52 protein-coding genes are annotated in these 56,171 nt (G+C 67.6%); 23 read left to right on the forward strand and 29 right to left on the reverse strand.

Annotation, left to right across the window (positions count from 1 at the left end; translation table 11 throughout):
- The first annotated feature begins 206 nt into the window (after positions 1–206).
- Both FGL98_RS19925 and FGL98_RS19930 read left to right on the forward strand, forming a co-directional pair.
- Positions 207–1,559, forward strand: a complete 1,353-nt coding sequence (locus FGL98_RS19925) for a nucleobase:cation symporter-2 family protein (protein ID WP_222432289.1) — start codon at positions 207–209, stop codon at positions 1,557–1,559.
- A gap of 195 nt (positions 1,560–1,754) precedes the next feature.
- On the forward strand, positions 1,755–3,182 hold the full coding sequence (locus FGL98_RS19930; protein WP_146319768.1) for a hypothetical protein: 1,428 nt from the start codon (positions 1,755–1,757) through the stop codon (positions 3,180–3,182).
- A gap of 19 nt (positions 3,183–3,201) precedes the next feature.
- On the opposite strand, the gene FGL98_RS19935 is transcribed toward FGL98_RS19930, so the two are convergent.
- The 8 genes from FGL98_RS19935 to FGL98_RS19975 all read right to left on the reverse strand — a co-directional run bounded on the left by FGL98_RS19935 (position 3,202) and on the right by FGL98_RS19975 (position 11,445).
- Positions 3,202–4,116, reverse strand: a complete 915-nt coding sequence (locus FGL98_RS19935) for a type II secretion system F family protein (RefSeq protein ID WP_146319770.1) — start codon at positions 4,114–4,116, stop codon at positions 3,202–3,204.
- 3 nt (positions 4,117–4,119) lie between these two features.
- Complete coding sequence (locus FGL98_RS19940; RefSeq protein WP_146319772.1) at positions 4,120–6,084, reverse strand: VWA domain-containing protein; 1,965 nt, start codon at positions 6,082–6,084, stop codon at positions 4,120–4,122.
- Positions 6,081–7,520, reverse strand: a complete 1,440-nt coding sequence (locus tag FGL98_RS19945) for a TadA family conjugal transfer-associated ATPase (RefSeq protein WP_146319773.1) — start codon at positions 7,518–7,520, stop codon at positions 6,081–6,083. Before FGL98_RS19945 ends, FGL98_RS19940 begins: the two co-directional genes overlap by 4 nt.
- Positions 7,517–8,725 carry a CpaE/TadZ family protein gene (locus tag FGL98_RS19950; RefSeq protein ID WP_146319775.1) on the reverse strand — a complete coding sequence of 403 codons (1,209 nt, stop codon included), beginning with the start codon at positions 8,723–8,725 and terminating at the stop codon, positions 7,517–7,519. The genes FGL98_RS19945 and FGL98_RS19950 overlap by 4 nt, the downstream gene beginning before the upstream one ends.
- 10 nt (positions 8,726–8,735) lie before the next feature.
- The gene (gene cpaB / locus FGL98_RS19955; RefSeq protein WP_146319776.1) at positions 8,736–9,536 is read right to left on the reverse strand and encodes a Flp pilus assembly protein CpaB; all 801 of its coding nucleotides are present in this window, start codon (positions 9,534–9,536) and stop codon (positions 8,736–8,738) included.
- Between the two features lie 31 nt (positions 9,537–9,567).
- The gene (locus FGL98_RS19960) at positions 9,568–10,608 is read right to left on the reverse strand and encodes a pilus assembly protein TadG-related protein (protein ID WP_146319778.1); all 1,041 of its coding nucleotides are present in this window, start codon (positions 10,606–10,608) and stop codon (positions 9,568–9,570) included.
- 1 nt (position 10,609) lies between these two features.
- Positions 10,610–11,026, reverse strand: coding sequence for a TadE/TadG family type IV pilus assembly protein (locus FGL98_RS27225; protein ID WP_146319780.1), 417 nt, complete (start codon positions 11,024–11,026; stop codon positions 10,610–10,612).
- A gap of 230 nt (positions 11,027–11,256) precedes the next feature.
- On the reverse strand, positions 11,257–11,445 hold the full coding sequence (locus tag FGL98_RS19975; protein WP_222432291.1) for a Flp family type IVb pilin: 189 nt from the start codon (positions 11,443–11,445) through the stop codon (positions 11,257–11,259).
- Between the two features lie 297 nt (positions 11,446–11,742).
- Between FGL98_RS19975 and FGL98_RS19980 the strand changes: the two genes are divergently transcribed.
- Entirely contained in the window at positions 11,743–12,207 is a 465-nt protein-coding gene (locus FGL98_RS19980) for a MarR family winged helix-turn-helix transcriptional regulator (RefSeq protein ID WP_186526272.1), read from the forward strand.
- Between the two features lie 1,138 nt (positions 12,208–13,345).
- Positions 13,346–14,893 carry a hypothetical protein gene (locus tag FGL98_RS19985; RefSeq protein WP_146319788.1) on the forward strand — a complete coding sequence of 516 codons (1,548 nt, stop codon included), beginning with the start codon at positions 13,346–13,348 and terminating at the stop codon, positions 14,891–14,893.
- A gap of 98 nt (positions 14,894–14,991) precedes the next feature.
- Here the strand turns inward: FGL98_RS19985 and FGL98_RS19990 are convergent, their stop codons facing one another.
- Genes FGL98_RS19990 through FGL98_RS20005 form a run of 4 tightly spaced genes read right to left on the reverse strand, consistent with a single transcriptional unit; the run spans position 14,992 to position 18,407 of the window.
- Positions 14,992–16,296: an SPFH domain-containing protein gene (locus tag FGL98_RS19990; protein WP_146319790.1), complete on the reverse strand. Its 1,305-nt coding sequence runs from the start codon at positions 16,294–16,296 to the stop codon at positions 14,992–14,994.
- A 1-nt stretch (position 16,297) separates the two neighbouring features.
- Positions 16,298–16,726 carry an NfeD family protein gene (locus FGL98_RS19995; protein ID WP_146319792.1) on the reverse strand — a complete coding sequence of 143 codons (429 nt, stop codon included), beginning with the start codon at positions 16,724–16,726 and terminating at the stop codon, positions 16,298–16,300.
- A gap of 55 nt (positions 16,727–16,781) precedes the next feature.
- Positions 16,782–17,582, reverse strand: coding sequence for an enoyl-CoA hydratase/isomerase family protein (locus FGL98_RS20000; RefSeq protein WP_146319794.1), 801 nt, complete (start codon positions 17,580–17,582; stop codon positions 16,782–16,784).
- Positions 17,583–17,609: 27 nt separating this feature from the next.
- Entirely contained in the window at positions 17,610–18,407 is a 798-nt protein-coding gene (locus tag FGL98_RS20005) for a PaaX family transcriptional regulator (RefSeq protein WP_146319796.1), read from the reverse strand.
- Positions 18,408–18,573: 166 nt separating this feature from the next.
- Between FGL98_RS20005 and FGL98_RS20010 the strand changes: the two genes are divergently transcribed.
- Complete coding sequence (locus FGL98_RS20010) at positions 18,574–18,741, forward strand: DUF3117 domain-containing protein (RefSeq protein WP_083450321.1); 168 nt, start codon at positions 18,574–18,576, stop codon at positions 18,739–18,741.
- 86 nt (positions 18,742–18,827) lie between these two features.
- Here the strand turns inward: FGL98_RS20010 and FGL98_RS20015 are convergent, their stop codons facing one another.
- Positions 18,828–19,460: an O-methyltransferase gene (locus tag FGL98_RS20015; protein WP_146319798.1), complete on the reverse strand. Its 633-nt coding sequence runs from the start codon at positions 19,458–19,460 to the stop codon at positions 18,828–18,830.
- A gap of 217 nt (positions 19,461–19,677) precedes the next feature.
- On the opposite strand from FGL98_RS20015, the gene sigE reads away from it, so the two are divergent.
- The 3 genes from sigE (at position 19,678) to FGL98_RS20030 (ending at position 21,789) form a co-directional block, all read left to right on the forward strand.
- Positions 19,678–20,319, forward strand: a complete 642-nt coding sequence (gene sigE, locus FGL98_RS20020) for an RNA polymerase sigma factor SigE (protein ID WP_146319800.1) — start codon at positions 19,678–19,680, stop codon at positions 20,317–20,319.
- Complete coding sequence (locus FGL98_RS20025) at positions 20,316–20,885, forward strand: anti-sigma factor (protein WP_146319802.1); 570 nt, start codon at positions 20,316–20,318, stop codon at positions 20,883–20,885. The genes sigE and FGL98_RS20025 overlap by 4 nt, the downstream gene beginning before the upstream one ends.
- Before the next feature lie 532 nt (positions 20,886–21,417).
- A complete protein-coding gene (locus FGL98_RS20030) occupies positions 21,418–21,789 on the forward strand; it encodes a twin-arginine translocase TatA/TatE family subunit (RefSeq protein WP_146319804.1) in 372 nt (123 codons plus the stop codon).
- A 47-nt stretch (positions 21,790–21,836) separates the two neighbouring features.
- Here FGL98_RS20030 and FGL98_RS20035 read toward each other — a convergent pair whose 3' ends face one another.
- The 4 genes from FGL98_RS20035 to FGL98_RS20050 all read right to left on the reverse strand — a co-directional run bounded on the left by FGL98_RS20035 (position 21,837) and on the right by FGL98_RS20050 (position 25,467).
- The gene (locus FGL98_RS20035; RefSeq protein ID WP_146319806.1) at positions 21,837–22,973 is read right to left on the reverse strand and encodes an Mrp/NBP35 family ATP-binding protein; all 1,137 of its coding nucleotides are present in this window, start codon (positions 22,971–22,973) and stop codon (positions 21,837–21,839) included.
- Positions 22,974–23,004: 31 nt separating this feature from the next.
- Entirely contained in the window at positions 23,005–23,577 is a 573-nt protein-coding gene (locus FGL98_RS20040; RefSeq protein ID WP_146319808.1) for a DUF1003 domain-containing protein, read from the reverse strand.
- Between the two features lie 61 nt (positions 23,578–23,638).
- Positions 23,639–24,964 (reverse strand): magnesium transporter MgtE N-terminal domain-containing protein, encoded by a 1,326-nt coding sequence (locus tag FGL98_RS20045; RefSeq protein WP_146319809.1) that lies wholly within the window; start codon positions 24,962–24,964, stop codon positions 23,639–23,641.
- A gap of 14 nt (positions 24,965–24,978) precedes the next feature.
- Positions 24,979–25,467: a hypothetical protein gene (locus tag FGL98_RS20050; protein WP_146319811.1), complete on the reverse strand. Its 489-nt coding sequence runs from the start codon at positions 25,465–25,467 to the stop codon at positions 24,979–24,981.
- A gap of 194 nt (positions 25,468–25,661) precedes the next feature.
- Between FGL98_RS20050 and FGL98_RS20055 the strand changes: the two genes are divergently transcribed.
- Complete coding sequence (locus FGL98_RS20055; protein WP_146319813.1) at positions 25,662–26,447, forward strand: L,D-transpeptidase family protein; 786 nt, start codon at positions 25,662–25,664, stop codon at positions 26,445–26,447.
- Between the two features lie 28 nt (positions 26,448–26,475).
- Here FGL98_RS20055 and FGL98_RS20060 read toward each other — a convergent pair whose 3' ends face one another.
- The 3 genes from FGL98_RS20060 to FGL98_RS20070 are packed head-to-tail and all read right to left on the reverse strand — an operon-like array spanning position 26,476 to position 29,269.
- Positions 26,476–27,984 carry an aminopeptidase P family protein gene (locus FGL98_RS20060; protein WP_146319815.1) on the reverse strand — a complete coding sequence of 503 codons (1,509 nt, stop codon included), beginning with the start codon at positions 27,982–27,984 and terminating at the stop codon, positions 26,476–26,478.
- Positions 27,985–28,001: 17 nt separating this feature from the next.
- The gene (locus FGL98_RS20065) at positions 28,002–28,622 is read right to left on the reverse strand and encodes a DcrB/PsbP domain-containing protein (protein ID WP_146319817.1); all 621 of its coding nucleotides are present in this window, start codon (positions 28,620–28,622) and stop codon (positions 28,002–28,004) included.
- A gap of 44 nt (positions 28,623–28,666) precedes the next feature.
- Positions 28,667–29,269, reverse strand: a complete 603-nt coding sequence (locus FGL98_RS20070; protein ID WP_146319819.1) for a hypothetical protein — start codon at positions 29,267–29,269, stop codon at positions 28,667–28,669.
- A gap of 110 nt (positions 29,270–29,379) precedes the next feature.
- On the opposite strand from FGL98_RS20070, the gene FGL98_RS20075 reads away from it, so the two are divergent.
- Together FGL98_RS20075 and FGL98_RS20080 are read left to right on the forward strand one after the other, a co-directional pair.
- A complete protein-coding gene (locus FGL98_RS20075; RefSeq protein WP_146319821.1) occupies positions 29,380–30,228 on the forward strand; it encodes a PHP domain-containing protein in 849 nt (282 codons plus the stop codon).
- Positions 30,225–31,061, forward strand: a complete 837-nt coding sequence (locus FGL98_RS20080) for a RecB family exonuclease (RefSeq protein WP_146319823.1) — start codon at positions 30,225–30,227, stop codon at positions 31,059–31,061. The genes FGL98_RS20075 and FGL98_RS20080 overlap by 4 nt, the downstream gene beginning before the upstream one ends.
- Positions 31,062–31,245: 184 nt before the next feature.
- Here FGL98_RS20080 and FGL98_RS26505 read toward each other — a convergent pair whose 3' ends face one another.
- Both FGL98_RS26505 and FGL98_RS20090 read right to left on the reverse strand, forming a co-directional pair.
- The gene (locus tag FGL98_RS26505) at positions 31,246–32,265 is read right to left on the reverse strand and encodes a helix-turn-helix transcriptional regulator (RefSeq protein ID WP_246136661.1); all 1,020 of its coding nucleotides are present in this window, start codon (positions 32,263–32,265) and stop codon (positions 31,246–31,248) included.
- Between the two features lie 30 nt (positions 32,266–32,295).
- Positions 32,296–33,846 carry a DEAD/DEAH box helicase gene (locus FGL98_RS20090; RefSeq protein ID WP_146319825.1) on the reverse strand — a complete coding sequence of 517 codons (1,551 nt, stop codon included), beginning with the start codon at positions 33,844–33,846 and terminating at the stop codon, positions 32,296–32,298.
- 180 nt (positions 33,847–34,026) lie between these two features.
- Between FGL98_RS20090 and FGL98_RS20095 the strand changes: the two genes are divergently transcribed.
- Positions 34,027–34,755 (forward strand): ferritin-like fold-containing protein, encoded by a 729-nt coding sequence (locus FGL98_RS20095; RefSeq protein ID WP_146319827.1) that lies wholly within the window; start codon positions 34,027–34,029, stop codon positions 34,753–34,755.
- 101 nt (positions 34,756–34,856) lie between these two features.
- Here the strand turns inward: FGL98_RS20095 and FGL98_RS20100 are convergent, their stop codons facing one another.
- A complete protein-coding gene (locus FGL98_RS20100; RefSeq protein WP_146319829.1) occupies positions 34,857–35,129 on the reverse strand; it encodes a GlsB/YeaQ/YmgE family stress response membrane protein in 273 nt (90 codons plus the stop codon).
- Between the two features lie 320 nt (positions 35,130–35,449).
- Between FGL98_RS20100 and FGL98_RS20105 the strand changes: the two genes are divergently transcribed.
- Together FGL98_RS20105 and FGL98_RS20110 are read left to right on the forward strand one after the other, a co-directional pair.
- Positions 35,450–36,244, forward strand: a complete 795-nt coding sequence (locus tag FGL98_RS20105) for an ABC transporter ATP-binding protein (protein ID WP_146319831.1) — start codon at positions 35,450–35,452, stop codon at positions 36,242–36,244.
- A 1-nt stretch (position 36,245) separates the two neighbouring features.
- A complete protein-coding gene (locus FGL98_RS20110; protein WP_186526273.1) occupies positions 36,246–38,789 on the forward strand; it encodes an ABC transporter permease in 2,544 nt (847 codons plus the stop codon).
- Between the two features lie 63 nt (positions 38,790–38,852).
- Here the strand turns inward: FGL98_RS20110 and FGL98_RS20115 are convergent, their stop codons facing one another.
- Together FGL98_RS20115 and FGL98_RS20120 are read right to left on the reverse strand one after the other, a co-directional pair.
- On the reverse strand, positions 38,853–39,074 hold the full coding sequence (locus FGL98_RS20115) for a DUF3107 domain-containing protein (protein ID WP_146319833.1): 222 nt from the start codon (positions 39,072–39,074) through the stop codon (positions 38,853–38,855).
- Positions 39,075–39,166: 92 nt separating this feature from the next.
- Entirely contained in the window at positions 39,167–39,736 is a 570-nt protein-coding gene (locus FGL98_RS20120; RefSeq protein WP_146319859.1) for a TetR/AcrR family transcriptional regulator, read from the reverse strand.
- Between the two features lie 202 nt (positions 39,737–39,938).
- On the opposite strand from FGL98_RS20120, the gene moeB reads away from it, so the two are divergent.
- From moeB to FGL98_RS20150, 6 genes are all read left to right on the forward strand, one after another.
- Positions 39,939–41,114, forward strand: a complete 1,176-nt coding sequence (gene moeB, locus FGL98_RS20125; RefSeq protein ID WP_146319834.1) for a molybdopterin-synthase adenylyltransferase MoeB — start codon at positions 39,939–39,941, stop codon at positions 41,112–41,114.
- Positions 41,101–41,442, forward strand: coding sequence for an MGMT family protein (locus FGL98_RS20130; RefSeq protein ID WP_246136662.1), 342 nt, complete (start codon positions 41,101–41,103; stop codon positions 41,440–41,442). The genes moeB and FGL98_RS20130 overlap by 14 nt, the downstream gene beginning before the upstream one ends.
- A gap of 55 nt (positions 41,443–41,497) precedes the next feature.
- A complete protein-coding gene (locus FGL98_RS20135) occupies positions 41,498–42,331 on the forward strand; it encodes an SDR family oxidoreductase (RefSeq protein WP_146319838.1) in 834 nt (277 codons plus the stop codon).
- 65 nt (positions 42,332–42,396) lie between these two features.
- Positions 42,397–45,522 (forward strand): ATP-dependent helicase, encoded by a 3,126-nt coding sequence (locus FGL98_RS20140; protein WP_186526274.1) that lies wholly within the window; start codon positions 42,397–42,399, stop codon positions 45,520–45,522.
- Positions 45,519–48,932, forward strand: coding sequence for an ATP-dependent helicase (locus FGL98_RS20145; protein WP_146319840.1), 3,414 nt, complete (start codon positions 45,519–45,521; stop codon positions 48,930–48,932). Before FGL98_RS20140 ends, FGL98_RS20145 begins: the two co-directional genes overlap by 4 nt.
- Before the next feature lie 93 nt (positions 48,933–49,025).
- Positions 49,026–50,984: a S53 family peptidase gene (locus FGL98_RS20150; RefSeq protein WP_222432292.1), complete on the forward strand. Its 1,959-nt coding sequence runs from the start codon at positions 49,026–49,028 to the stop codon at positions 50,982–50,984.
- A 73-nt stretch (positions 50,985–51,057) separates the two neighbouring features.
- Here the strand turns inward: FGL98_RS20150 and FGL98_RS20155 are convergent, their stop codons facing one another.
- Together FGL98_RS20155 and FGL98_RS25545 are read right to left on the reverse strand one after the other, a co-directional pair.
- Positions 51,058–52,437, reverse strand: a complete 1,380-nt coding sequence (locus FGL98_RS20155) for a S1C family serine protease (RefSeq protein WP_146319842.1) — start codon at positions 52,435–52,437, stop codon at positions 51,058–51,060.
- Positions 52,438–52,843: 406 nt separating this feature from the next.
- Complete coding sequence (locus FGL98_RS25545) at positions 52,844–53,020, reverse strand: hypothetical protein (protein WP_186526275.1); 177 nt, start codon at positions 53,018–53,020, stop codon at positions 52,844–52,846.
- A gap of 238 nt (positions 53,021–53,258) precedes the next feature.
- Between FGL98_RS25545 and FGL98_RS20160 the strand changes: the two genes are divergently transcribed.
- From FGL98_RS20160 to FGL98_RS20170, 3 genes are all read left to right on the forward strand, one after another.
- A complete protein-coding gene (locus FGL98_RS20160; RefSeq protein ID WP_222432293.1) occupies positions 53,259–53,699 on the forward strand; it encodes a GNAT family N-acetyltransferase in 441 nt (146 codons plus the stop codon).
- An 81-nt stretch (positions 53,700–53,780) separates the two neighbouring features.
- The gene (locus FGL98_RS20165) at positions 53,781–54,038 is read left to right on the forward strand and encodes an Arc family DNA-binding protein (protein ID WP_222432034.1); all 258 of its coding nucleotides are present in this window, start codon (positions 53,781–53,783) and stop codon (positions 54,036–54,038) included.
- Positions 54,035–54,313 carry a type II toxin-antitoxin system RelE family toxin gene (locus FGL98_RS20170; protein WP_146319846.1) on the forward strand — a complete coding sequence of 93 codons (279 nt, stop codon included), beginning with the start codon at positions 54,035–54,037 and terminating at the stop codon, positions 54,311–54,313. Before FGL98_RS20165 ends, FGL98_RS20170 begins: the two co-directional genes overlap by 4 nt.
- 610 nt (positions 54,314–54,923) lie before the next feature.
- On the opposite strand, the gene FGL98_RS20175 is transcribed toward FGL98_RS20170, so the two are convergent.
- Together FGL98_RS20175 and FGL98_RS25925 are read right to left on the reverse strand one after the other, a co-directional pair.
- On the reverse strand, positions 54,924–55,526 hold the full coding sequence (locus FGL98_RS20175) for a GNAT family N-acetyltransferase (protein ID WP_146319848.1): 603 nt from the start codon (positions 55,524–55,526) through the stop codon (positions 54,924–54,926).
- Between the two features lie 125 nt (positions 55,527–55,651).
- On the reverse strand, positions 55,652–55,945 hold the full coding sequence (locus FGL98_RS25925) for a hypothetical protein (protein WP_146319850.1): 294 nt from the start codon (positions 55,943–55,945) through the stop codon (positions 55,652–55,654).
- Positions 55,946–56,171 lie beyond the last annotated feature (226 nt).

Genomic DNA, 56,171 nt, shown 5'->3' on the forward strand with positions numbered 1-56,171 from the left:
AGAACCGCCCACCCGACGCGCCAGTCGGGCCACCAGCATGCGCTGGCCGACAAAACCACCCGCACACGGCCCCAACGGCACTCACAAGCAGTTACTGGCCGCCACATGAAAGAGGGAGGCTAGGAGGACCCATGTCGTTACGCCAGGCGACTGATCGACCACAGCGTTTCGTCCCGACGTCGAGTCGGCATCCTGTGGACGAGGTATTGCCCACACCACGCCTGATCACGCTCGGCATCCAGCACCTGTTCATCATGTATGCCGGCGCGGTTGCGGTGCCGCTGATCGTCGGGGGAGCACTCAAGCTGCCGACGTCGACCATCGCACTGCTCGTCAGCGCCGACCTGCTGACGTCGGGGATCTTCACCGTCGTCCAGTCCGTCGGGATCAGCAAGGTTTTCGGTGTCCGGCTGCCTGTGGTCACCGGTGCGACCTTCACGGTGCTCACCCCGATGATCATCATCGCGCAGGAGTACGGGCTGCAAGCAGTGTATGGAGCGATGATCTGCTCGGGGGTCTTCGGCCTGCTGATCGCAAAACCGTTCTCCATGCTGATCAGGTTCTTCCCGCCACTCGTGGCGGGCACCGTGATCACGATCATCGGACTGTCGCTGATCGGCGCGGACGTCAGCCTGATTGCCGGCAGTGACGCGACCGCCAAGAACTACGGCCAGGTCTCGCACATTGCGGTCGCCGCGATTGTCGTGCTGCTGATCGTCGTCATCACCCGGGCCTTCCGGGGCTTCGTCGGTCAGATTGCGGTGCTGCTGGCGATCGTGATCGGCACCCTGGTCGCCTGGGCCATGGGAATGACAGACTTCTCCGCGGTCAGTGGCGAGAACTGGGTGGGCTTCAGCGGGTTCCTGCACTTCGGTGCACCGAAGTTCGAGGCTGCCGCCATCATCTCGATGTGCATCGTGATGTTGGTGACCTACACCGAGTCGACCGCGGACATGCTCGCGGTGGCCGAGATGGTCGACAAGGAGCTGACGCCGAACGATCTGGCTCGTGGTCTGGCCACGGACGGCATTTCGGCAATCTTCGGCGGGTTCATGAACGCCTTCCCGGACACGTCCTTCGCGGAGAACGTCGGCCTGGTCGGGCTGACCAAGATCCGCAGCCGCTGGGTCGTCACGGTCTGTGGCTGCTTCCTGATCATCATGGGGTTCATTCCCAAGCTGGGCGCGGTGGTGGCCAGCATCCCCGACCCGGTCATCGGTGGCGCCGCGACGGTGATGTTTGCAATGGTGGCCGCGGTCGGCATCCGCACGCTGCACAAGGCGTCCTTCGAGGACAACCACAACCTGCTGATCGTCGCGGTCTCCCTGTCGATCGGCATGATCCCGACGGTGGCACCGACCTTCTATGAGAAGTTCCCGCAGGACTTCCAGGTCATCTTCAGCTCGGGCATCACCTCCACGGTGATCGTGGTCTTCATCCTCAACCTGGTCTTCAACCACTGGGTCCGGACCCCGCAGACCGAGGGTGCGGTCGACAACGCCCTGCGGCACGGCGCCGTCTCGATCGACAAGGAAACCACCGACAAGTCGGAGGCCTGATCCGGGTTCGAGGAAAGGCGGTCGGTGAGCCATCTTTAACGGGAGTGCTTCACCTTGAACCTCTGTCAGTGGTCGGCCGCGATCGATTATCCTGCTCGATATGGACACTGCCCGTGCGCGCCGGCCCGAATGCCGTCCTGGCCGCAACACACATGCAGCATCCATGTGGACTCACGCCAGTGCACCAGCCCAACCGTGACGGCGCACGGAAAGCCGACCACACCGGCCGTTGATGAGGGCGCTCCTGCTGAGACCAGGTTGCGGTATGTGGCAGGCATCGGCCCGATTTCGGCGCTGAGCCTGAGCGCGATCATTGTGTTTCTGGCACTGTCGACACAACTCGGTGCGGACTGTGAGTGGCTTGTTGCGCTCGGACGGCACATCGTTGCCCAGCGAGGCATCCCAGATGGCGTGCCATTCGCCGCCGCGCCAACCTCAGGCTGGCACAACGTCCCGGTGCTGGCGGAGCTCACGTTTGCGGGGATCGCCCACTTTGGCCCCATCGGCCTCGTCGTCGCACAGTTGGTCGCCGACGGCGGGGCGATGATCCTGGTCGGCATCGGTGCTCGACGGATGGGCGCGTCAGATCGGTCAACGGCGCTCATGCTGATCCTGGTCACGCTCGGTGGACTGTCCGGGTTGGTGATCGCTCGGGTGCAACTGTTTTCGCTGGTGGCATTCGCTGTGATGCTGCTGTTGCTTCGCTCGGACCAGGCGCGGCCGTCCAGGCGCCTGTGGTGGTTGGTGCCGTTGGTCGTCGTTTGGGGCAACCTGCATGGAGCAGTACTTGTCGGAGTTGTCCTTGCGGTCTGTTACCTCTTGATTTGGAGACTTCGCAGGCGCCCGAGCGAGACGGTCGCTATTGGCGTTGCATCGGTTGCCGGGATCTGCGTCACCCCAGCGGGTCTGGGGACAGTCAACTACTACAGCGCTGTGATGCAAAACGAAGGTGCGGCGCGCGGACTTGGAATGTGGGCTCCACCCAGCGCTCACAGCGTCTTGGACCTACTGATGCTCGCCGGGTGCGCGTTGCTGACCTATCGGTTCGTGCGATCGGGCCGCCCACTGTGGGAACTTGTCGCTGCAGCGGGTTTGATCGTGGGCACGGCAACCTCTGCTCGATATGGCATATGGCTGTTGCTGTTCGTAGCTGCACCAGCGGCGGTCGGCGCACGGAGAGCTGTCGAGCGAGAGAAACAGGCTAGCGGTGGTCGAGATACCCTCGTGAAGCTGGTATCAGCCGGTGTCCTCACGATCCTCGTTGCGGGTTTCGTCTTGCAAGTACGTGGTCAGACGATGTTTTTCACGACCGAGAAGGTAAGTGCGGCCGTCAATCAAGTGGCCGTGGGACGAGTCGTGTTGGCACCGGATCCATTGTCCGAGTCCCTCGCAGTCGCAGGCGCCAGGGTATGGATCAGCGATCCGATCGACGCGTTCAGCCGGCGGGATCAGGTGATGTACATCAACTTCTTGGATGGCTCCCCAGCAGCCCACCGAACGCTCGACGGGGTTGGTGTCGTCGTGGTGAGCGACGGCACTGAAGCCAGTGCGGTCGTCGCAGGCGACAAGCGGTTTCACCTGGTCCGATCCGTTGAACAGTGGCGCATCTACGCGAGGGACTGAGACTTCAAACCTCGAATTCTCAGGAACCGAGGTGGCTGAACATCTGGACGATACGGATAGCGCCGGGCCCAAGGATGGCGATGAAGAGCGCCGGAAAGATGCAAAACATCATCGGGAAGAGCAACTTGATGGGCACCTTCTGGGCCTGCTCCTCGGCGCGCTGCCTGCGGATCAGGCGCATCTCGCCGGCCTGCTCGTGCAACACCTGCCCGATGGGAATGCCGAGCTGATCCGCCTGGACGATCGCCGTGACGAAGGTCTTGATCTCCGGCACAGATGTGCGGGAGGCCAATGAGGAGAACGCCGCTGCCCGGGACTTCCCGATCGAGACCTCCTGGATGACCCGGGCGAACTCCCCGGCGACCGGTCCGGTCACCGCCCCGGCCACCTGCTGGAGCGCAGCATCAAAACCCTGACCGGCCTCGACGCACACCGTGAGCATGTCGAGGGCGTCGGCCAGACCTCGCCGCAATGCATCCTGGCGGTGCTGGCCCGAATTGTGCAGGAGAAGGTCCGGCAGGAAGAAGCCGATCGCCCCGAGGACGATCGAGGCGAGCACCCCTGCGAGTGAGAGGCGGCCCAGTAGCAGGCCGACAACCGCCCCGATAATCAAACCGGCCCCTTTGAATCCGAGCACGCGTTCCGCCGACAATCCAGCGGGGTTGCCGGCGAAGTCCAGTAGTCGCACGATTCGACTGGTCGTCCCCTTGGGGGAGATGGCAATTGCAAGCCGCCGCGTCGAGGCGAAGATTGGTTTGGCCACCCGGTCGCCGAGAGGGAGGTCCTGCTTGGCCATCTCGTGAGGTCGGACCCCCTGGTCGATCAGCGCAAGGCTGTGCGCAACGGAGGCGCTGCCGGATCGAGCAGCAAAAGTCAGTATCAGGGCGCATGCCAGCCCGACGAGCACAGCGCCGGCACCGATGTATAACAGCATCGCTCACACCTCCACTACGACTACGCGCCGCATCCAGATAATCCCGATGGCCATGGCAGTCGCGCCCGCGATCATCATGGCAATACCAAACGGGTTGGTCCACAAGAGCGAGATGTAACTCCGGTTGACGAACCACAGGTAGCCCACGATCCCGAAAGGCATTGCGACCAGGAAGTAGGACGACAGCCTGCCGTCCGCGGACAGCGCCCTGATCTGGCGACGAAGCGACTCACGATCACGCAGTGTCCTTGCAGTAGTGCGTAGCGTTTCTGAGAGATTCCCGCCGACATGGCGCTGGATCCGGATTGCCATGACAGTCCACGTCATGTCGACGCTCTCCATCCGGGTCGCCATCCTGTCAAGGGCATCCTCCAGCTCCGCTCCGATGCGAGTCTCGGCGAGTGCGCGGGCGAACTCCTTGCCTGATGGCTCCGCGGCGTCCTTCGTGATGCCGTCGATGGCTTGGGGGAGGGAAAAGCCTGTCGCGAGGCTGGAGGCAAGCAACGTCAGCACATCCGGCAACTGCATTCTGAAGAGCCGTGCGCGCCGGCGTGCGAGCGTCTTGAGCAGCAAAGGTGGCAGCGCGAAGCCGAGAACACCTCCGAGGACAAGTCCAAAGAGCGCGGCTACGGCAGACCCATGTATCAAGAGCCATCCCATGAGTACACCCACGGTGACTGACAATGCCCGCAGTACATACCACTCATTGACGCGTATGGGCAGGTCGGCCCGCTCGAGCAGCAGAGACACCTCCGTGCTCGAGGCACGGCGTCTGGCAAAGGCATCCCCGACCCTGAGCAGGCCGCCGGTAAGGTCGACACTGCGACGCGCGGAGGTGTCCTTCGCAGTGCCGATTGCGGTGCCGACGTAGGAGTCAATGGTCCGAATTCGCTTGCGCGCATGCGGGGTGAAGACTGATGACGAACCGAGCAGGATGAGTGTCAGCAGTCCGACGAACACCGCAGCTGCGGCAATCCATATCACTCGTCGAGAGATCGAGCCGACTGCCGGTGCCATCTGGGTGACCGGACTGGCCGCCGACGGTGCGACTCTCGGCGCTGCGACCACCGACGGAGGCAGCAGGACACGGGTGTTGGCGGTGAAGCGCTTGCCGTTCACGATGCCAGTGACTGTGATGGGCTGACTCCCGCCGACATTGGCCGGCACAGCGACGGCGACCCGTACTTGCGCGGCGATCCGTCGCGCGGCGGACGCGAATGCCTTTTGGAGCGATGCGCTGTCCGTGGCACGTGTCATCGTGCCCTCGCCTGCTGTGGCGAGCTTGCCCAGCACACCGTATTGGCTCTCATCGGTTTGGAAGCCGATGGCTGAGATGCGGACATCTTTGCCACGCAGCGCCGAGGTGACAGTCGTGAGGGAGGACTTGCTGACCGTGTCACCGCCGTCGCTGAGCAGCACGATGGTGCGGCTTCCCGCCGTGCCGAGATCTTTGATGCCCATCTGGATCGCGTCATAGAGACCGGTCTCACCACCGGCCGTGAGACCGGTGAGAGCAGCTGTCACCGATGCGTGTTTTCGAGTTGGTGAGACCAGCAGGTGCGGTTGGCCGGAAAAACTTGCCAGCCCGACATAGACATCCGGGGGCATCTGGGCGAGGAACGATTTCGCGGCAGATTTGGCCGCAACGAGCTTACTGCCTGCCATCGAGCCGCTGGTGTCGATCAGGATCAGCGCAGTGCGCCGTTCCTGCGTGATCGGTGTCACTTTGGCCAGACGAGGTGCGCCGCTGCCGTATTGCACCTCGAGGCTGCCGGGGTCGATGTTGTCGGCGCTTGCTGCGCCCGGCACGGTGAGGATTCCGTGCAGCGTGCCGTGGGAGATGCTCACCTCGCTGAGGGTGGGTTTCTGGGGTTCGGTCGTCGTAGCCCAGGCGCCACCGACCGTGAGGGCCAGAGCCGTCAGGGTCGCAACCAGCAGTGCGCTCGCTCGGCTCAGGACGCGGATCATGACGGCTGCCCTGTGCGAGCGTAGTGACCGTTGGCCTGCGGCGACGCTGCTGGTGCGCCCTTCATCAGGGCAGGGTTGAAGGCACCCAGCGGCAGCTGCACGCCGACCTCGGCCAACGTGTCGGTGAACTTCGGTCGCAGTCCGGTCGGCTGGACAACCCCGAGCATTCGCCCGGAGGTGTCTCGCCCTGCAGAGTAGTCGAATCTGAAGAGGTCCTGAAGGGTGATGATGTCGCCCTCCATTCCGAGCACCTCGGTCAGAGCCACAACCCGGCGACTGCCGTCCTTCATCCGCTCGAGTTGCACGATGAGGTCGATGGCGCTGGACAACTGCTCGCGGATTGCGCGCATCGGCAGCTCGATCCCGGCCATGAGCACCATGGTCTCCAGTCGGGACAGGCTGTCGCGGGGTGAGTTGGCATGCACCGTGGTGAGCGAACCCTCGTGGCCGGTGTTCATGGCCTGCAGCATGTCGAGCGCCGCACCGTCTCGGACCTCGCCGACAAGGATGCGGTCGGGGCGCATGCGCAATGCGTTGCGCACCAGGTCGCGGATGCTGATGACGCCGCGACCCTCGATGTTGGGTGGACGGGACTCCATGCGCAGCACGTGCTGCTGACGCAGTTGCAACTCGGCAGCATCTTCGACGGTGATGATCCGCTCGTCCTCGGGGATGAATCCGGACATCACATTGAGGAAGGTGGTCTTGCCGGTGCCGGTGCCGCCGGAGACCACCATGCTGATCTTGCCGCGGACGCAGGCCTCCAGGAAGTCCCTGACCTGCGGGGTCATTGTGCCGAACGCGATGAGGTCCTTGTCGGTAAAGGGCTCGGCGGCGAACTTCCGGATGGTCAGTAGGCTTCCGTCCAGTGCCACCGGCGCGATGACTGCATTGACCCGGGACCCGTCCAGGAGCCGCGCGTCGACCATCGGTGAGGCCTCATCGATCCGCCTCCCGACCCGGCTGACGATCTTCTCGATCGTGCGCCGCAGATGGGCCTCACTGCTGAAGGTGGCTTGGACCGACTCGACCCTGCCGTCGCGCTCGATGTAGATCTGGTTGGGTCCGTTGACCATGATCTCGGTGACGGTCGTGTCGCGCAGGAAGGGCTCGATCGGCCCGTGGCCGAGGATCTCGTCGGAGACCTCCTGCGCAACTCGGGTCCGGTCTGAGGTCGACAATGGAGTGTCCTCGGTCTCCAGGACGTCCTGCAGAGTGACCTTGACCCGCTGCTCGAGCTCGCTGGCTCGCAGGTGTGGGTCATACAGTTGCGGCCCGAGGCTGTCGATAAGAGCCTGGTGCACGCGCTGCTTGACCAACAGCAGCGGGTCGGTCGAGGCATGATGCGACCCGGCGCGTGAGGCCCCCGACCGCGCGAACCCTGCAGGATCCTGCGCGCCCCGTCGAGCCTGTTCCAGGCGGTCAGAGAGGCTCATGCCTCGCTCCGAGCGTCGACCGTGCGGCGGCGGAACAGGGACGACTTCTGCTTCTCGACCCTCGGCTCTGTGGGACGCTTTGCCGATTTGGCGGGGCCTCCCGCACCGGGCAGCACGCGTTGCCGGGCGATGGCCCGCAGCGCGACACTCACCGGGTGGCGAGGCTGGTGGAGCACGATCGGCACGCCCCGATTCGTGGCCGCGGTCACGTCCTTGCTGTCCGGGATCTGGGCGTCGACCTCATGATGGATCGCGGTGGACACGTCGTCGATGGTGAGCCCCGTCTTGGCATCGGCCCTGTTGAGCACGACGAGCCGACTCTCCTGCGGGTGCCCGAGCAGATCCAGGGTGTCCAGGGCCAGGCGAAGGTTCTTCACCGACGGAATGTCGAGGGTGGCCAGGACCAAGGACAGGTCGCTCACGTCGAACGACGCCAGCACATGCTCGGTGAAGGCGGGGGGGGTATCGATGACCACGACATCGTAGAAGCGTCGTGCGGCCCGGAGCGTCTCGCTCACCAAGGCACCCGAAATACGGTCGGCGTCGCCAGGATGCGCAGGCGCGCACAACACGTCGAGGCCATTCTGGTGCGAGGTCACGACGGACGCCAGGCCCTCCTGGTCGATGTGCCCGGCCATCGACACCAGGTCTGCCATGGTCCGCTCCGGGCCAAGCCCGAGGGAGATCGCGACGTCGCCGAAGGCAAGGTCGAGGTCGACGAGCAGCACGCGCGCCCCAGTCTGAGCGAGATCGGCTGCGATGTTGCTGGAGACGGTGGTCTTGCCGCAACCTCCCTTTGCGGAGAAGACGGTGATCACTCGTGCGTCCTGGGCAGGGCCAGTCGCACCGCCGAGCCGCCTGGACAGCTCCTGACTGCGACGGCAGGCATCGGACAGTGCTCCCAGGTCATCGGCGGCGACGACTTCACGCACTCCGGCCCGAAGCGCCTCGCCAAGGACCGCCACATCGAGCCGGCGGCGCATGAGGACCACTCCGACCTCGGGACGCTCGAGTCGCAGGGTCTCGCAGGCGCCGAGGGCGGCGGTGAGATCGATGTCCGGCCCCACGACCAGCAGATCCTGGGTCCGGTCCTCGGTGACCGCACGCATGGCGGTCGGGCCGGAGTCGACGACGCGGAGCGTCTGGCCGAGAGCCATCCGTAGGCTGTCGAGCGAGTGAGTGTCTGGTTCCCAGAGCACGGTCATGACGAACCCCCTATGGCTTCACGACGTTGGTGTCGTTGGCCGTCGAATTTTGGTTGACCTTCGTGCCGCTCCCGAGCAAACCCGCGTAGAGGTTGCCGGTCTGGATCGCCTGAACGAGCTTGACCGACTCGGCGGGCGTCACAGCGACGGTCACGATGAAGGCACCGTTGCTGTTTGACGACGTAGACGCCGTTGACGACTTCGAGGCGCCGGATGTCGGTGTGCTGGCGCCGATCGCGATGACCTCGACGTCCGACAGCACCACGGCCGTGCCCCGGATGCCAGTGGGGTTGGTGTCATCCGCGAGCTTATGGGGAGCCGGAGCCAGCTGCTTTGCCTTCGGATCCCGGGCGTTGAACGTGTCGTAGATGACGATGTGTGAGCCCTTCGCGAGGAGCGGCGCGACACCCGAGTCGATGCCGAGGGTGACCGTCAGAGCGACCTGCCCATTGGGGACGCCGGAGACGTCGGCTGCCGCCCTGGGCATGACGCCGAAGCCAGCCGTCATCACCATCTCGCCGGGCTGAATCGCGCTGAGCGCCACCAGACCTGCATGTGCCGGGTCCAGCGCGGCCATCGCGCCGGAGGGGGCGCCGGCGGCCACGACCGACTGCAGCTTGATCATCCCCTTGTCCACCGCAGTCTGCGCTGTGGTGCCCTTGGGAACTGTGCTGGCAGCGATGTAGACCTTCGTGACCTGCTGGCCGGCGACCGCCCGGTTGTCGGCAGAGTGCGCATACGAAACCACCGCGCCCACCCCGAACAACGCAACGACCACCGCGACGACGATCGCCGCTATGCGTTTCTTCATGACTCTCCCTTGTCAACCATTGGTGCCGGCATCAGCCGACCATCTGAAGGACGGACAGTCCGAGGTTTGGCGAGCCCGACCCGATGGTTCCTACTGGCGCTAGCGCCTTTACGAAGTATCCCCAGATGCATGCGTTGCCTGGGCAGTTCGGCGAGCTGGTGTTGTTCGGTGCAGAGCCGGAGTACTTGAAGCTGGGAGCCTTGATCCCGTCCAGGTGGAACGCCGCCAGGCCGGCGATGTGGAAGGTGGCGTTCTGTCCGTTGCCGTTTGCTGCGTCATACACTGGCACGTAGACCACGCTGCCGACGAGGGGGCTGACCTCCGTGTCGCAGGAGTGGCCCTTGCCGTTGCCAGGGTTTGAACCCACATTTCCGCCGACCGTTATGAGTGCCGTGCAGCCAGTCGTGTCGAGCCAGCCGAATCCGCCGGGTATCGTGACGCCACAGCCTGCGTCCATGACGTTCAGCTGGATGGCGACGTCACTGGTGCCGGCGAAGTTGGTCCCGTTGCCTGTCTCCGTATTCCACTGGCACAGACCAATCGTGAATGGCACCGTGGCGACGATGCTGCTTGGGCTACCCCAGGCGACGCGGGAGCAGGCCTCTGGGTGCTCGTTGCCGTGGAGGATAAAGGCATGCACCGAGTTGTTGGCCGCGGTGTGCACCTCGACGTAGTTGGTCGGCGCCGGGTTGGGCAATGTCGGGCAGTCCGGCAGCTTGGCCGTGTCTCCCGCCCCGCAAGACGTTAGGCCGGCTGCGGTGCCGCAGACCGAGGTAACACCGATGCCGGCCATCGACGGGTCCGCATTGCCCTGAGCCCATGCCGATGGATTGCCACTTGTCGCAGTGCAGCCGGCGGACGAGGTCGCGCAGCTTTGTGCGACTGACAGTGCCGCTGCGTCGGCGCCGTTTTGCGCCTGTTGCCGCTCGGTGTAGAGGACTCCGGTGTCGATGGCAAGCGCCCCGATGCCGGCGACGGTCAGGGACAGGAAGATCGCCGCCATGATGGCGATAGCCCCCTGTTCGCGCGAGCGAGGGGTCCGCGACCCGAAAAGTGACGTCAACCGAAGCATCTCATCCTCCGCACCGCATGCTGGCGGTCGAACTCAGCTGGACCACTCCATGACTGGCCGGAAGAACCAAGCCCATGATCGAACCGACCGGCGTGATGAAGCTGAAGTTGTAGGTGACTGTGGCGGATGCCGAGTCGGTTGGTTGCGAGGAACTGGAGCATGGAGTTGACGACGCGATGGTCGCTGCCGCTCCTAGTGGTGTCGATGCGTTGACTCTGGCCTGTGCAGAGCCCGGGAGGGCAAGAGCCTCCATGCGGACGGCCTCCCTGGCTGCATTTGTCACCTGGATCTGATCGTTGAGCATGCGACCGAAGTCGACAAGACCGAAAATGAGGATGAGGAAGACCGGCAGCACAAGAGCGAACTCAAGCGCGGCGGCTCCGCGCTCGCGTTGACTCTTGTGCATGCCGGTCCTCATCGGTTCCCTTTCGTGCAGCCACCCCTTCGGGCGGTGTCCGTGCTAGAGCTTCGGTGGCACTGTCTGGTAGAGCGCCAGCAGCTGCCGCCCCAGGAGGCTCGCACCGGCAATGAGGACCAGGGCGACAACCAGGACCAGCACGCCGTACTCGATCGAGGTCACGCCGCGCTCGGCATGCGCACGTCGGAGCGCGCGTTGCCGCGAGGTCCCCATGGTGTTGGGCGACCGCTCTAGAGGTCCCCGGAGATGGCGGTGAACAAGTCCGAGAGCTTCGTTCCGAGGAGCGTGGCGCCCACCACCATGGCGAGTGCGATGAAGACGGCCAGCAGTCCGTATTCGATTGCGGTCACGCCGCTCTCGCGGTGACCGTCGAGAGCCTGAACCATGCGTGCCTGAAACTTGATGAGCGAACGAGACATAGCGAATCCCTTCCGGGGTGTGTTGGTTGGTCACGGTCCGATCGGGGCCGTGTGCAAGGCAGTTCCCCATCGCTGAACGGTGTCGGCGGTGGCGAACTTGGCCGCAGACCTCCTGCGCTGGAGTCCTGCGACCACCCGGGTCAAGGGCCCGGTTTGGTGGTGATCCCGAGCCAACAACTCGTCAAGTCCGGGTCAACAGGAAGTAAACTAAGGGTAAAGTCTTCGAGTGTCAAGTAGTTCGTTCATCGAGTAGTTAATTATTCAGCGATGGTCGTCTCCCGGCCGAAAAGGACACCCATGGACCACCCCAGCACCCCGGACGCGGTCGGTGCACTGCGCGCCCTGATCGTGTCCGGCGAGCAGTTCCGCCAAGCGATCGCCGACCACTTCGGGGTCGGCGTCACCGAGACGGTGGCGCTGAGCCACCTGCGCGTCCACGGTGCGCTGACCTCAGGCGAGCTCGCCGAACTCGCCGGCCTCACCTCCTCCACGGTGACGGCGCTGGTCGACCGGCTCGAGGGCTTCGGCCTTGCTGACCGATCCGCCCACCCGACGGATCGGCGCAAGATCGTCATCGCCCTCACTCCAAGCGGCAAGGACCAACTGGACCGCACCGAGGAATGGCTTGCCGCGGCGCTCCAGGTCCCGGTCGGGATGGACCCCGCCGCGGTCACCACTCTGCTGACCCGGCTTGCCGCCGCCCTCGACCAACAGACCTTGCAGATCAGCGAGTTGCCACCAGCCGACACGGCCCCGCAGTAGGAGACTGACTCGGCGTGGAGGCCCCTGCGTGCGGTCATGAGCAGGTGGCTCGTGAATTGAGTTGCCAGGTTGGGCAAAGTCGTCAATTCGTATCGCGCCTGTGTTGGTCGGTTCTGGTCTTGAGGCTGGGGGTGGAGGCGTGTGTGGGCAGCCTGGTGCACGCGCTCGACGAGGGCGGGCTCGCGGCCTTGGGCCCACAATGAAGCAGCGGGCGGTCGCGAGGATTGATGCAGGTGCGAGCGAGCGGATCTGCCAAGTTGCTCGGTGCAGTTCCCCTGGTGCTGTTAGCTATTCAGATGTGAGGCCCGGCTGGTTGAGCCGGACGAGGCTGCACTGTCACGCTGGTTGAGCCGGACGAGGCTGCACTGTCACGCTGGTTGAGCCGGACGAGGCTGCACTGTCACGCTGGTTGAGCCGGACGAGCGTTAGCCGAGTCCGTGTCGAAACCCGGTGACCAATGCGCAATCAGGTCACCGGGTTTCGACGCGCGAGCCTCACTTCGTTCGGTCGCGGCTCAACCAGCGGTGGGCGGGCGTGGAGGTGAGGTCTTTGCTGGTTGAGCCGGACGAGGCGTTAGCCGAGTCCGTGTCGAAACCCGGTGACCAATGCGCAATGAGGTCACCGGGTTTCGACGCGCGAGCCTCAGTTCGTTCGCTCGCGGCTCAACCAGCTGTGGTGCTGGGTGCTGACGTGCTTGAGTGCGCCAGCGTCGCGGGGCTCGCCCCCACGGATGGTTGAGCCGTCGGGAGCGAAGCGAGCCGGCAAGTCGAAACCCGGTGAGACCAGGCGTGGACGTCGCCGTGGTTTCGACGCGGTCTCGTCCAGGGGGCTCGACCGGCTCAACCTGCGTCGGCAGGCCCGACTCGCTCAATCAACCGAAGGCTATGTGCAGTTGGTCGGGCGTGGAATTCCGCGGATCATTGTGGAAGGGGTGGGCCTATACCACGTCCCGGCGCCAGGACGCAGCAATATTGCCAGATTTTGCAAAAAAGAAGTTGAAAATTCAAAACCTGAAACCCTGTTCCCAAAAGGTAAAGAAAGAGTAAAGTCCGTTGATGTGCCGCGGCCCGCCTCTCCAGAGGGGGTCGGAGGCGGTCAGAGACACAGGGAGTGGGAGGCCAAGATGGTCTGGGGAGTAATGCGTGGACGTCCGCGCGATCTACCGTTCGATGAGACGCCGTTGCGGGGCGGACGGGTCGACACCCGCGCTCGGGTCGCGTGGCTGCTTCGAGTCAGTCGGATGGCGTCCGCCGATGGCGGCACGGGGGCAGACTTCTGCCGGCGGCTGTCCGAGCACGGATATCCGGTCGGAGCGTCGGTGCTCAGCAGGCGAGAGAGCGGTCAGGAAGAGACTCCTGGCGCCATGATCTCGGCCTACGAGCGCGCGCTCGGGCTGCCGTCCGGTCACATGCGAGGCGTCTGCGAGGCCATGTGGCGTTCGCTGGAGGTCGGCGCCCCGCGATCCTCTGCGGTGCCGATGAGTCGTCTCGAGCTGGCCGATGAGCTCGCCCGCATCGATGAGCTCGTCGATGCCGGAGGTATGCAGGGCGGTGACTGGCTGTCCCTTGCGCATGTGCTCGGTCAACCGGCCGGTCTGATCCTGCCGCCGTCGGTCCAGGAGCGGTGGACCTACCGGCTGCTCACCGAGATGGTGTGTTCTGTGCAGGGCGCCTACATCTCCCGTGTCGAGGCGCTGTCGCGCATGATGGTCGAGCCGCTCACCCGCGACACCGTGCGTGCCGCGGTGCGCACCTTCATCGCCGAGCCGGGCGCGCAGGGAGTCATCGATGCCGTCGCCATCCTCGGTGAGACCTCCGACCCGGACGTGGTGACCGAGCTGCTGAGCATGTTCGTGCAGCAGCGAGGCGCTGTCCGCCAGGGCGCGGCCACGGCGTTGCTGCAGTCCATCGTGCTCGGGCAGTTGAGCGCCGCGCAGGTGGTGCAGCTGCGTACCGCCATCCTGACCGTCGTACGCGACGACCCGCAGGACGGTGCAGCGCCTGCCTTCATGATGGCGCAGCGTCTTTCGCTGCAGATGACCCGCGAGGTCGTCGAGATCCTCGGATTCAACCCGGGCGACAAGCCTGCCGGTGCGCACATCCAGTCGCCGGCGGCGCTGCGGGAGTATGTGGCCGCGGCCGAGGCGGTGTCCGGCATACACGGCGACAGGATGCTCGAGCGGCTGCTGCGCGAGGCATTGAGCGACGACTTCGTCGAGCGGCAGCACCACGCACTGATGACGCTGGTGGTCAGCCCCTACCGAAACGCACTGGCAGAGACCGCGATACAGCTCGTGGACGGCTCGCCCGACCCTGTGGCTCGGGAGGCTGCAGGCCACATGCTCAGCTACCTGGCAGGTGAGCCTCAGGTCGATCACCTGTGCAAGCTGCTCGAACGCCCGGACCCACAGTTACAGCTGGTGGGGCTCATGGGGCTCGCACACAGCATTGGTGTGCCCGCGGATGTCGACCTGCACGACCAGCTGACCAACCTCGAGCTCAGCTCGAGAGCCGTCTATGCGGCGGGGATGTCGAGGCACCCCGACATCCGGCCGGAGTCCGGGATCCGGATCGCCACAACGCAGGCGCAGGCGCAGGCCAGCTGGTGGCTCCAGCACGGCAGCGGGATTCGTGAGTTCGGGGTCGCCGACGGACTGCTCCCGAGAGCGCACTCCATCGCCAGCTGAGTTGGTGTGAGCGGACGTTCGCCAAACGCCGTGATGACGTGAAAAATGCGGAATGTGCCAGGACCCAGGTCCTGGCACATTCCGCATTTCGGATATGCCTACTCCGGCTGGTCCGGGTGGTGGCGGGGGAGCTGCACACCACCGGGTGCCGGGGGCTGCGGCTCCGAAGGGCCCGCCGGGGGAGCCGCAGGCGCAGAGGGTCGGGCCGGCGGCTGCGCCGGACCGGGCTCGATCGAGGCTGTCCCCGAGGCGGGCGGCGGGGTCACCGGGGGAGTGGATGGCACGTGCGGGTGGCTGCCGCCGAACCCGGCCGTCTCCACCGGCTTGCGAGCGACGGCCTCGGCCGCGGCGACGGCTGCGGCGACAGCCTGGTTCTGCGACTCCTCGAACCAGTGCGCGATCTCGCTCTCGTCGACCTGCTTGACCTCTTCGTCGGCGGGCATCTCGTAGCGGAAAGTGCCGTCGTCGTCCTGGGTCCCGAACGAGCGGGCGAAGCCCTTCAGCGCGGAACCGAAGTCGTTCGGCACGACCCAGACCTTGCTGGCCTCACCCTTGGCCATCTCCGGCAGGGTCCGCAGATACTCGTAGGCCAGCAGCTCGGGCGTCGGCTTGCTCGCCTTGATGGCGGCGAACGTCTTCTCGATGGACTTCGCCTCACCCTGGGCGCGCAGGTACTTCGCGGCGCGCTCACCCTCGGCCGTCAGGATCAGCGACTGCCGGTCACCCTCGGCCGTCAGGATCGCGGCCTGCTTGGCACCCTCAGCGGCGAGGATGCGGCTCTGCTTGTCACCCTCGGCCGACTTGATCGCCGACTCCCGGTGACCCTCGGCCGCCAGAATGGTCGCCCGTTTCTCACGGTCGGCCTTCATCTGCTTCTCCATCGCCTCCTGGATGGACGGCGGCGGAAAGATGCTCTTCAGCTCGACGCGGGCGACGCGCAGGCCCCAGCGGCCGGTCGCCTCGTCCAGCTCGCCGCGCAGCCGGGTGTTGATGCGCTCACGGGAGGTCAGTGTCTCCTCGAGAGTCATCCCACCGACCACGTTGCGCAAAGTGGTGGTCGTCAGCTGCTCGACACCCTCGATGTAGTCGTTGATCTCATAGACCGCCGCGCGTGGGTCGGTGACCTGGAAGTAGACGACGGTGTCGATGTTGACCGTCAGGTTGTCCTCGGTGATGACCGGCTGCGGTGGGAACGACACGACCCGCTCACGCAGGTCGACCTTGTCGCGAATCCGATCGGCGAACGGCAGCAGCCAGGCGAGCTGTCCGGACACGGTCTTGGTGTAGCGGCCCAGCCGTTCGATGACGGCCGCCTCCGCCTGCGGGATCAGCGCCACGGACTTCGAGACGACCACGAACACGAAGATCACGATGACGACGACCACGACGATCGTTGCGTACATATCAGTTTCCCCTCTGGACGACAGCTGTCGCTCCGTCAATGCGTCGGACGATCAATCGCTCGCCCCGTTGGAACGAGTCCTCTTCACCGGCCGGCCGGGCGGTCCATACCTCGCCGCCGATTCGCACCTGACCACCGGCGGACCCGAACGAACCCAGGGTGATGGCCTCCTTGCCGATCAGCGCGTCGGTGTTGGTCAGCGTCTGCGGAGCGGACAGCATGCGGCGCTTGATCGGCGGGCGAACCGCGACAACCAACAGGATCGACACGACCGCAAAGACCACTGCGGCCAGCCAGACCGGCGCGCCGAGCCAGGATGCCCCGGCTGCCGCGAGCGCGCCGCCACCGATCATGAGCAGGACAAGATCGCCACTCAGCGTCTCGCCGGCTGCGAGGAGCAGCCCTGCCCCCAACCAGATAATTGCCGCCATATCACCAGTGTTTCAGATGTGACGACGGAAAACAGCCGCACCACCTGAGTTGCGGTCACCGCCCGGTGAACGCCGGCTTCTCCTTTGCAAGAAAGGCATCCACCGCCAGCTGGTGATCCTGTGTGCTGCCAGTCAGATTCATCAGCGACGCCTCGTGCTCCAAGGAGGCCGCCAGGTCGTGGCCGGCCGAGTAGGCGACGGCCCGCCGGATCGAGCCGAACGCGACCGTCGGTCCCGCGGCCAGCCGCGTCGCGATCGTCTGCACGGTCGCCTCCAGCTCGTCGGCCGGCACCACCTGCGAGGCCATGCCGATCGAGAGCGCCTCGTCGGCGGGTACGGTGCGCGGCATCAGCAGCAGTTCCTTGGCCTTCGCCACCCCGACGATGCGTGGCAGCCACCAGGAGGAGCCGGAGTCGCAGGACAGCGCGATGCCGCTGAAGGCCAGGTTGAAACCCGCGGTGTCGGCAACGATCCGCAGATCTGCCGCGAACGCGAACGACGCACCGGCACCCGCCGCCACACCGTTGACCGCGGCGATGACCGGCTTGTTCATCGTCGACAGCAGCGTCACGATCGGGTTGTAGTGCTCGGGCACGGTCGTGAACAGCGCGTCGGCGCCCTGCTCCAGCAGACCCACGTGCTCCTTGAGGTCCTGTCCGACGCAGAATGCGCGACCCGTGCCGGTGAGCACCACGCAGCGCACGGTCTGGTCCTCTGCGACCCGCTGCAGGGCGGTCAGCAGCGCCTCCTTCGTGGCGTTGTTCAAGGAGTTCATGGCGTCCGGACGGTTCAGACGCACCGTCGCCACACCATCGGTGACCTCCGTCGTGACCGGGGTGCTTTGCTCGTCTGGCATGCGGATCTCTTCCTCGAGGCGATGTGTTCAGGACGGGGCGGGGACCGGCACTCCGGACTCCCGCAGGCAGTCATCAACGTACGCGGCGGCGGCCGGCCGCAGTCGCGAGGTCAGCGAGGTGAACGTGCGGGCGGCATCGGTGCCGGGCCAGTCGCTCGGCAGGACCTGAGCAGGCAGCCCGGGATCGCTGAACAGGAACTTGCGCCACTCGTGCACGACCATGGTGCGGGTGGTGTAGGCCTGTGCCGGGTCTCGGGGGCCGGCACCGGCGGAGGTCTGGCCCACCCACCGCAGAAAGTCCCGGTAGGACGTGTCGAGGGTGGCAAGGTCCCACACCGAGGTGGCGAGCTCGTGGCCGTCACCGATGAACGAGGAGAAGAACTCGTGCGCCGGCGTGCCGTCGAGCGCGGAAGCCAGCTCGCTGCTCGCCCGCGGCGCGATCCAGGTGCCCGAGCTCAAGCGGGCGTATCCGAGATAGCCCAGGGAGGCAGCCAGGCGCGCTCGGCGGCTGCGGTCCGGTACGTGATCGGTGGCCACGAGATGCCACCGGCCGTCCCAGGGTGGTGGCACTACCGCATAGATGCGTTGCCACGCCGAGGCCAGCCGGGCCGTGGCCCGGGCGGTGGCGGCATACCCGCGCACGCCCGCGCGTTCCTGCGGCTCGAGCCAGCCCTCCCGGACCATGCGGGAAACGGCGGTCCGTGTCGCCGCCGGCGCGACCTCGACCTTACCGACCAGGCGGACGACGGCCGAGATCGGAGCCCATCCGCCGCGGTCGGCGAGGTGGTCCCCATACAGGTCGAAGACGGCCGAGCGGGCGTGCATGGTGGTCAGTCTGCCTCAACTTGTCGGGGTGAGGTTTCCGCACCGTCGATGACCCTGAGATAATAGGCTTCACGGAGACCGCATCAGCCGGGGTCCCTCGGCACACCAAACTTGTGCGTGGTGATGTGGTCCAGACATTTGCCACGCAGCGAAAGGGGAAGTACCCATGGCGGCGATGAAGCCGAGGACCGGTGACGGCCCACTGGAGGTCACCAAGGAAGGTCGCAGCATCCTGCTGCGGATGCCCTTGGAGGGCGGCGGGCGACTGGTCGTAGAGATGAACGCCGAGGAGGCAGCAGCGCTCGGTGACGCCATCAAGGGTTGCATCGGCTGACAAGGGTTCTTCAGCACCAGTTGTGGTGGCCCGGGCACGGCTCAACGTCCCGGGCCACCACTGCGTGTGCGACGGCACTGCACCGTTCAGTGCTTGACCGCGGTCAACAACCCGTCACCGATCGGCAGGAGGGCGGTCGACAGGTCGGGGTCGTCGCGCAGCGTCTTGCCGAGATCGCGCAGCGTGGAGGTGGTCTCGTCGCGGATCGCCGGGTCGGCGACGCGGTCGTGCCAGAGCATGTTGTCGATGGCCAGCAGCCCGCCCGGGCGTAGCAGTCGCAGCGCCTGCTCGACGTACTGGGGGTACTCCGACTTCTCACCGTCGATCAGCACCATGTCATAGCTGCCGTCGGCCAGTCGCGGCATGACGTCCAGCGCCGAGCCCGAGATGACCCGGGTCCGCTGGGCCGGCACGCCCGCCTCCGCGTAGGCCTGACGCGCGGCCCGTTGGTGCTCCGGGTCGATGTCGATGGTCGTCAGGACTCCATCGTCGGGCATGCCCCACAGCAGCCAGAGTCCGGAGACGCCGGCGCCGCTGCCGATCTCGACGACGGAGTGAGCGTGGACGCCGGCCGCCAGCATCCGCAGCGCCGCGCCGGTGCCGAGCCCGACCGGCACGCAGCCGAGGGTCTCCCCGCGCTCTCGAGCCCGCTCGAACGCCTCCGGTTCGGTGACGAACTCCTCGGCGTAGGCCTGGGTCGCCGGTCGCATAGTCCTCATGGGGACAAACTAGTCGCTGCCGGGAGAACAAAATCACTCAGGCGGGCGTTGTCGGCAGGGAACCTTCGGCGGTGCCCAGACGTAGTCCAGATGTGTGGACACTGCTGATACACAGCCCACGCGTAGCGTGCACTCGGTGTAGTGCGGGAGAATGTGTGGACAGCAACACCAAGCTGGCGGCCCGGGGGACGGGTTCGCTGATCGGAGGCAGGTCCCAATGACCGACCAGACCGTGCGACGCGCACCTCGGACGGAGGTGCCCGACGAGGCACCGCCCGGGTGGGTGCCGCCCACCTGGGAGGAGATCGTGACGCAGCACTCGGCCCGGGTCTACCGGCTGTCCTATCGCCTGACCGGCAACGTCCACGATGCGGAAGACCTCACGCATGACGTATTCGTGCGGGTGTTCCGGTCGCTGAACTCGTACCGGCCCGGCACCTTCGAGGGCTGGCTGCACCGCATCACCACGAACGTCTTCCTCGACAAGATGCGCCGCAAACAGCGCATCCGGTTCGACGCGCTGGTCGACGATGCCGCCGCTCGGCTACCGAGCCGGGACGGCACCCCCGAGCAGCAATATGTCGATGCGCATCTTGACGATGACATCCAACGTGCACTGGACGCCTTGCCCCCGGACTTTCGCGCGGCAGTGGTGCTCTGCGACATCGAGGGCCTGTCCTACGAGGAGATCGCCACAACGCTCGACGTGAAGCTGGGGACCGTGCGCTCCCGGATCCACCGGGGCCGGGCCCAGCTGCGCGAGGCACTTGCGCATCGCGCGCCGGAACGTCGACCGGAGTCCACTCGTGCCACCCGCCCGGGCATCGCGATCCCGCAGGCAGCGGGTGGGCATTCATGACCGGTTGCGGAGCGCACCCAGACGACTTGCTCCCCGACTATGTCGACGGGCTGCTGTCGGATGCCGAGGAGCACGCGGTCGAGCGGCACCTGATTGCCTGCCAGCACTGCTGCGCGCGCGTCCATCAGGAGCGCGAGCTGATCGCTCGACTGCGTGCAGTCCACCTCGACGCGGGTCACCACCAGCAGCTGATGGCCGGGCTGTTGAGCCTTGCCGGCGACGAGGGCAGCATGCCGCGGGAACCGGCCTTCGCCGATATCCGGGCCACTCCCGCGATGATGACGACGCACGCGCCGGCGCAGTACCTCTCCGCCCGCCGTTCGGTCGCCTTCACGCTCGCCGCGGTCGCCGGCTGCCTCGGCGCCGCGCTGACCGTCTCGCAGGTGCCCCAGTCGACCGCTTCGAGCGACGGTTCCGGATCAGTCGGCGGAACGGCGACGTTCTCTCGTTCCGTCTCGGCGCGACACGCGACATCGGCCTGGCCCGATGCCGCGGTCCGCAGCTCGGGTGGCAGTGCCGCGTCGACGCGCGTCTCCTCGATCAGTGTCTCCGTGCCCGGCAGGTGAGATCGAGTTGCCCGTCGACCTTGCCGTGATCAAGGTCAACCGGCCCGTCCGGCCACGTTGTCACTCGGGGACTCGGACCAGCGTGCGGTCCGCCAGCAGGTCGGCTGTCCGCTGGGCCTGACCGGGTCGGTGGCGACCAGGATCTGGGGTGCTCTCAACGGCCGGTCACGACCGACACGTCGATCAACGACACGTCCTACCTCAACGGGATCCCGCCGGGTGCCGCGATCAACCCGGGCCGACATGGTGACAACATCGGCCTCGGTTTCGCCATCCCGTCCAAGCTCTCCAGTGTCGGCAGGGTGGCCCGGCGGGCAGGGCGGGGATCGAGGAGGGTGACGTCATCACCACGATGGAGCGCCGGAAGCGCTCCGACCCCTCGAGCGTCATCGTCGCACTGCGGGTTCAAGGCGCCCGGTGACATGATCACCCTGGTGGTACGTTCCGCAGGAAAGGACCGTACGGTGACCGTGCAGACGCAGGACACATCGGGCAGCTGATTGACCGACGACGAGAGCAAGGAGGGCTGAGGGTGTCATTTTTCGGTATCGACACCCCCGAGTTTCTCATCCTGATCGTCCTCGCCGCTGTTCTCATCGGCCCGGAGCGGCTACCTGAGTACCTGGCGAAGGTGCGCACCTGGGTGCGACAGGCCCGGGACATGGCGGAGAGTGCGCAGTCGCAGCTCAAGGACCAGATGGGACCAGAGTTCGACGACGTCGACTGGCGCCAGTACGACCCGCGCCAGTACGACCCGCGCAAGATCATCAAGGATGCGCTCTTCGACAACGAGGCGGATGACCCGGATGCACCGGCCGCGATCGAGGCCCCGTCGGCGCCCATGCCGGGTGCGGCCCGATTCGATCCCGACCGCGTGACGCCATACGACGTCGACGCCACCTGACCCAACGACATTCGCACACCCAAACACCCGGGGTGCGGGTATGCCGGTCAGCGGCCGGCGGGGGTCAGTCCCAGTGAGCGGCCGGCCAGGCCACGTGACCGGGTGCCCAGCTCCTTGGCGATTCCGCGCAGGGCAACGGCCGCCGCCGTGTTCGGCTCGCTGAGGACCACCGGCGTGCCACAGTCGCCGCCCTCGCGCAGCCGGGTGTCCAGCGGCACCTGACCGAGCAGGTCGACCGTGGCCCCCATGGAGCGGGTGAGAGACTCGGCCACCCGCTGGCCGCCGCCGCTGCCGAAGATGTCCTGGCGGGTGCCGTCCGGCAGTTCGAGCCACGACATGTTCTCGATCACGCCGGCGATGCGCTGCTTGGTCTGCAGGGCGATGGCACCGGCCCGCTCGGCCACCTCCGCGGCGGCTTGCTGCGGGGTGGTGACGACCAGGATCTCCGCCGTAGGGATGAGCTGGGCGACCGATATCGCGATGTCACCGGTGCCGGGCGGCAGGTCGAGCAGGAGCACGTCCAGATCGCCCCAGAAGACGTCGGCCAGGAACTGCTGCAGTGCACGGTGCAGCATCGGGCCGCGCCAGACGACCGGCTGGTTGCCGGGCACGAACATGCCGATGGAGATGATCTTCACCTCATGGCTGATCGGCGGCAGGATCATCTCGTCGACCTGGGTCGGACGCTGCTCGACCCCGAGCATGCGCGGCACGGAGAACCCGTAGATGTCGGCGTCGACCACGCCGACGCGCAGTCCACTCTGCGCCATGCACGCCGCCAGGTTCACCGTGACGGAGGACTTGCCGACGCCGCCCTTGCCGGAGGCCACCGCGAAGACTCGCGTCAGCGAACCGGGCTTCGCGAAGGGGATCTCCCGCTCGGCGGTGCCACCGCGCAACTTGTCCCGCAGGCCCTTGCGCTGCTCATCGCTCATCACGCCGAGTCGGACCGTCACACCGGTCACGCCCTCGACGGCCTGCACGGCCGCGGTCGTGTCGTCGGTGATCTTCGTCTTGAGCGGACAGCCGGAGATCGTCAGCAGCACGGTGACCGTGACCTGACCCTCCGGCGAGATCTCGACGTTCTCGACCATGTCGAGGTCGGTGATGGGCTTGCGGATCTCGGGATCCTTGACGGTGGACAAGGCGGCGCGAATCGCGTCCATGGACGGTGCAACAGGCATGTCATCCATGGTAGGAGCCGGTGCTTCGGCTCTACTCGGCGGTATGCCGCTCCGGCTTCTGAGGGGACCGTAGGTAGCCGCGATCCTCCATCTCTTCCAGCAACGAGCGCAGCTCGGAGCGCACGAAGTCGCGGGTTGCGGTGTCACGCATCGCCAGTCGCAGCGACGCGACCTCACGGGTGAGGAACTCGGTGTCCGCAAGGTTGCGCTCATCGCGGCCCCGGTCTTGCTCCAGGGTCACCCGGTCGCGGTCGTCCTGCCGGTTCTGGGCGAGCAGGATCAACGGCGCGGCATACGACGCCTGGGTCGAAAAGATCAGGTTCAGCAAGATGAACCACCGTGGGTCGAAGCGCAGGGCCTGCGGTCCCGCGACGTTCCAGGTGACCCAGATGACGATGAACAGCGACATGCCGACCAGGAACGCGCCGGTGCCCATGAACCGGGCGAACCGCTCGGCGAAGCGCCCGAACGCGTCCGGGTCGAGGTGCGGTCGTGGCAGCAGCCCGGTGCGAGCCTCGCGGGGCTGGTCGAGTCGGCTGGGCTCGGCTGTGCGCCGGAACGCGCCGGAGCGCCGAGTGCGCACGCTGTTCTTCTGGTCGCTCATGTCGGGGCCCCCGCAAAGTATCGGAGCGAGCTTGGGAGCGGAGAACTTTGTGGGGTGGCGCTCATGGTAGGTGCCTGACCTCTCCACCGGGCTTCTGCGCCTCCTGGCGTCGCACATCGTGGCGGGCCTCACGCCAGTCCTCCGGCAGGATGTGGTCCAGCACGTCGTCGACCGTGATCGCGCCGAGCAGGCGCCCGTCCCCGTCGACGACCGGGACACTGACCAGGTTGTAGGTGGCGAGCATCCGGGTGACGTGCCCCAGAAGGGTCTGCGGGTCGAGCGGCTCAATCGTCTTGTCGACGAAGGAGCCGACGCTGCTGTGCGGCGGCTCACGCAGCAGGCGTTGGGTGTGCACCATCCCGATGAACTTGCCGGTTGGAGTCTCCATCGGCGGGCGGCACACGAAGACCGACGACGCCAGCGCCGGGGCGATCTCCTCGCGGCGGACCATGGCGAGCGCTTCGGCAATCGTCGCCTCGGGACCGAGGATCACCGGGTCCGGCGTCATGAGGCCACCGGCGGTGTTCTCGTCGTAGGTGAGCAGGCGGCGCAGGTCGGCGGCCTCGTCCGGCTCCATCAGCGCGAGCAGCGACTCGGCCTGTCCCGGAGGCAGCTCCGCCAGCAGGTCCGCGGCGTCGTCGGCCTCCATGGCCTCGAGCACGTCGGCGGCGCGCTCACGATCCAGTCCCGCCATGATCTCCAGCTGGTCGTCCTGCGGCAGCTCCTCCAGCACGTCGGCCAGCTTGCTGTCGGCCAGGGCCTCGGCCACCTCCGCCCGACGCTTGGGTGACAGGTCGTGGATGACCTCGGCGAGGTCGGCGACGCGCAGGTCGTCGTAGGTTTCCAACAGCAGCTCGGCGCTCTGCGCCTCCGCCTGGAGGTGCAGGCCGGTCACGTCTTCGACAGGGACCAGGGCCGTGCGACCGCTGCGGCGCCGGGTGAGACGGGACATCGCCTTCGATGCCGAGGACGCGGTGCTGCGCTCGCGGACGAAGACCCGCACGGCGAACCAGTCGCGCCGGGCGTTCTGCTCGATCGCGAGGTCCTCGACAACGGCGGTGTAGTGCTCGTCGCCGTCGCTGACCTGCACGGTGCGGTCCAGGATCTCGGCAAGCACCAGCGTCTCGTTCGCGCGCTGCTCGAAGCGGCGGATGTTGACCAGACCGGTGGTGATCACCGAGCCGGGGCTGATGCTGGTGACGCGGGTCATCGGCACAAAGACGCGACGTCGGCCGGCGACCTCGATCACCAGACCGATCGCGCGCGGGACCCCGGTGCGGCCAAAGGTGACCACGACGTCCCGGACCCGACCGACGCTGTCGCCCAAGGGGTCGAGCACCGTCAGTCCGGCAATCCGGGCCACGAATACACGGGTCGTCGAACTCACGGGTGACAGCGTATCTAGCCGGTGGCCTTACGGCGCATTCGGCGCGTCGGACGGTGCGCCGGATGCCAGCTGTCGGTGGTGGCGGGGGTGGGCACCGGTTCCCGGGTGCCGCTGCCCTGGTCCGGCGCAGCGGAGGTGTCGGCCGCGGCAAGATCGGGGCGCAGCGCCCATACGGTTGCCTGGTCCGCCCAGCGCTGCGCCTGGTCGCCCGGGACCGGGTTGAGGCGGGCGGGGGCCAGTGCGTCCGCGGCGATCTGCCACTCGGGCGTGTCCGGCAGGACCCGGTGGACGGCGGCGGGGATGCCGGCCACGCGGGCGCGGGTGTCCTTGGCGCGCACGATCAGCGTCACCTCGGCCGGCAGGTCGGGCAACGGTTGCTCACCCGTGCCACATACGACGTATGCCGTGTCGTCGACCCAGACGTGCCAGGCCGGCCAGGTGCGGTCGGTGAGCTCGATCCACAGCACGTCGGACTTGCTCAAGGCGGCGGTCACATCAGGCATGGCAAGCAACTCTACGCAGTTGCGCCGCGGGTCGCAGCGATGCAGTGCATGGGTGAGTTATTGCGCACCGGCCCGCTGCCCGCACATACGGGCGCGCGCGCCAACCGGCCGGCGAAAGCGCACGTCTATCACTGTGACGCAGCCGGGGGGCTCGTCGCGCTTGGAAGGGCGCTGGAGCAGCAGAGGACATCAAGATGAATATCGACAGTCGTGATCGCAGGGAGTCGGCCGGTCCGCGGGGCGACCGTGTGCAGCTGGGGCGCCGTCAGGCACTGCAGGGCCTGGCAGCACTGGGAACGCTGGGACTGGGCGGGCTGGCATCGGCGCCGCACGCCGATGCCGCCGAACGGGCAGTGCGCCCGGGCCTGGCGGCCGCAAGTTATCCGGTGCTGAGGTCCGGTTCGTCCGGCTCGGCGGTGCGTGACCTGCAGACCCGCCTGGCCGCACAGAGCTACTGGCTGGGCGGCATCGACGGGTCATTCGGGCCAATGACCCTGCAGGCGGTATACGCCGTGCAGAAGTGGTGGGGACTGAGCCGCGACGGCGTCGTCGGCCCGATCACCTGGAACCGGATCCTGCGCTATCAGCGGCCGAAATCACGCTACGGGGGGTACCGCATCGAGATCGACAAGTCGAAGCAGCTCGCGATCGCCGTGTGGGGCGGCTCGGTCCGGTACACGTTCAACACGAGCACCGGTGCGAACAGGCCGTTTTTGAGTCACGGGCACTGGTACAACGGGCAGACCCCCAGCGGGCACTTCACCGTTTTCCGGCACGTGAACGGATGGGTGTACAACGACCTCGGTGCGCTCTACCGCCCGTACTTCTTCAACGGCGGCATCGCGATCCATGGGGACAACCCGTCCGTGGTGCCGCCGTACAACGCCTCGCACGGATGCTGCCGGGTATCCACCGGGGCGATCGATGAGCTGATCCGCACCAACCTCGTGGCGAACGGTCGCCGGATCAGCGTCTTCTGATCCGGCGAGCGCCCCGACGAGCCCGCGGTCAGCGCTTGGCGTCCCAGACGCCGGCGATCCACGCCTCGATCTCGTCGCTGCTGCGCGGCATGAAGCCGGACAGGTTGTCGTGGCCGTCCTGGGTGACGAGCACGTCATCCTCGATCCGCACGCCGATGCCGCGCAGCTCCTCGGGGACCAGCTGGTCGTCGGCCTTGAAGTAGAGCCCGGGCTCGACGGTCAGAATCATCCCGGGAGTGAGCTCGGCGTCCATGTAGTCGAGTTGACGGGCCAAGGCGCAGTCGTGGACGTCGAGGCCGAGGTGGTGGCTGGTGCCGTGGACCATCCAGCGGCGATGGTACTGCCCCTCCTTGGCCAGGGTCGCCTCGACGTCGACGCCCTCGGGCAGCATCCCCCACTCGAACAACGTCTCGGCGATCACCCGGATCGCGGCGGCGTGCACGTCGGAGAACGTGTTGCCCGGTTTGATGGCGTCCAGCCCCGCCTGCTGGGCACGGTAGACCGCGTCATAGACCTTGCGCTGAGCATCCGAGAACGTGCCGCCGACGGGCAGGGTCCGGGTGATGTCGGCGGTGTAGAGCGAGTCGACCTCGACGCCCGCATCCAGCAGGATCAGGTCGCCGTCCTTGACGTCCCCGGTGTTCTTGATCCAGTGCAGCGTGTTGGCGTGGTCACCCGACGCGCAGATCGAGTCGTAGCCGACGCCGTTGCCTCCGTGTCGTGCGTACAGGCCGAAGACGCCCTCCACCCAGCGCTCGCCGCGACCACGACGCACCGCCTCGGGCAGGTCGGCGATGACTGCTTCGAACCCGTCATTCGTCGCCTTGACGGCATCGCGCATCTGCTCGATCTCCCACTCGTCCTTCAGCAGGCGCATCGTCGACAGGAAGCGGGCGAGGTCGACGTCGGCCTCCGCCTGCTCCTGAGTCCGTTCGTCGCTGGACTCCTGATGGGCTCCCTCGCGAGCCTTGTCGACCAGCGCGGCGATGTCGCCGTCCGCATCGCGCACGACGCGGACCGGCACGGTGCCCGCATCCTTGGCGACGGCATCGGGCAGGTCGTCGATGTGTCGGGCGTGTATGCCGAGCTCCGCCTCGACGTCCTCGAGCGTGGGCCGCGCGCCGACCCAGAACTCGCCATACCGCGAGTCCCCGAAGAACTCCTGCGTGTCACGACCGGCGAGTGGCCGGAAGTAGAGCGTGGCCTGGTGTCCGCCGCCGTCCTGCGGCTCCAGGACGAGCACGGCGTCCGGCTCGCGGTCGCTGCCCAGACCGGTCAGGTGCGCGAATGCCGAGTGTGGGCGGAAAACGTAGTCGCAGTCGTTGCTGCGGACCTTCAGGCCACCGGCGGGCACGACGAGTCGGTCGGCGGGGTACTCCTGCGAGACTCGCTCACGACGCCGGGCGGCATACTCCGCGACCTCGACCCGGGCCGGCCGGGTGTCACTTCGCGGCGCCCAACCGGATGAGACGAAGTCTCTGAATGCGGCGCTGCTGGGACGACTACGGTGCTCTGCCTGCTGCTGCTTCTCACTCACCGTTCCATCGTCGCACGTCAGCCGGCGGCCCAGGACCAGGTGTCGAGGATGCCGTCCTGGGTCTGGTCGGCCTGCGTGCGCGTGCCGGCGTCGGAGCTCATGGTGGTCGTGTAGATGACGCCGTTGTGGATCACGAAGTACTGCGTCTGCGCGACCTGCTGACCGTTGGCGGTGCGGTTGGCGAGATAACCTTCCGCCGGCTCGCCACCGATGGTCCGATCGGCGACCTGGGTGACCGTTGCGCCTCCTTGCCGCATCGCGATCTGGGCTTGTTGGACGACGTCGCCAAGCTGAGGCAGCGGCGTTTGCTGCTGCCGAATCACGTTGAAGGTCGGGTAGAAGTGGCCCGCCTGCGTCTTGGACTGCAGGAACATGACGGTGGACTTGTGCGCAGAGGTGGTGTTCGTCCACCCGCTCGGCACCACAACGCGGAAGGCCTTCTTGGCGCCCGGCGTGCTGCCCTTGACCGCAGAAGTCACCACGGACGGTGTCGGCGAGGCAGAGCTCGTCGTGGTGGTCGTGCTGGTGCTGGGGGTGCTGCTGGCCGCCGGTGTGGACGAGCCGAACTGGCACCCGGCCAGCGCCACTGAGGCGGTCATGGGCAGGATGGCGAAGGCGAGTGCACGACGTCGGTTCATGGCCCAGAGGTTACGGTGCGCAGCCGAGCATCGCCCGTGCAGGCCTACCGCGGGTTGCGCATGGCCTTGCATTGCGCAAAGAACTCGCCGCTGTCCGGTCGGTAGAGCAGCACCGTTGCGATGATGGCGATGATCACGGTGACGATCGACAGGATGGTCGTGAAGGCCGTCGAGCCGCTTCGGGTGAGGGTGCTGAGCGTGCTCAGCACCGCCAGGACGGTGAGGACGGTGGCCACCACCCTGGCCCACCATCGGCCGTCCTGGTTCTTCCGTGCCATCAGCACCCATAGGCCGACGCCGATGATCCCGAGCACGATGCCGATGCCGAACGACACGTTGACCGCGGTGGAGATCTCGGTTGCGGTGAGGTGCTTGGCGCCGCTCTGGTTGCTGGCCTTGACCACCGCGTCGTGGATGGCCCCGCGGGAGAAGAGCGTGATGATGAGCGAGATGAGGCTGACCACGGCCCCGGCATACATGAAGTTCACCGCCATGGCGAGCGACTTCGGCACCGGTGGTTTGGTGACCATGGCCGACTCACCGCCCGGCATGGCGCCCGGTGCGGATGCGTCATAACCGGGCGCTCCCGGGTAGCGCGGTGGCTGATCGCGGTCTCCCTCGCCACCTGGTGGAGTGAAGTCACTCACGAGATGTCCCTCCCTTTGCCTTGCTGCCCACAGAACGTCTCTACTCTGTCAGGTTGGCGCGCGGCATGCGACCGGAACGGTCGGCGCGTCGGCTCCGATAGCCTGCGGTGATGCGCATCGACCTGCACGCCCACTCCACCGAGAGCGATGGCACGCTGCACCCCGCCGCCGTCATGGCGGCTGCGCAGCGGGCCGGGCTGGACGCCGTCGCGCTGACCGACCATGACACGACCCGCGGATGGCCGGGTGCCGCCGCGGCGGTACCGGCCACGGGGGTCGCGCTCGTGCCGGGCATCGAGGTCTCGTGTGCACACCGCGGCATCAGCGTGCACCTGCTCGGCTACCTCATCGACCCGAGCGAGCCAGGCCTGCTGCAGGAGATCGAGCGCGCCCGGGAGTCGCGACTGACTCGGGCCCGTCGGATCGTGGATCTGCTCGGGCCGGACACGGGACTGCGCTGGGACGAGGTGACGGCGCAGGCCGCGCCGGGCGCGACCCTCGGCCGCCCGCATATCGCCGACGCGCTCGTCGCTCGAGGGATCGTCGCCTCCCGCGAGGAGGCCTTCGAGCACTACCTGCACAGTCGCAGCCGGTACCACGCCTCGCACTACGCGCCCGACCCCGTGCACGCCGTCGAGCTGGTGCGAGCGGCTGGCGGGGTGCCCGTCATGGCCCATCCGTTCGCCGCCCAGCGCGGCCGCATCGTCGACGACGAGGTGATCGAACGCATGGCGGACGCCGGTCTAGCCGGCCTCGAGGTATACCACCGCGATCACGACGTCGAGGCGACCGAGCACGCCGCCGACCTGGTCAAACGGCTCGGGCTGCTGGCGACCGGATCCAGCGACTTCCACGGCGCCGGCAAGCCGAACAGGCTGGGGGAGCACACCACCGACCCGCAGGTCCTCACGGCGATCGAGACCCGGGCCACCAGCGGCACGGCCGTGATGCGGCCATGAACCAGCAGGCCCTGCCGGGTATGCCGCAACGTCTCTACCGAGCCAGTCCCAGCCGGTTGACGACGTGGCTGGACTGCCCCCGGATGTATCGGATGGCCTACCTCGACCGCCCCACGCCACCACGTCGACGACAGCGGGCGCACACCTCGGTCGGGCTGACGACCCACAACGTGTTGCGTGACTTCTGGGACCTGCCCGCGCAGCAGCAGACTCCGGCCGGAGTGAACGAGCTGGTGCGCACCTCCTGGATCGACCTGGGATTCAAGGACCCGGCCCAGTCGAACCGCTGGCGAGGCCGGGTCAGCGACGAAGTGGTCGGTTACCTGCGCGGCATCGACCGGGACCTGCGCCCGCTCGGGATCGAGCGCACCGTCGGACTCAAGACCGACCAGATCACGATGTCCGGGCGCATCGACCGGCTGGATGACCGCGACGGCGAGCTGGTCGTCGTCGACTACAAGACCTCGCGCCGGCCCCTTGATCCCGATGGCGCGCGCACGTCATTGGCGCTGGCGATGTATGCCGCCGCGTCCTCGCGGATCTTCCACCGGCAGTGCTCTCGGGTCGAGCTGCATCACGTCCCGACCCGGGAGGTCATCGCCCATGAGCACACGCAGGAGTCGCTGACCCGTAAGGTCGCCGAGGCCGAGTCGATCGCGGCCGACCTTCGCAAGGCCGATGCTGTCTACGCCGAGCTCGGAGTGGAAGCGCCGCAGTTCGCGCCACGTCCGTCGCCGCTGTGCCGGTGGTGCGATTTTCGGCAGCTGTGCCCCGAAGGTCAGGCGATGGGACCCGAGCAGAGCTCCTGGGCCGCCCTCGAACCCGACGCCTGATCAGCTGACGGACAAGCGGGTGGGGAACAAGGCGCCAGTACCCCCCTGTTGCACTGGCGACTCCCCGGTCGTCTACCACGCCGGTTTGCGACCTGGTCGTCCCCCACGACGATGACCGGGTCCATCGTGGCCGACGAGTCCGCCGAGCGCCATCGGTCTTGGACGGATTGTGCCGCGGACGGGACTAGGACTTAGTTGTAGACATGGTCCGGTTCAGCAGCGCGGACATCTGCTCGCCATTGGACTGCAGCAGCCAACCGATGGCCGAGCGCTGACTGATGTCCAGCTTGCGCAGAATGTTGCTCACGTGCGTCTTGACGGTCTTTTCCGAGATGTGCAAACTCGCCGCCAGCTCGGCGTTGGAGGGGTGGTCCCGAGCAATCAGGCGGGCCACCTCGGACTCGCGCTCGGTCAGCACACTCAACGGGTCCGGTGACTCGTCGGCGCCTTCGTGGCGCAACAGGTCCGCGATCTCGACCTGCAGCCGTTCGCAGAGCTCGCGGGTCTCCTCGGCCGCAGTCGACAGCTGCTCGTCCCCGCGAGACCCGGCCTGCGCGGCCAGGTCCGCGACGGCGCAGTGCAACTCCTCCATGCGCGCGGCGACCTGGATGAACAGGTCGGCCTCGTCACGGATCTGGGCGCTGTCCAGCTCGGGATAGAGCGTGTAGAGCTCGAGGGGGCTCAGGTCCTTCGAGTCCTGCGTGATGGCGTGCATGAGGGCCCGCGCCAGCCACTCGGCGGCTTCGACCATCTCGTCGGTGTAGACATCGGCCACCTGTGAACCCGCCGACATCAGGCCGACGACCTCGCCGGAGGCCGGGTCCAGCAGTGGGCACACGATCGTGTCGCGGGTGACCTGCTCCAAATCCCCGAACGGGAGACACCGGGCGAGCAGCGCGCCGCCGTCCTGAGATGGCCGATAGGTCCGCTTGCTCATCCGGATCCAGTACGACAGGCCGTGCGGTCCGAATGAGCCGACATCCGGCGGCTGGAACGCGTCACCGTCGAAGAGATAGGGAAAGACCATGTCGTTCGTGCCGCGGTAGAACGCGATGTAGAAGCTGTCGACTCTGGTGAGGGTGCACAGGGTGTTGCGGCACACGGCATACCGGAAGGAGTCGGCGCCGCGCTCGGCGCCGCGCAACCGCCGGTCGGCAAGCCGCAGTGCGGCCACCGTTGTCGGACTGAATGGTGCATCGCTCATGAACAGTTCACCCTCCCGTGGCTGCGCAGGCTAGGACGTGGTGCTATCGGTTCCCTGCTCTGCGCCGCGGGTGCGCCGTCGACGTCGACGGCGTGGTGCGTCGCCCGACGCCGTGCTCGATCGCTCGTCGCGCTGCTTGCTCGGTTCGCGACGGTGGGACTGCTTCATGCCGCCTCGTGAGGCCCCGCCGCGTGACGACCCGCCGTGTGACGACCCGCCGCGTGCGGAGGAGCCGCCGCGGGAGCCGTGGCCGCCGGTCTCACCGAGATCCTCGACCTTCTCGGCGCTGAGCCCGGCGCGGGTGCGCTTCGAGCGGGGGAGCGTGCCGCCGGCGTCCGTGGGGATGTCCAGGTCGGTGAAGAGGTGCTCGGATGAGGAGTAGGTCTCCACCGGCTCCGGGATGCCCAGGTCCAGTGCCTTGTTGATCAGCGACCAGCGCGGCATGTCGTCCCAGTCGACGAATGTGACGGCCACGCCGGTGTTGCCGGCCCGACCGGTGCGACCGATGCGGTGCACGTAGGTCTTCTCGTCCTCGGTGCACTGGTAGTTGACCACGTGCGTGACGTGCTCGACGTCGATGCCGCGGGCGGCAACGTCGGTGGCCACCAGGATGTCGACCTTGCCGGCGCGGAACGCGCGCAGCGCCTGCTCCCGCGCGCCCTGGCCGAGATCGCCATGGATCGCGCCGGCGGCGAACCCGCGGGTGATCAGCTCGTCGGACACCTTGGCTGCGGTGCGCTTGGTGCGGGTGAAGACGATGGTCAGGCCCCGGTCGCGGGCCTGCAGGATCCGCGAGAGCATCTCGACCTTGTCCATGGCGTGCGCGCGGTAGACGAACTGCTCGATCGCCTTGATGGTGTGGCCGTCGTCCTGCGCGTCGTCCATCGCGCGAATGTGCGTCGGCTGGGTCATGTAGCGGCGTGCCAGCGCCACGACGGCACCCGGCATCGTCGCGGAGAAGAGCATCGTCTGGCGCGAGGCGGGGGTCATGGCCAGCAGCTTCTCGACATCCGGCAGGAAGCCCAGGTCGAGCATCTCGTCGGCCTCGTCGAGCACGACGGACTTGACGTAGGAGAGGTCCAGGTGGCCCTGCTGTGCCAGGTCGATCAGTCGGCCGGGCGTGCCGACCACCACCTCGACACCCTCCTTCAGGGTCTCGATCTGTGGTTCGTAGGCTCGGCCGCCGTAGACCGTCATGACGCGGATCCCGCGTCGCTTCGAGGCGGTCCTCAGGTCACTGGCGACCTGGTTCGCGAGCTCGCGGGTCGGGGCCACCGCCAGAGCCTGCGGGCGGCCAGGTGCGGGCAACTGGTCGAACCCCGCGTCGACCGGGCTGACCGTGTTGTGCAGCAGCGGCACGCCGAAACCCAGGGTCTTGCCGGTGCCGGTCTTGGCCTGCCCGATGATGTCGTGCCCACCCATAGCGACCGGCAGGGTCATCGACTGGATCGGGAAGGGGGTGGTGATGCCGGCATCCGCAAGCGCGGCGACGATGTCGGCGTGCACGCCGAAGTCGCTGAAACTGGCCACCGGTTCAGGTGCCGAGTCCGTCGTGGGCTCGGGCGTCGTGCTTTCAGTCATGTGCCGTTGGTCCTTCGATCGGGGCCACGCGCACGTCAGGCGTGCGGGCCACCAGGTGTGGGAGCCGATCGGAGTTTTACCAGGAAGTGCAGCTCATGGTGCTGCGCGCGTCATGCCGTATGCCGACCGGGCACCTTGTTGACGCCTTGAGTGTACCTGTCGCCGACTACGATCACCCCCATGCCCGATGACGCGACCTCGAATCCGCACCCGGTGACGGTGCGCAGCCGCACCGAGGCCGACCTGCAGGATCCCGTGTTTCGACGCGGCGTGGTCGCGCTGCTCGGTGCGCTGGCCTACGGGGAACTGGTGAGCTTCTTCACCATCGTGCACGACGCGGACACCGCCCCGCAGCCACGCGACAAGGTCGCGCTGGCGCGAGTGGCCGTGCATGAATTCGACCACTATGAGCGGCTGGTGGCGCGCTTGAAGGAGCTGGGCGTCGATCCGCAGGAGACCATGGCACCGTTTGCCAAGGCGATCGACACCTGGCATCACCGGATCCAGTCCAGCAGCTGGCTGGAGGGGCTGATGAAGGTGTATGCGGGCAACAGCATCGCCACCGACTTCTACCGGGAGTGTGCTGCACTGGTCGACCCGCCGACCCGGTCACTGGTTGAGGAAGTCCTCAAGGACAGCGGTCAGACGGAGTTTGCGAAGGCCGAGCTCACGAAGGCGATCGTCGCGGACGGCACGGTGGCCGGGCGTCTCGCGCTGTGGGGTCGGCGGCTGGTCGGTGAGGCGCTGTCTCAGGCGCAGCGCGTGGCCGCCGAGCAGGACGAGCTCACCTCGCTGCTCATTGACGACGGTTCGGGTCACGGCTTCGACCTGGGTGAGCTGATGCGCCTGTTCACCCGCATCACCGACGCGCACACCGCACGGATGGAGGCGCTCGGCCTGACCGCCTGAACGCTCGAGAGGCATACAAACCCGCCGGCAGGCATACCAAGAAGTATGCCGTTCAGGGAGTGAGTATGCCTCTCGGGGAAGCGGTCTCGCGTCGGTTCGAGTCAGCGGGCGATGGACTTTCTGCCTGCGTGGTTGCAGTAGAGAGTGATCAGGACAGCGGCCACGATGACTCCGACGATCAGCGGGATCCACGCGATGCCGTGGGCGTTTCGGTAGCCGATCGCGCCGACGATCAGGCTGGCGACGAAGGATGACACGATGCCGATGCCGATGGTCATCAACATCGAGATGTTCTGCTTGCCTGGTAGCACGAGTCGTGCCAGGACACCGATGATCAAGCCACCGATGATTGCGCCGATGATGGAACCGATCATGTGCTTCTCACTCCTTGGAGTCGGCCTGCTGACGGGCTGTGGACGATGGAGGTCGACCACGGATGCCACACCATAGCCCCACGAACGGGGCCGACAGGGGCTCGAATCGCCCATTGTGGCCGGATCGTGGCGAGAGGTTGTCGCCGAGACTCCACCCTCCGTATGAGTTCGATCGCGACAAGATCAGACCGTCGGGCGATGTGAGTCAGGGTCGATCCGGGCAGGATCAGGGATGTCCCCGATAGCGGCGTCACCGCGTGGCTGATTGGGTCGTATCAGGGCTGACAATCGTCAGCGGAGGAACTTCACGAAAGGCAGTCATGGCTGTCCCATCCGGCGACCGGGCGATCACATCCCGTCCCGCCTCGCTCGCCGCGGCAAGCGCACGCGAGCTGACCAAGGTCTACGGCTCCGGCCAGACGACCGTCGAGGCCTTGAAGGGTGTCTCGGTGGCGTTCGGCAAGGGGGAGTTCACCGCCATCATGGGTCCGTCCGGATCCGGTAAGTCCACCCTCATGCACTGTCTGGCCGGTCTGGACACCGCGAGCAGCGGCATCGTCACCATCGGAGCGACCGAGCTGACTGGCCTCTCCGACAAGAAGATGACCCGCCTGCGCCGGGACCGGATCGGTTTCGTCTTCCAGTCCTTCAACCTGGTGCCGACGCTGACGGCACGTGAGAACATCACCCTGCCCCTGGACATCGCCGGCCGCAGGGTGGACCCGGACTGGTTCGACCTGGTCACCGATCGACTGGGCCTCACCGATCGGCTGCGACACCGCCCCAGTGAGCTGTCCGGCGGACAGGTCCAGCGGGTGGCGTGTGCCCGGGCGCTGGTCGGCCGGCCCGAGATCGTCTTCGGCGACGAGCCGACCGGCAACCTCGACTCGCGCTCGTCGAGCGAGGTGATGTCCATCCTGCGGGCATCGGTGGACGAGTTCGAGCAGACCGTCGTCATCGTGACTCACGATGCGCATGCCGCCGGCTACGCCGACCGGGTGATATTCCTGGCCGACGGTCACATCGTCAGTGACCAGCGGGGGCTGACACCGGACGACATCTACGACTACATGAAGCACCTCGACGACCCGCAGCAGCCGGCCAGGGTGAACTGAGATGGCTTCCGGCGCCATGCGCAAGGTGTCGCTGCGCAACCTTGCGGCACACAAGCTTCGGCTGCTGCTGACCGTGCTGTCCGTCGTGCTCGGCACGTCGTTCGTCGCCGGGTCGATGATCTTCACGACGACGGTCAAGAACTCGTTCAACGGCATCTTCGACCAGGTCGCCGTCGGCGTCGACGCGCAGATCAGCCCCAAGGACTCCGGCACTCTCGGCGTGCCCGACTCACTCATCGCCACGATCGAGAAGGACAAGAGGGGCCTCGGCGTCGACCAGGTGGTGACCACGTATACCGCGCCGATCACCATCGCCGCGGCGGACGGCAAGGCCCTCAGCACCGGTGGAGCGCCGAGTGTCGGCTCCGGCTACCTCCCGCCGGCCGGCTCCCTCGACCCCAGCAGCACCACCATCCTGCCCGGTGGACGTGCTCCGCGCGGATCGCACGAGGTGGCCATCAACGAGAGCGCTGCCAAGAAGGCCGGGCTGCAGGTCGGCTCGAGGACGCAGGTCGTCGTCGGCACCGGCAGCAGCGTACCGATGACCGTCACCGTCGTCGGCCTCGAGAAGATGGCGGGCGCGACCAGTGGCTACACCGAGGTCGACTTCGCGCAGCCGGTTGCCCGTCAGCTGTTCAGCGACGGCCGGCACGCGTCGACGGTGCAGCTGAGCGCCGTGGCCGGGGTCAGCCCGGAGCAGCTCACCTCCAGGATCGAGAAGATCACCCCGAGCATCCTCAAGGTGCAGACCGGGGCCGAGGTGCGCCAGTCCGACAAGGACAGCGTCAACCAGTTCCTGGACGTCTTCAACTACATCCTGCTGGCCTTCGCCGCGATCGGGCTGATCGTCGGGACCTTCATCATCTACAACACGTTCTCGATGATCGTGGCTCAGCGGGTGCGTGAGATGGCGCTGCTGCGCGCGATCGGGACCAGCCGTCGCCAGTTGACCCGTGCGGTGCTGCTGGAGGCCTTCGTCGTGGGACTGGTCGGCTCCGCAGTAGGTCTGGGCGCGGGCGTCGGTATCGCGGCGGCTCTGCAGGCCCTCACCGCAAGCAGTGGACTGCCGCAGGGCTCCCTGATGCTGGGTGTCAGTCCCGTTGTCGCCTGTCTCCTGGTCGGTGTCGTCGTCACGATGGTCAGCGCCTACGCCCCCGCACGCCGGGCGTCGCAGGTCTCCCCGGTGGAGGCCATGCGCGAGAGTCAGACCGACGGGCAGGCATCCATCCTGGTGCGCACCCTGATCGCGGCCGTGCTCGCCGCGATCGCGGCGGTGCTCGTGGCGGTCGGGGCAAGTGGACAGGGTGGCAATGCCGCCACGACCGTCGGCATCGGTGCGATGTGCGGCATCATCGCCGTCGTCCTTGGTGCTCCGGCGCTCGCGGGCCCGGTGGTGGGACTGCTCGGCCGCATCTTCGCCGCGCCCTTCGGCAAGATCGGGCGACTGGCGCGCACCAACGCGATGCGCAACCGCCGACGCACCGCTGCGACCGCCTTCGCCCTGACTCTCGGGCTGATGCTGGTGGCGGTCATCGGGACGCTCGGGTCCAGCTTCAAGGGCTCGATCGACCACGCCGTCGACGCGGGGCTGAATGCCAACCTGGTCATCACGGACTCGCAGGGCGTGCTGCGCCCGCAGATCGCCCAGCAGGTGGCGAAGGTCGACGGCATCGCATCGGTCGTGCGGATCAGCCCGGTGGCGGCCACGGTCGACGGCAAGCAGGTCGGGGGGTCTGCGGCGCACGGCGATCTGGAGAGCGTCACGCCCTACACGATGCTGGGCGGCGCCTCGTCGACGATCCCGCCGAACGGCATCATCGTCTCCAGCAAGACCAGCGCGGACAAGGGCTGGCACCGCGGCGACACGGTGACGTTCACCAGCCTGGCGGGCGCCACGGTGCCGGTCACGGTGACCGGCGTCTATCGGGACGCTCAGCTGCTCGGCCCCTGGCAGCTGGGGGAGGCGGCCTACCAGAAGCTGGTGCCGAAGCCCCTGCAGCAGGACTCGTTCGTGCTCGTGAAGACCGAGCCGGGCGTCAGCCAGGACGCGGTTCAGGCACGGATCGGTGACGTCACCGACGGCTATCTGACGGTCAAGGTGCAGAACCGCGCCGAGTTCAAGGGTCAGCAGTCCTCGCAGATCGACACGATGCTCACCGTGCTCTACGCGATGCTCGGGCTGGCACTGGTGATTGCGGTGCTCGGCATCGTCAACACGCTGGCGTTGTCCGTGGTCGAGCGCAAGCGCGAGATCGGGATGCTGCGCGCGGTCGGTATGGCGCGGGCGCAGGTGCGGCGCACGATCTACCTGGAGTCGTTCCTGATCGCTGTGTTCGGTGCGCTGTTGGGGATGGTGATCGGAGTGTTCTTCGGGTGGGGACTGGCCAGGACGTTCCGCCAGTGGGGCCTGACGACCATCGTGCTGCCGTGGAACCTGATCGCCATCACGATGGCCGGTGCGGCCGTTGCCGGGGTCCTGGCGGCGCTCTGGCCGGCGATCAGAGCGGCCCGCACCAAGCCGCTGGAGGCAATCGCCGACCTGTGACCCGCACGTCCCGATGGAAGGCGACCGGTGGTAACTCCACCGGTCGCCTTCCATCGGGTGTTTCTAGCTGCCGAATCCGACCTTGAACGGCTGCTCGGAACCGACGTCGACGTATCCCAGCACGGCCGCCGGGACGGTCACGGTGTGACCGCGCTCGTCGGTCAGCGTGAGGGGAGTGCCCTTCTCGAGAGCCGAGGCGACCTGCTCACGGACCTCATCGGGAGTCTGCTTCGACTCGATGACTACCTCGCGTGCGACGTGCTGCACGCCGATCCTGACCTCCACGATGGAATCCCTCTCTGGTGCTGCAATCTCGGCCTGCTCAGGCGATGGTGGGCGCCCAGCGTCTGCTCGGCACAGCGCGCGGCGACCGGTTCTTATTCCGGCTGGTCCTGCTCGCCTTGCAGCGGGAAGCCGCCCATGCCTCGCCAGCCGAGCGTAGCCACCAGGCGAGAGGCGTCTTCCCGCGGGATGCGCACACCCTGCTGCAACCAGTAGCGCGCGACGATCTGGGACATGCCGACCAGTGCGACACCGAGCATGAGGGACTGCTCCGCCGGCAGTCCGGTCTGTTCGGCGATGACATCCGCGATGGCCGACGCGCACTGGGCGCTCATCCGGTCGACCCGCTCGGCGACCGCCGGCTCGTTGGTCAGGTCGGACTCGAAGACCAGACGGAACGCGGCGTCCTTGCGCTCCACGAACGCGAAGAACGCGTCGATTGCCGCGGCCACTCGGCTGCTGTTGTCAGTGGTGGACTCCAAGGCGCTGCGTATCAGCGTGGGGAGCTCGGCAGTGTGCAGGTCGAGCAGAGCGAGGTAGAGGTCGAGCTTGCCAGGAAAGTGCTGGTAGAGCACCGGTTTGCTGACGTGCGCGCGATCGGCGATCTCATCCATCGCCGCCGCGTGATAGCCGGACTCCACGAAGACGGACTGTGCCGCCTCCATGAGCTGCGCCCGCCGGGCCGAACGAGGCAGACGGCCCCTACTGCTGGTGTCTGGGATCGTTGCCACTACGTGAACTCCTCGAGATGTGGGACTACGCGTCAGTATCTTTCCGGCATCCTATTCTGCCTGACTACGCTCAGGTGGCATGAATACCCCGCGAAGTCCTCGTTGGCCCTCACTCGGTACTTCGCAGGGGCCTCGGATGAGTCGTGATCCGCTCGTGCCACTGGGCGCCGCCCTGCCACTGGGGGAGGTCGAGCGCTACTCCCGTCACTTGCTCCTTCCGGAGATCGGCGAGGATGGCCAACGCAGGCTGCGCGCCGCGCGTGTCCTGGTCGTCGGCGCGGGGGGCCTGGCGGCGCCGGTGCTGCTCTACCTCGCCGCTGCGGGTGTCGGACACCTCACGGTGATCGACGACGACGTGGTTGACGTCAGCAACCTGCAGCGGCAGGTCATCCACCGGGATGTGGACCTGGGGCAGTCCAAGGTGGTCTCGGCGGCTCGTGCGGTGCGCGAGCTGAACCCCGATGTCACGGTGGACACGGTCCAACACCGCCTGGATGCGGACCGTGCGCTGCTGCTCTTCGCCGACCACGACTTGGTCGTCGACACCACCGACAACTTCGCGACCCGCTATCTGGTCAACGACGCCTGCGTCGTGCTCGGCCTACCACTGGTCTGGGGTTCGATCCACCGCTTCGACGGGCAGGCCACCGTATGGTGGGCAGGCGAGGGCCCTTGCTATCGCTGCGTATTCCCCTATGCGCCGCCACCCGGCACCGTCCCCTCGTGCGCCGAGGCCGGAGTGCTGGGGTCGATTCCCGGCGTGATCGGCTCGATCCAGGCCACCGAGACCGTCAAGCTGATCCTCGGCCTGGGCGAACCACTTGTCGGTCGGATGCTGGTGCACGACGCGATGAACCAGACCTGGGACACCGTGCGGATCGAGGCCGACCCGGACTGTCCGGTCTGCGGCACACATCCGTCGATCACCCGGCTCGAGGACGAGGCGGCGCTCGCCTGCGAGACCGCCGAGCAGCTGGCACCCGTGGCGACCATCAGCGCTCGCGAGCTGCGGGATCTCATCCGGTCGGGGCCGGTGCGTGTCATCGACGTGCGCACGCCCGCCGAGCGGTCGATCGTTGCGATCGAGGGCAGCGAGCTGGTGCCCGTCGAAGAGTTCCGGGACGGCTCCGCCGTCAAGCGGCTGGCGGACCTGGACCCGCACGCTCCGCTGGTCTTCTACTGCAAGGGCGGCGCGCGGTCGCAGGAAGCCGCGCGCATCTATCAGGAGGCGACCGGAGGTGCGGTGCGGTCGCTGGATGGCGGAGTCCTGGCCTGGGCTCGTGAGGTGGATCCCAGTCTTGCCCGCTACTGACGGTGACGGGCCGGCCGACGAGCCGCCGGCCTACGAGTTGCCCAACTATGCGGATGCGGTGCTGAGCCAGGTGGAGCGGGTGCCGGAGGGTCACGTCGTCACCTATGGGGACATCGCGGCCGTCGTCGGGAAGGGACCACGCCAGGTGGGCGCGGTGATGTCGCAGTATGGCGGCCTGGTCACGTGGTGGCGCGTGCTGCGGGCCGACGGCCGGCCGGCGCAGTGCCACGACGGGGAGGCGCTGGAGCACCTGCGTGCGGAGGGCACCCCGCTCAAGGGCACCTTCTTGGACCGGGTGGACCTCGCACGCGCCCGCTTCCCACTGTAAGTGCAGTGGATCGGTGCGCTATAGCCGGCGGATCCACTGCACGTAAGATTGCACCATGCCTTCACGCGCAGTGATCACCGGCGCTTCCGGTGGCATCGGACTGGCAACCACCAGGGCGCTCGCCGCGGCCGGCTGGCACGTCGTGGCGACAGCACGCCGTCCAGAGTCTTGCGAGCCGTTGCAACAGTTGGCCGACGAGAGCCCTGGCGTGGAAGTGCGCAGCCTCGACGTCACGAGTGACGAGTCTGTCGACTCGTGCATCGGGTCGGTGCTGGCCGACCACGGCGGCATCGACCTGCTGGTCAACAACGCCGGTGCCGGGCACCGCGGGACATTGGAACAGCTGGGCCTGGACGAGCTGTCGACGTCGATGGAGCTCAACTTCTTCGGTGTGGCGCGGGTCACCAAGGCGGTGTTGCCCGTCATGCGGGCGGCTCGAGCCGGTCGGGTGATCACCGTGACCAGCCTGAACGGCGTGGTGGCGCTGCCGTTCAGTGACGCATACAACGCCGCCAAGTTCGCTGTCGAGGGACTCATGGAGAGCCTGGCGACGGTGATGCGCGAGTTCGGCGTGCACATCTCGGTGGTGGAACCGGGCCCGGTGCGTACCGCATTCTTCGCGAACGTCGGGGGCCACGTGGACAACATCGACGGCGACGACCCCTACCGGGAGCTCATCAACCGGTTCAACGCACGGATCGGGGCGCTCGGAGCGGCGGGACAGTCGGCAGAGTCGGTCGCGGACATCATCCGCGAGATTGCCGCAGACCCGTCTCCCGCGCTGCGCTACCAGACGTCGGATCAGTCACGCCAGATTGCGGCACAGAAGCTGGTCGACCCGTCCGGCAACAGCATCCTGGCGGCCACCGGCGCCTTGCTGCAGCCCTGAGCCGCCCCACCGGGGTGCCCGGGCCGCGTTGCTGCGATGTCGGGGCCCGATGATGTGATGGGCACATGCTGAGGATGCGACGGGCGGCCGACGTGGCCGTGGGAGCACCGGTGCTCGACGACGTCCAGCAGGACGTTGTCGACAGCACGACCCGGGCCCGGCTCGTGCTCGGCGCCCCCGGCACCGGCAAGAGCACCCTTGCAGTCGAGGCGGTCGTGTCCGCCGTCGACCGTGGCCTCCGCCCCGATGAGTGCCTCCTGCTGGCGCCGACCAGGGTGCAGGCGTCCGCCCTTCGGGACCGGGTCACCGCGCGGCTGCAGGGCACGTCCACCGAGCCGGTCGCACGGACCCACCAGGCGCTCGGCTTCGGCATACTGCGCCAGCATGCGGCGCTGCACGGGGATCCGGCGCCCCGGCTGCTCAGCGGCCCGGAGCAGGACGTCGTGCTGCGCGAGCTGCTCGCGGGGCATCAGCAGGGCGACGGCACGCCACCGACCTGGCCGTCCTTCGTCCGAGAAGCGTTGGAGACACGTGGCTTTCGCGCGCAGCTGCGCGATCTGTTGATGCGTGCCGTCGAGTGGGGACTGACCGCCGACGACCTGCGCGAGCTCGGCGTCCATCATGATCGGTCGGAGTGGGTGGCCGCGGCGCAGGTGCTCAACGAGTACGACCAGGTCACGGCCCTCTCGCGACCCGGAGCCTACGACCCTGCCTGGATCCTCGGCGCGGCCGCAGACCTGCTCGTCAGCGACGACGAGGCGCTGGCTCGCCTGCACTCCGGCACCCGGCTGGTCGTCGTCGATGATGCACAGGAGCTCACCCATGCGGCGGCACGACTGCTGCGCCTGGTCGTCGGTCCGGCCGCCCGTGTCGTGCTGATTGCCGACCCCGATGCGGCCGTGCAGGGCTTCCGGGGCGCCGACCCGCACCTGGTCATGGATCTGGCCGACGAGTGGCAGGTGGCCGACACCCAGGTGCTGCCGACCTGCTACCGCGCCCCCGAGCGGGTGCGGGCGGCCTGTGAACGTGTCACCAGCCGGATCGGCGCGGTGGCCGGGGCCGCCCACCGCACGCCGGTGGCACGCCCGGGAGGTCGGGTCGAGGTCGCGCTGCTGCGGGCCGTGTCCCAGGAGGCGGCCCATATCGCGGCGCACCTGAGACGAGCACACCTGCAAGGCGGAGTGCCGTGGCAGGAGATGGCGGTGATCGTGCGCGGGCAGGGTCGTGCGGCCACCCTGCGCCGGGCGCTGGCCGGCGCAGGGGTGCCGGTGTCGGTGCCGCCCACCGTCGTGCCACTGCGCGACGAGCCGGCGGTCCGTCCGCTGCTTGCGCTCTTCGAGGTGGTGCTTCGGGAGGCTGCGGGGGAGCAGGCGCCGGTCAGCCCGCAGATCGCGATCGACGTGTTGACCTCGCCGCTCGGCGGAGCGGACGCCGTGGCGCTGCGCCGGATGCGGCGCGCCATGCGTGGTCACGAGCTGGCGTCCGGCGGCCAGCGATCCAGTGACGAGCTGCTGGCCGACGCCATCACCGACACCGGCTGGCTCGCCCTGCTCGGACCCCAGGTCGCACCGGCCCGGCGAGTCGCGCGGGTGGCCCGAGCGGGCCTTGCGGCCCGGCAGCAGTCCGGAGCCGGTGCCGAGAGCATTCTGTGGGCGATGTGGGACGCATCCGGCCTGGCCGCCGCCTGGAGCGAGACCGCCCTTGCCGGCGGCCCTGCCGGTGCCCGGGCCGACCGCGACCTCGATGCCGTGGTCGCCCTCTTCCAGGCCGCGGCCGCCTTCACCGACCGTCTCCCCGGCACCTCCCCGGCGGCCTTCCTGGAGCACGTGCGCGGGCAGGATGTCCCGGGGGACCGGCTCACCGCTGCCGCGCCGGAGGACGAGTGTGTCGCGCTGCGCACGCCGCAGTCCGCGGTGGGTCGGGAGTGGAGTCTGGTCGTGGTCGCCGGCGTGCAGGAGGGGGTCTGGCCGGATCTGCGGCTGCGCGGCTCGCTGCTCGGTTCAGAGAGCCTGGTCGACGTGCTGTCCGGACGTGGCGACTCCCTGCGCGCCGCACAGGCGGCGGTGCGTTACGACGAGACGCGGCAGTTCCTGGTGGCGATCTCCCGTGCGCGAGATCGCCTGATCGTCACGGCGGTTCGTAGCGACGACGAGCAGCCGTCGCCCTATCTTGATCTGGTCGACCCGCTCGATGCCACCGGGGACGACCACCTGGACCAGCTGCGCGGGTTCTGCGAAGTGGCGCCGGCGATGACCTTGCCGGCGACCGTTGCGCAGCTGCGGCGGGAGCTCGCCACCGGCGATGAACGCCAGCGGGCGGAGGCGGCCGGTCTGCTCGGGCACCTCGCACACGAGCGGGTGCCGGGCGCCGACCCCTCCTCCTGGTGGGCACTGACCACGCTGAGCGATGACCGGCCGGTGCGTCGATCGGACCAGGAGGTTGCGGTCTCCCCGTCGAAGGTCGAGGCCTTCGGCACCTGCGGAGTCAACTGGCTGCTCACCGCGTGCGGCGGGCAGGGTCCCGACGTCGGTGCGGCCACGGTAGGCACGCTGGTGCACGAGATCGCCGCCGAGCTCGGCGACTCCGCGCCCGAGCAGATGCACGGGGTGCTCGATCAGCGCTGGCCGAGGCTGGGCCTTGGCGCCGGGTGGATCTCCGACCGCAAGCGCGACGAGGCGCACCAGATGCTCGACCGGCTGACGAGCTATCTCGACGAGTCCCGTGCGCAGGGCTGGGACCCGGTCGGTGTGGAGGTGCCATTCGACGTCCTGCTCGGTCGGGCGAGGGTGCGCGGCCGGGTCGACCGGATCGAGGCGCACGCCCGGGAGGGACTGCGGATCGTGGACCTCAAGACCGGTGGCGGCAAGCCAACCGCCGAGGAGCTGCCCGAGCACGCCCAGCTGGGCACCTATCAGGTCGCCATCGAGGAGGGCGGTTTCGAACAGGGCGAGCACAGCGCGGGGGCCGTGCTCGTGCAGCTCGGCAAGGCCGGGCGCACCGGCGGGAAGGCGGGCGTGCAGTCTCAGGCTCCGCTGGCCGAGCAGGACGACCCGCGCTGGGCCCACGCACTGGTCGAACAGGTCGCCGAAGGGATGGGCGCCGCCACGTTCGTTGCCACGATCGGCAAGCGATGTGACACCTGCTCGGTGCGCCGGTGCTGCCCACTGCAGCCCGAAGGAGGCGCTCTGTGACCACCACCGTCCGCGCTCGCTCGGCAGCCGATATTGCTGCGGCGCTGGATAATCCGACCCCTACCAAGGAGCAGACGGCGGTGATAGAGGCGCCGCTTCGCCCGCTGCTCGTCGTTGCCGGCGCCGGGTCCGGCAAGACGGAGACGATGGCCTCGCGGGTGGTCTGGCTCGTGGCCAACGGCATGGTCGAGCCGGACCAGGTGCTCGGTCTCACCTTCACCAGGAAGGCCGCCGGCGAGCTGGCAGAGAGAATTGGTCGACGACTTCGCCGGCTGCGGGCTGTCGGCCTCTGGACCCCTGGCGGTGACCCCGATGGCACCCCGACCCTCGGGGACGTGCCCACCGTGCAGACCTACCACTCCTATGCCGGTCGGCTGGTGGGGGAGCACGGACTGCGGCTCGGGGTCGAGCCCGAGGCGCGGCTGCTCTCCGAGGCGGCGGCCTGGCAGCTCGCGGCCGAGGTCGTCGCGGCCTACGACGGCCCGATGGATCGGGTCTGGCAGGCCGAGTCCACCATCACCAGCGCGGTGGTGGAGATGACCGGTGAGCTCGCCGAGCACCTGCGCACACCCGATGAGGTGCGTGGCTACCTGCAGGAGGTGCTCGGCGTCGTGGAGGCGTTGCCCGCGGCCGGACGCGCAAAGACGCCGGGCACCGACGGCGGCAAGATGATCAAGGACCTGTGGGCGCGGCACGACCTGCTGGCCCTCGTCGAGCGCTATATCGCCCTGAAAAGGGAGCGGGTGGCGCTGGACTTCTCCGACCAGATGGCGATTGCCGCTCGCCTGGCGGGCCGGTTCCCGGCGCTGGGGGTGTTGGAGCGGGCGCGGTTCAAGGCCGTGCTGCTCGACGAGTTCCAGGACACCAGTGAGGCCCAGATGGTCCTGTTGCGCTCACTGTTCGTGGCTCCGGACGGACCTGAGCCGGTGGGCGTGCCGGTCACCGCGGTCGGCGACCCCAATCAGTCGATCTATGGCTGGCGTGGGGCCAGCGCGACGACCCTCGCGCGGTTTCCCGAGCTCTTCACCGATGGGCAGGGGAGCGCGCAGGTGCTGCAGCTGTCCACCAGTTGGCGCAACGACGGGCAGATCCTCGCGGCCGCCGGTCGCACCTCGAGCCCGCTGCGTGCGGCGGGTGGAGTGCCCGCCAAGGTTCTGGCGCCCCGGCCGGACGCCGGACCGGGCAGGGTCGACGTCGGCCGGTTGGAGACTGCGGAGCAGGAGGCAGAGCTCGTCGCGGCCTGGGTGGCTCAGCGCTGGTTCGACTCCGAAGGGCGGCACGACGGGCGCACCGCCGCCGTGCTGTGCCGCAAGCGGTCACTCTTCCCGGCAGTCATCGAGGCGCTCGGGCAGCATGACCTGCCGGTCGAGGTGGTCGGCATCGGCGGCCTGCTCACCACGCCTGAGGTGGCCGACCTGGTGAGCCTGCTGTGGGTCGTGCAGGACCCGTCGCGCGGCGACCGGCTGATGCGGCTGCTCACCGGGCCAGCTCTACGGCTCGGCGCCGCCGATCTCGACGGACTTGCCGCCTGGGCAAGGCATCTCGTGCATCGCGACCGGGCTCGACGTGCTGCGCCGGACGCCGACCAGGATGCCGCTGGCGTCGACCAGGGCGCGCCGCAGCCGGATCTCGCGCCGGACAGTCGCGAGGACCCGTCCATCATCGAGGCACTCGACGAGCTGCCTCCGGCCGGCTGGACCGGTCGCAATGATGAGCGGCTCAGCAGCGCCGCTCAGGGCCGACTGGCGGGGCTGGCGCGAGCCGTGCGCCGGGTCCGCGGGCTGACCGGCCTACCGCTGCCCGAGCTGGCGGCCGAGGCCGAGCGGGTCCTCGGCCTCGACATCGAGGTGCTCTCCAGGCCGGAGCACACGCCGGCCACGGCGCGGGTGCACTTGGACGCATTCGCCGATGTCGCAGCGTCATTCTGCGCCTCTGCGGACCGTCCCACACTGGGTGGCTTTCTCGCCTGGCTGGATGCTGCCGAGCAGGAGGAGCGTGGCCTCGAGGCCGGCACGCTGGAGGTGGAGACTGCGGCGGTGCAGGTGCTGACCGTGCACGCGGCCAAGGGCCTCGAGTGGGATGTCGTGGCAGTGCCGGGCATGGTCGAGGGCACCTTTCCCGCCCACTCGGGCTCCGCCACCTGGCACGAAGACCTGCAAGGCTGGAAGATCAGCGCGAGCGGCGTCCCCGGGGATCCACGCTCGTGGACCGTCAACGACAGGGGCTGGACCGGCGGTGCGGCCGGCGTACCGTTCGAGCTACGCGGTGATGCCGACGGGTTGCCCGAGCTGCGGTGGGCGCAGGCCGGTGACGTCAAGGGTTTCAAGGAGCTGTTGTCGCAGTTCCTTGCCGACTGCGGCCAGTACGGCATCGCCGAAGAGCGTCGACTCGCCTACGTCGCCTTCACACGGGCGCGACACGAACTGTTATTGACCGCTTCGGTGTGGATGACCGGCAAGTCACCGCGGATCACCTCTCGATTCGTGACCGAACTGTTGGACCGCGACCTGGCAACCCGCGGCGAATGGGCGCCGATGCCCGTTCCGGCGCCCGGTGAGAAGAAGGTCGCGAACCCGCTGGGCGACCGCGAGCTCACGGCGTCCTGGCCGGCGGACCCGTTGCAGCGGCGTCGTGCGGCGCTCGCGGACGGAGCTCTGCGGGTGGGGGAGGCCATCGCCGCGGGGCCCGCGATCGGGCAGGGGCTGGTCCCGGTGACCGACCGCGAGCTGGACATCGACCTGCTGCTCACCGAGCGGGACCGGCTGCGACGCGCGCACGACCAGGTCGTGGCGGTGCCCCGGCACCTGTCCGCCTCTGCGGTCGTCTCGCTGGCGGAGGACGCCGACCGGTTCGCACTCAATCTGCGGCGCCCGATGCCGTCACCACCGGCACTGGCAGCCCGCCGCGGCACGGCCTTCCACTCCTGGGTGGAGCAGCACTACTCCCGTGCTGCACTTGTCGATGTGCTGGAACTGCCGGGCTCGGCAGACGTGGATGCCGACGGCGATGGCGACTTCGAGGCGATGAAGGCCAACTTCCTGGCCTCACCCTGGGCCGACCGGACGCCCGAGGAAATCGAGATCGCGGTCGAGACCTGGATCGACGGGATGTCGATCCGCGGCCGGATCGATGCGGTGTTCCGTCGCGTCGACGGTGGATTCACCATCGTCGACTGGAAGACAGGCCGACACCCCACCGGGCGGCGAGCCGCGGCTCGCGCGCTGCAGCTTGCCGCCTACCGGGTCGCGTTTGCGCGGCTACGCGGTCTCGACCTGGATCGCGTGGACGCGGCATTCTTCTATGCTGCCGACGGGCAGACCGTCCGGCCCGACCTTCCGGGTCTCGATGACCTCGCGCGGCTGCTCGCGGTCACCGACGGCACCGAGCGACCCCCGGCAAATCCCCATTGACGCGATGGAAGTCCTGGGTGTTTTCTGTGGGGTGCACATTTGGTGCACCCTTCGATTGATGAGGTGTTTGGATTGCACAAGTCAACAACACGCGTGAAGACCCTCGCGCTCGTAGCCGCAGGAGCCATGGCGCTCGGTATGGGAGCCGTCACCGCAGGATCTGCCTCGGCGTCCTCTCAGCGGCACAAGCTGCAGAACCGCCCGGCGTGGTTGGGCACGGCGCAGGCGAAAGGTGCGCTGCCGAGCGGTCAGCGCCTCAGTTTCAGTCTCCTGCTGACGATGCGTAACCAGCCCGGTGCCGATGCGCAGGTCCGGGCGCTGAGTGACCCGTCCAGCGCCAGCTACGGCAAGTGGTTGTCCCTGGGGCAGTTCAACAGCGCCTACGGTCCGACCAAGGCACAGACAGCGTCCGTCTCTGCATGGGCGAGATCCCAAGGTCTGCACGTCGACTCGGTCGCCCCGAGCGGCATGCTGGTCAACGTCAGCGGCACGACCAGCACGGTGGAGAAGGTCTTCGCGACCTCGATGAGGTCCTACCGCTTCAAGGGCGTCACCGTTCGAGCGAACACCACTGCGCTGAGCTTGCCAACCACGACACCGGCCGCGGTCGTCTCCGCGGTCAAGGGGATCGTCGGGCTGGACACCGGCGCCGCGATCAAGAAGCCGGCCGACACCCTGCCCGGCCCGCCGCCCGGCGCACGGTACGGCGTGCAGCCCTGCTCCTCCTACTACGGCCAGAAGATGGCGACCAACAAGCCCACGGCCTACGGAAAGCACTGGCCCTATGCGGTGTGCGGCTACACACCCAAGCAGCTGCAACACGCCTACGGGGTCACCAAGCAGCTCCAGCAGGGCCACACCGGCAAGGGGCAGACGGTCGTCATCACCGACGCGTACGCGGCCCCGACGATCGCTGCGGACCTGCGCAAGTACAACGCGAAGTACGGGTTGCCGCAGTTCAAGCACGGCCAGTTCACCCAGCAGACGCCGGGACCGGACGGGTACGACCTGGTGAACGAATGCGGCGGAAACGGCTGGTACGGCGAGGAGACCCTCGACGTCGAGGCGGTGCACACGATGGCACCCGGGGCGAAGATCGTGTATGCCGGAGCTCCCGACTGCGCCTCCGGCCTCGACAACACGTGGGCCGCGGCGATCGACAACCACACCGGTGACGTCATCACCAACTCGTGGAGTGACGGCGTCGACGACCTCGCGGACCTGGGCCAGTCGTACATCGACTTCTACCAGCAGTACTCCACCGAGGCGGCACTTCGCGGGATCACCGTGAACTTCTCCTCCGGTGACGCCGGAGACGGCACCGACGGTGGCGCGAACCTCGCCGCCAAGACGGTCGGGTTCCCCTCGGACCTGCCCTACGTGACCGGAGTCGGTGGCACCAGCCTCGACATCAATCGCCGGAGCACGTGGGCCGGCGAGTGGGGCTGGCAGAACGCCTACTCCGCGCTGTCAAAGAACGGAAAGTCCTGGACCCCGGCGCCTCCCGGCGCCTACTCCTCCGGCGGCGGTGGCGGCACCAGCCAGCTGTTTGCGCAGCCGTGGTACCAGAAGGGAATCGTCCCGTCCTCCGTGGCCGACTTCGGCGGCACCGGTCCGATGCGCGCGGTTCCCGACATCTCGATGGTCGGTGACCCGAACACCGGGATGATCGTCGGCGAGACGCAGGCCTTCCCGGACGGGACGTACTGGGACACCTACCGGATCGGCGGCACGAGTCTCTCCTCTCCGCTGTTGGCCGGAATGGTAGCGGTCGCCAGCTCCAGGGCGCATCATGCTCTGGGGTTCGTGAACCCGCTGTACTACTCCATGCTCGACGGTCGCGGACTGCACGACCTGAAGGCGCCGACCGCGCCCCTGTCGCAGGTGCGCACGAACTACGCCAATACGTTGGACCGCTCCGGTGGACTCACCTTCCAGCTACAACGCATCGACACACAGATGTCGACGCTGCACGACACCCGCGGCTGGGACGACGAGACCGGTGTCGGCTCGCCCGCGAGTGCGTTCTTCCGGATCGCCGCACGACGCTGACCAGCACATCGGCTGGTCTCGGGAGCGTGCGACGGCGTCATCCCGAGACCAGCCAGTCGGCACGGAGATCTAGTTAGTTGGCGGGGCCGGTGGCCAGCGTGACTGTCGCGGTGTGTGACTGTCCTTCCTGATCGGTCCAGGTGACGTGCACGTGTTGACCCGGCCGGTCGGTGGCGAGGGCAGCGGCGACCTCAGGGGCGCTGGTGATCTGGTGTGCGCCGATGGCGGTGATCATGTCTCCGGCGGTGATGCCGGCCTGTGCGGCCGGGGTGTCCGGGATCGCCTGCTGCACTACGGCGCCCGCCGCTGAGGCCGTCTGGTCGCTCGGCAGCGAGACGCCGAGGAACGCCGGATATCCCTGGTGTACCGTGCTGCTCGTGGTTCCCGACTCGATCTGGCCGGCTACCTTCAGTGCCGTGCCGATTGGGATGGCGTATCCGGTGGTGGTGCCTTCCGTGCGGGTCGCCTGAGCCGCGGTGTCCATGCCCACCACCTGCCCCGACGTGTTGTACAACGGGCCACCGGAGTCGCCGGCCTGGATGTCGGCGTCATCTTGGATCATGCCGTGCAATGTCTCGGGGTTCGACCCGCCCTGGTCGGTGGCGGTGATGGTCGTGCCGGTGGCGGTGACCGTTCCGGCCGCGGCGCTCGGGGTGCCGCCCACCCCACCGGCGTTGCCCACGCCCGTGACCTTCTGGGCGGTGTTCGCCGCGGACGAATCGGTCTGCACCGTCTTCAGCCCGGACGCGTTCTGCAACTGGAGCACGGCCACGTCCTGCGTCGGGTCGGTGCCGACCACCTTGGCGGTGTAGGTGGCGCCGGTGGCCACCACGGTCACCTTGACGCTGGTCGCGCCGTCGACCACGTGGTTGTTGGTCAGTATCTCGCCGCTGGAGGTCAGCACCATGCCGGTGCCCGCGGCATCGGCACCCTGGTAGGCGAGCACCGTATCGACATCGACGACGCCAACCTCCTGTGTCGCCGTGGCCCGAGGCAGCGCAGAGGTGGCACCCGTGTCGTCGGGGCTGCCAGGCTGCCCATACACACCTCCAGACCCGCCGCTGCCGCTGGATCCGTATCCGCCGCTGGAGCCGCTTCCGTACCCGTATCCGCCACTTGATCCGCTGCTTCCATTGGAGCCGCTGCCGGCGGTGCTCTGCGGCGCCACTGCTGAGGGGGCGCCCTGACCACTCGAGCCCAGCACGGTGGTGCCCAGGCCGACGCCGGCGGCCATCGATGCGGCGACCACCAAGACACCACCGGTGACGCGCAACGCTCGGTGGCGGCGTCGCGGAGGCCGCGGTGCCAGGTATGGCGAGGGGTAGAAGGAGGCGCCGACGGGAGGCGGAGTGTGGCCGCGCCAGAACTCGCCGCCAGACGCCGCACCCGGGCCAGGCGCCCCATCGGAGCTCGGCGGCTGCTCGCTGCGAGCGTCATGCGAGAACTCGTTCATCACGGACTCCTCTTACCTCAGTGTGATGCCCTCGGCACTCCCCCGAGGGGTGCCGGCAACAACACCATTAAGCGCCATCGATCAAGCAGGAGTGTGTGAACTGTAAGTGCGTCCGCTGTGAGAGCCAGCTCGGACGTGGTTGTCAGTGACCGGCGACGGGAGCTGCCTGGCTGTCCCGGTGCGGTGTGCTGCTTCGAACCGCCTCATTCGGGGAGGCCTTCCAGCGCCAGTTCCCTCGAGCACGTCGCGGAAGACGCGGTAACGCTCATGTCCCACCGGTTCGGCCCAGACCTGCCCGATGCGCAGGTTCCGCTCGCGCGCGGCGTCCAGCATCTGTTGTTCGAGGGCCGTATGCCTAACGAGATGCGCGCGGCGGTCCGAGGGCGCCGGCTCGGTGGCGAGGTGCTCAGTTCTCGACGAGGTGAGTCACGAACTGTCCGCACCCCTCTTGGGCCATGCCGACCCGCTCGCCGAAGTCGGGATCATGTAGCGACCACAAGACAGATTCGTCCGCCTCGACAATCGCACGCAAGCGTTCACGTTCGATCGCCTCCAAGTTGCCGAGGTCAGATACGTTCGTCATACGCGAAGGCTACGTTCGGGCAACACGAGTTCGTCGCCGACAGGGCAAGCTTCACGATCGGTCCGCGGATCGGCAGGCGGGAGCTCGCCATCGTCTTGTGGCATGCTCCGCATGCCAGTGGCGACTGGGACCGCGCATACCCTGGTCGCTTACCACCGCTCGCCGGCCCGGCAGGATGGTCGGCATGACGACAAGCTCGGTTACAGATGCTCACGTGCGAAGAGCGGTTCCCTCAGATGTGAATGACCTGGTCGAGCTGCGCGCAGAGATGTTCCGTGCCATGGGGACCGCCGACGTCGACAACTCTGGGTGGCGCCGGTCGGCACAGGACTGGTTTCGCGGTCATGTCGAAAGCGCGGCCGTGCACATCGTGGTGGTGGAGGTAGAGGCTCGGGTGGTGTCGACCGCGATGGCCACGATCCGTGACAGCGCTCCCTCTCCGAGTTGTCCGGCGGGTGGCGACGTCCTCATCAGTAACGTTTGCACGCTGCCAGCGGCGCGCCGACGCGGCCACGGTCAACTGGCGTTCACCGCTGTTCTTGCGTGGGCACGCTCGACCGGTGTTGCACGAGCGGAGCTGATGGCAACCGGCGAGGGTCGGGCCATGTACGAGTCCGCGGGCTTCACCGCGACCGCGCACCCTGCCATGCGCATGCCGCTATTACTACAGCCAGGCTGAGTAGTAGCCAAATCACCGCCCGGTGGACGATCCCCTCGAAGCAAGATGAACCAATATGGTGCAGTTTGATACCATCACGTCATGGCTATGACATTGCGCCTACCGGCTGAGATGGATGAGGCCCTGCGTGCAGCCGCCGCCGAGGACCACCGCAGCGTGCAGCAGGAAGTGGCTCACGCCATCGAGGACTACCTTGCTCGACGCGAGACCGAAGAGATCAAGTCCGATCCCGAGACGCTGCGCGCCCTTGCCGAGGCGCGTGAGTCGGTTCGGGCCGGTGATGTGGTCTACGGCGTCGAAGCAGCCCGCGCCCTGGTCCGCGACCGCGACGCTTCGTGAAGGAACCCTACGAACTCGGTACTGCCGGGCCTGCACGACGAGCCCTCGCCGATCGACTCCCACCCGACGTGGCCGCAGCAGCCGTCGAATTCATCACGAGCCCCCTCCTGGACAACCCCCAGCGTGTCGGCAAGGCGCTGACCGAGGAACTCACCGGCATCCACAGTGCTCGACTGGGCAGAGACTGGCGCGTGCTCTACGAGATCGATGACACCAAGCACACAGTGATTGTGCTCGACATCCGGCACCGAGCCAACGCCTACCGACCACGCTGACGCAAGGCGAACGTCACCGTACGTCGATCCTCAATCGGCGACGGGGTGTTCCGTATGGCACACCCCTGCGGACGCTTTGGCTCGGAGGTCGAAGGTGGGCCGGTGGTGCCCCGTCCCGTCGCCAGGGATGGTTCGTCAACTGGGGCTCGTGTATCACGATCGCGAGACGGCGTGGGCGCAGGTCGCTCTGTTGGGCTGGTGGGCGATCAACTTCCCCGGGCAGCTCACCAACGACTCCGTCATGGACATCAAGCATGTGACGGATCGCCGCACGTGGGCGGTGCTTGGCGAGCCGGCGACCGCGCACACACTACTGGGGCGGTGCAGCAGGTCGACAGCTGGCTCGACGGGATCGCGGTCGATCACGAAGGCGCATGCTGGGCCGCCGACACCGTCGAGCAAGGCTGCTACGCCTACGCTGTCGGCGGCGAGGACGGCACCACCCCGTTTCTCTGTGTACCGCCGCGCCGAACCGGGACGAGCCCACCCGCAGAAACGAGCGGACGGGTCGGCTCTTGGCGCATCCAGTCTCGTCCACGGCAGCGGTCTTGAGCGGTCGATGAACCCAGCGGAGCGGCCGCGTCGCGGAAGTTGACGGGTGAGCCACAGATCAGAACCGGCGACGGAAGACCAACTGCTCACCCAGAATGCTGTGTTGGTGGTGGCCCGCCTCGGTGAAGCCGAGCTTGTACAACAATCCCATAGAAGGGGCATTGTCAGGGCTCACACAGGCTCTGACATCGGACACGCCGTGTGCGTAGGCCCACCTCAACAGAGCCCAAGCGGCCTCCTCGGCCAAGCCTTGTCGCTGATATCTCGCGACCACTCGATAGCCGATCTCGGCCCCTCCCTCGGTGTCCGGCGGGCCGTGAAAGCCGACCTCCGCCAGCACCGCACCGCGAACCCGGCTGGGCCCTTGACCCGTCGCGAACGCCAGTCGGGTTCCCCAAGCGATGTACCGATCGTCGCGCTCTCCTCTCTCAGCCTGCGGCTCGAGCCAGCGCCAACCATCCTCGCGCCACTCGGGTGGAAACTCGGTTCCAAGCAGACGCCTCGCCTCCGCCCAGTCCTGACGCAGGATCGAACGCACCACAGCCGTGGACATGGGCACCAGGACGAGTCGGTCCGTGCGGATCGCTTCGGGAGACCGCAGTGGTTCTCCGGGACGGCCACCGGCACCGACTGCCACAGAGTCATCGGATGCTGCGTTCATGGTTCGAACCACGCTAACTGAAGAGGCCGCTACCGATGTATAGCCAGTCGGACGTTGCCCGCGAATTCGGCGTCAGCCGATGGTCGATACAGATGACGGCCGCCGTTTTGAAGCGTCAATACTGCTCACCTTTTCGAGCGGCATCGACAGGTGCCATCGAGCATGGCAGCGCGAAAGCCGCCTTGGATATTGCCCGTCGGGTTCGTGAAAGTCTCGGTCGCGGTGAAGTACACCTCGATCTCGCCGCGCTCAGGCTCGATCTTGCGTACCTGCCAACCGAGCAACTCCGCGGCTGGGTGGCGGTGCGTGTCTGCGTTCGATCGCTTCCCAGAACGTCCCTGGTCGAGGTGCAGCGTTGTCCATGGCACGAGCATGCCACTCACCACCGACAAGATGCGGAGGTCGGACACGACCAGCACCGGTGAGCAAACGGATGACCTCACCGTGGCGTAGGACGAACGTCCCGCGGCGGCTGGGCCACCGGTGGGCTTAATCGGAAGGCCAGAGATCCTCGCCGTATGCCGATCCGCTTGCGGTCGCACCGGACTGGTCAAGCTGGTTCAGTCGGCAAGCCCGAGGAAGACCAGAAGAGCGCGGTCGAGCCGGACCAGGTCAGCATCGGGCACGTGGCCGAGGTGATCGCGC

Source organism: Leekyejoonella antrihumi (assembly GCF_007845645.1).
Lineage (GTDB): Bacteria > Actinomycetota > Actinomycetes > Actinomycetales > Dermatophilaceae > Leekyejoonella > Leekyejoonella antrihumi.

Coding starts and splice junctions, on each gene's coding strand:
- FGL98_RS19935 (WP_146319770.1), bottom strand. CDS start 4,116: ATGCTGTTATACATCGGTGCCGGCGCTGTGCTCGTCGGGCTGGCATGC.
- FGL98_RS19940 (WP_146319772.1), bottom strand. CDS start 6,084: ATGATCCGCGTCCTGAGCCGAGCGAGCGCACTGCTGGTTGCGACCCTG.
- FGL98_RS19945 (WP_146319773.1), bottom strand. CDS start 7,520: ATGAGCCTCTCTGACCGCCTGGAACAGGCTCGACGGGGCGCGCAGGAT.
- FGL98_RS19950 (WP_146319775.1), bottom strand. CDS start 8,725: ATGACCGTGCTCTGGGAACCAGACACTCACTCGCTCGACAGCCTACGG.
- cpaB (WP_146319776.1), bottom strand. CDS start 9,536: ATGAAGAAACGCATAGCGGCGATCGTCGTCGCGGTGGTCGTTGCGTTG.
- FGL98_RS19960 (WP_146319778.1), bottom strand. CDS start 10,608: ATGCTTCGGTTGACGTCACTTTTCGGGTCGCGGACCCCTCGCTCGCGC.
- FGL98_RS27225 (WP_146319780.1), bottom strand. CDS start 11,026: ATGAGGACCGGCATGCACAAGAGTCAACGCGAGCGCGGAGCCGCCGCG.
- FGL98_RS19975 (WP_222432291.1), bottom strand. CDS start 11,445: ATGTCTCGTTCGCTCATCAAGTTTCAGGCACGCATGGTTCAGGCTCTC.
- FGL98_RS19980 (WP_186526272.1), top strand. CDS start 11,743: ATGGACCACCCCAGCACCCCGGACGCGGTCGGTGCACTGCGCGCCCTG.
- FGL98_RS19985 (WP_146319788.1), top strand. CDS start 13,346: ATGCGTGGACGTCCGCGCGATCTACCGTTCGATGAGACGCCGTTGCGG.
- FGL98_RS19990 (WP_146319790.1), bottom strand. CDS start 16,296: ATGTACGCAACGATCGTCGTGGTCGTCGTCATCGTGATCTTCGTGTTC.
- FGL98_RS19995 (WP_146319792.1), bottom strand. CDS start 16,726: ATGGCGGCAATTATCTGGTTGGGGGCAGGGCTGCTCCTCGCAGCCGGC.
- FGL98_RS20000 (WP_146319794.1), bottom strand. CDS start 17,582: ATGCCAGACGAGCAAAGCACCCCGGTCACGACGGAGGTCACCGATGGT.
- FGL98_RS20005 (WP_146319796.1), bottom strand. CDS start 18,407: ATGCACGCCCGCTCGGCCGTCTTCGACCTGTATGGGGACCACCTCGCC.
- FGL98_RS20010 (WP_083450321.1), top strand. CDS start 18,574: ATGGCGGCGATGAAGCCGAGGACCGGTGACGGCCCACTGGAGGTCACC.
- FGL98_RS20015 (WP_146319798.1), bottom strand. CDS start 19,460: ATGAGGACTATGCGACCGGCGACCCAGGCCTACGCCGAGGAGTTCGTC.
- sigE (WP_146319800.1), top strand. CDS start 19,678: ATGACCGACCAGACCGTGCGACGCGCACCTCGGACGGAGGTGCCCGAC.
- FGL98_RS20025 (WP_146319802.1), top strand. CDS start 20,316: ATGACCGGTTGCGGAGCGCACCCAGACGACTTGCTCCCCGACTATGTC.
- FGL98_RS20035 (WP_146319806.1), bottom strand. CDS start 22,973: ATGCCTGTTGCACCGTCCATGGACGCGATTCGCGCCGCCTTGTCCACC.
- FGL98_RS20040 (WP_146319808.1), bottom strand. CDS start 23,577: ATGAGCGACCAGAAGAACAGCGTGCGCACTCGGCGCTCCGGCGCGTTC.
- FGL98_RS20050 (WP_146319811.1), bottom strand. CDS start 25,467: ATGCCTGATGTGACCGCCGCCTTGAGCAAGTCCGACGTGCTGTGGATC.
- FGL98_RS20055 (WP_146319813.1), top strand. CDS start 25,662: ATGAATATCGACAGTCGTGATCGCAGGGAGTCGGCCGGTCCGCGGGGC.
- FGL98_RS20065 (WP_146319817.1), bottom strand. CDS start 28,622: ATGAACCGACGTCGTGCACTCGCCTTCGCCATCCTGCCCATGACCGCC.
- FGL98_RS20075 (WP_146319821.1), top strand. CDS start 29,380: ATGCGCATCGACCTGCACGCCCACTCCACCGAGAGCGATGGCACGCTG.
- FGL98_RS20080 (WP_146319823.1), top strand. CDS start 30,225: ATGAACCAGCAGGCCCTGCCGGGTATGCCGCAACGTCTCTACCGAGCC.
- FGL98_RS26505 (WP_246136661.1), bottom strand. CDS start 32,265: ATGAGCGATGCACCATTCAGTCCGACAACGGTGGCCGCACTGCGGCTT.
- FGL98_RS20090 (WP_146319825.1), bottom strand. CDS start 33,846: ATGACTGAAAGCACGACGCCCGAGCCCACGACGGACTCGGCACCTGAA.
- FGL98_RS20095 (WP_146319827.1), top strand. CDS start 34,027: ATGCCCGATGACGCGACCTCGAATCCGCACCCGGTGACGGTGCGCAGC.
- FGL98_RS20100 (WP_146319829.1), bottom strand. CDS start 35,129: ATGATCGGTTCCATCATCGGCGCAATCATCGGTGGCTTGATCATCGGT.
- FGL98_RS20105 (WP_146319831.1), top strand. CDS start 35,450: ATGGCTGTCCCATCCGGCGACCGGGCGATCACATCCCGTCCCGCCTCG.
- FGL98_RS20110 (WP_186526273.1), top strand. CDS start 36,246: ATGGCTTCCGGCGCCATGCGCAAGGTGTCGCTGCGCAACCTTGCGGCA.
- FGL98_RS20120 (WP_146319859.1), bottom strand. CDS start 39,736: ATGGAGGCGGCACAGTCCGTCTTCGTGGAGTCCGGCTATCACGCGGCG.
- moeB (WP_146319834.1), top strand. CDS start 39,939: ATGAGTCGTGATCCGCTCGTGCCACTGGGCGCCGCCCTGCCACTGGGG.
- FGL98_RS20135 (WP_146319838.1), top strand. CDS start 41,498: ATGCCTTCACGCGCAGTGATCACCGGCGCTTCCGGTGGCATCGGACTG.
- FGL98_RS20140 (WP_186526274.1), top strand. CDS start 42,397: ATGCTGAGGATGCGACGGGCGGCCGACGTGGCCGTGGGAGCACCGGTG.
- FGL98_RS20155 (WP_146319842.1), bottom strand. CDS start 52,437: ATGAACGAGTTCTCGCATGACGCTCGCAGCGAGCAGCCGCCGAGCTCC.
- FGL98_RS25545 (WP_186526275.1), bottom strand. CDS start 53,020: ATGACGAACGTATCTGACCTCGGCAACTTGGAGGCGATCGAACGTGAA.
- FGL98_RS20165 (WP_222432034.1), top strand. CDS start 53,781: ATGGCTATGACATTGCGCCTACCGGCTGAGATGGATGAGGCCCTGCGT.
- FGL98_RS20175 (WP_146319848.1), bottom strand. CDS start 55,526: ATGAACGCAGCATCCGATGACTCTGTGGCAGTCGGTGCCGGTGGCCGT.